This is a genomic window from Ruminococcus sp. AF31-8BH, from assembly GCF_003460605.1.
GTDB lineage: Bacteria > Bacillota > Clostridia > Lachnospirales > Lachnospiraceae > Blautia_A > Blautia_A acetigignens.
On sequence record NZ_QTVN01000025.1, the window covers coordinates 1 to 42,098 of the forward strand.

A 42,098-nucleotide genomic window follows, 5' to 3' on the forward strand; every position below is an offset into this window, starting at 1 on the left:
AAATAAAACTGCGCCACAGCCTTGGCAGGCCATCGCGCAGCGATTTTGTTCAACTGGAAGTTGTTAAATTCGATATATCATATTACCTATATTCCAGATTCTCATGATTCCAAAAAGCGAAACGTTCTCTGCTTGCCAAATGTATCCCTGAAATGTTATGTCATATCCGCAATATCCCTCTGTAACGATTTCAAATTCTGCATTAGGGTATTGCTCCTTAAATTCATCAAAAGATAATTCTTTACCAGAAAAAGATTTCACTTCGTTATACCCGTATGGAGCGTTAAATACCATAATATTGCACTCTTCTTTATCAATATTTGTAAATTCAATTATTCCCTTATACCACTTTTCTTCATTATCAGTATATTGAAATATTCGATCCATATTTAAGGATAATTTATCTTCATTAATTTCAATCTGTAATATCCTACTATCATGTAAGCTAAATGAAATATTACTTTTTCGGTCTCTAATATAATCCATATCTTTAACCTCCGTAAATTCCAGTTTTCTTAGTTTTAAAAACTGGGGGTTGTTTGTTTCTTCTTTTTCGGTTTTGGAGCTGGCAGTTCGTCATACATAGCACCAAACAAACCTGCCAAAAATCCCTTATTATCAACTTCATCTACCAACAACATCTCTTTTGCTCCCTCATAGGGTAATTCATATGAAGCTGTCGGCATATAACTAATTGCTGCTTTTACTGGTTTAACAAGTAATCTATCATCATAGATACCACCTACAATCTTTCCTCGATAATAAATAATAAATTCTCCCATCATAGCTCGATAAGTAATTTCTTCTAACTCAGATAGCTGCCCTAAAATAAACTCTAAATATTCTTTGCTTGATGCCATAATTTCACCTCAACTTATAATTTACTTAATAATATGTGCTGTAATAATTGTATAACTATATGAATTGATAGTGATTTTGACATTTTCAATTTCGCAATACCAATTTTTACCTTGTTTGTATATATGGCAATTTTCATCCAACACCTTATTTTTGCAATACTCAACAACATCTACTATATCTATTTTTAGATTTCTTTTAATTCTATCAACTCCCAGTTCAGTTGTATGAATTTTGTTAATATTATCGAGTAATATTTTTTTATCTTCCATTCTTCTTTTCCTCAAATACCGATTGAGCTTTCCCTTATTGTTTCCCTTGTGTTATATCGTCCCGCCAGTGTTTACGAACTCTGATAAGGGAAAATACAAGACCAAGAAAATTATGTAAAACAGTATAACACAAAATAAAAGTGACATGGTGAACTGATTGAAATGCTTCTGATTTTTGTAGCAAATAATTGATTGAACGATAAGGAGATAAAATACGATGAGAACAATATTTGCAGAATATAATCCCGGACGAAACAGCATTGATGTTTATATCAGTGCAGGCTATATGCTTCGCATTGACTGCTGGAAAGCAGAAAAGAATTTGAGAACCACACCCGGATCAGATTGTGCATTAAACACACTTGCCATTGATGAACCACTAGAATATGCGAGACTGTATCTTGATGGAAATTTACAGATGTGGGGTAGATGCAGAAGATTCCTTGACATTATAGTAATGTTCAAAAAACGCTGAGAATAATTTCTTCTCAGCGTTTCTGACGACTATTCGGACTTATTTTTTCCAGTAATTCTATTGTTTATGTTATTCCTGCTATATTGGAAGAAGATATCAAAGCACTGACTTATTGATTGTAATTATATTTTTTTCACTCTGCAAACCCGGAAGTTATATCATCACTTTGCTGCCAGATACTATAGATCTGATACAACATTGATCGGATTTCCTTCCATAAACTGCTTTATATTATCCGCCAGAATAGAAACCAACCGCTGTCTTGTCTCAAGTCCTTTCCATCCCATATGTGGCGTCAAAAGGACTTGATCCATAGTATAAAGAGGGTTTGCTTCTTCAGGTGGTTCAGTTTCCTGAACATCAAGTCCGGCTCCTGCAATCATACCATTTTCTAATGCTTCTATAAGAGCAGCCTCATCAATAAGCGCACCTCTTGAAGTATTAATAATAAACGCTGATGGCTTCATAAGCGATAGAGTTTCTTTATTGATCATATGTTTTGTACTTTCTGTCAATGGACAGTGCATGGAAACATAATCACTATTCTTAAGCAGCTCCTCAAGCGATACATAGCAGATCCCCTTCTCATCCTCTTTCGGTGTCCTGGTATATACAAGTATGTTCATATCCAAAGCCTGTGCGATCTGGATAACTTTCCTGCCAATGTGTCCTGCACCTATAACACCAAGTGTTTTTCCATTTACCTCAACATGCGGAACCTGAAGATTTCTGGTAAAATTGTCATGATTTCCGCATGCCAGCATCTTCATCTGTACCTGCATTGCAGAACTCAGATTCAATATCATCATGATCGCAGTATGTGCCACACGTTCTGTGCTGTATGCCGGGATATTGCAGACTGTAATCCCCTTCTTTCGTGCTGCTTCAAGGTCAATATTATTATATCCTGTACCTGCCTCGCAGATCAGTTTAACAGATTCCGGAAATTTCTGTATCATTTCTGCACTCACAGGCATCTCCTTTGTTACAATGATATCTGCACCCTGAATACGCTCTGACAGCTGCTGTTCTGTTGTATCATCATATACTGTAACATCAGAAGATAAAACGGAAAAATCCAGCTTCCCATCAAAATTCATTTTCTTTGCATTCAATACCACACATTTATCGTTCATACTATAAATTTCTCCTTTTAAATTACTTTAGGCTATCGAGATTGCACCTCTTTATCAGTCGGCCATGATCTCCGAAGAGCCACATAGGATATTAAAAAGTTTGCAAACCAACCTGCTGGTACAGCAAGCCAGACAAACACAATGCCAAAACGCGGTGCACAAATCAAAGCAACCGACAGACGGATCGCCAGATTCACCATATTTGCAATAAGGAACGGGCGCATGATTCCAAGACCACGAAGGACCCCATCGGTTGCCATTTTGATTCCCATAAAGATGAAGAAGTAACCGAGCCATCTCATATAACCCTCGGATACCTGATAAGCCAGGGCAGTTCCATCTTTACCAAGGAATAGTGAGGAAATCTGAGTATGCAATGTTTCAATGACTATAAAAGCAAGAACTGCAAAACATACATCTAACACCAGTGCAGCGTGATATCCTTTTTTGATCCGTTCAATTTTCTTTGCACCAAGATTCTGGGAAACATATGGGGAAACCGCATTGCCAATGGATACAAAAATCAATGAAAAAACATTCTCTACCCGCATCGTCGCCGCATAACCCGCAAGTGCCTGTGTACCGAAAGGATTTACAACAGCCTGTACGATCATCATACCGATGGACACTGTAGACTGCTGAAGAACCGAAGGTACAGCAATTTGAAGCATGGAATATAACTCCTGCCTGTCAAACCAGTCAAAGCGACTTTTATATCGACGCATCCGGCTAAGGAAAAGAAAAAGTGAAAACACCGCAGAAATCCCCTGTGCTATAAGAGTCGCAAGGGCTGCACCAAACACACCGAGACCAAGTCCTGCCACCATCCAAAGATCCATAAAAATATTTAAGATTGACGAGAATACCAGGAGCCCCAGTGGGATTTTTGATTCACCAATGGAAGTGAACATGTTGGAAAGAATGTTATACATAAACAGAAACGGAAAGCCCACAAAATAGACCCGCAGATATAACACTGCATCATTCAGTATATCGCCAGGGGTTTGTAATACTCTCATCATCGAGTGGGAAAAGCAAAAGCCAAAAACACCAAGGACTATGCTTAAAATTAAAAAGCTAAACAAGGACGTTGACACGATGGTCTTCATTTTTCCATACTCCCTGGCACCGAAATAGCGGCTCACGAGCACACCGGCACCGACACCTGCCCCCAGTGCCACACAAATGAAAACATTGGTCAGCGCTGCGCAGGCCCCGACAGCTGCAAGTGCAGAGGAGCCAACAAATTGGCCGACGATGATAGAGTCAGCCATATTGTATATTTGCTGAAAAAAACTGCCCAAAATCATTGGCATTGCAAAAACCGTCAACGCTTTAAGAGGCGTATCTGTGAGCAAATATTCATCTTTTGACATTATCATATTCCTCCAAAGCCTTTATAATTTCGCTTATTCTTTCCTTCACCAGAATCTATTCCATACATTCAAAACGCAAGTTTTAAATTACGTTATGAAACAATTATATGTAGCTACAGCTGCTAAGTCAAGCCCGCGTTTACTTTCAGCTAAATAAATGATATGATATTTAATATCCGGAGGATATTATTTTACAGGAGGGACACTTATGTACCTGAACGGTTTAGATGAACTGGATCAGAAAATCATCCAGTTGCTTATAGAAAATGCACGTATTTCTTACTCTGATATCGGTAAAGAAACCGGTATTTCCAGAGTGGCAGTAAAAGCCCGGATTCAGGCTCTGGAGAAACAAGGCATAATTGAAGAATATACAACTATAATAAACCCTCAAAAGATCAGCGGTGCTGTTTCATGCTATTTTGAAATCGAGATAAAACCAGACCATCTGTCGCAGGTGACAGATATATTACATAATAATGATACTGTCACGCAGATTTACCGTGTCACAGGAAGAGACAAGCTGCATGTACATGCCGTTGCTTCATCAAGTGATGAAATGGAACACTTCCTGCACACAGTCATTGATACACTTCCCGGCGTTATCAGCTGCAGCTGCAATACGATCTTATCACGTATTAAAGATATTAAAGGATTACGGCTATAGAAGCCGACATAAAAGGCAATGATTTTTGCTAAGAAAATGCCGGTTTTGACTGGCAAATTTATAAGCTACTTTCATATTTTTAAACACGGACATAACCAGTAGATGGACCTGCACCAACTTTTGCGATATACCCACTCTTAACCAGATTCGTCAAAGTCCTTTCCACGGTAATTTTGCTTATATCAGGACAAAGCTCCATGATTTCTTTCTTTGTAATTTTGCCAACCTTGTTATCAATAACCGCTTTAATTCTATCAGGCTTAGAAAGACTCCGATGCTTCAAATACTCTACACGGCTTTCGAATTCATTGTATGCTTTCAACATGATACCCAGATAATATTTAACAAAAGGCTCATAGCTGTTTTCGCCCTCATGCCAGCCAGTAGAACTTGCTTGAAGGGCTTCATAATATGTTTCTTTTGTCTTTTCAATCAGCATTTCCATACTGACATATTTTCCAACGATGTATCCCGCCTTGTAAAAAAGCAGTAAAGTGAGCAAACGGCTCATCCTACCATTTCCGTCATTGAAAGGATGAATGCACAGAAAGTCCAGAATGAACATGGGAATCAAAACCAGTTTATCAATGCGGTCAGCTTCCCATGCTTCAAGGAAGCGAGCGCAAAGTTCTTCCATCGCTTCAGCAGTCTGAAATGCGGGAACTGGAATAAAACGTGCCTTCTGATGACCCTCGGCATCTGTTTCTGCAATTACATTATCGGAATTCTTATAACTTCCACCAGCAGATCCCTGTGAATAGGAGTACAGATCTCGATGTAACTGCAAAATAATGTTCGGTCTTGGGTTGATATATTCATAACCTTCGTAAATTGTGGAAAGTACTTCACGATAACCAGCAATTTCCTGCTCAGATCGGTTGCGGGGTTCTGCTTTTTGACTTACCAATTCTTCCAAACGCTTATCGCTTGTAAATATACCTTCGATTCGGTTGGATGCTCCCGTACTCTGAACCAATGCAACTTCTAAGAGTGTTTTCAATTCATCTACATTGGCTTCGAGAAATAATTCCTGTTTGCCTTTATGTTCATGAATGCTGCTAACCATCTGAACAATTTCAGGTGTTAACAATTTTTCAGGACTTACAATAAAATCAAAGTCTCTCATAGGAATCTCCTTCACTTCAGATTTATTTCCATCATTCTATCAACAAATGATGGAGATTTCAATAGATTTGATGGAGATAGAATATCCATATACACAATAAATATCCTCATTTCATCCATATATTATATCGTTTTATGGATTGTTTTTTCATTAAAATTACACTATTTTTTCACTATTTTTCATTACTTCATCGTTTTCGCCAACGAATTGAGCAACGCCCGCCTCTCTGGATTCAGATTCTTTTTCTCATAAAATGCTTCTTTAAAAAGCTCTGCATTTTTCCTTTGGTCATCATCCGGAATATGAGAGTACGCATCCGTAATCATATTGACCTGTGCATGGCCGGAATCACCCTGTACTGCTTTGATATCAGATAATGGTACACACAAGCACGGAAAACACTTTATGCAAAATCTTCCACAGTAAAATCTATAAATGATCCGCAAAGGCAAAGGAAACCGACAGTTTACCATGTTTGGAATTATGGCAGTTCTTTTAGGAAGTGGAGATGCATTCCATCTGGTTCCCCGTGCAGTAGCGCTTTGTACAACTGGACTTGAGAACTTTACTGTACAGATGGGGTTAGAAAAGTGGATTACCTCTATCACTATGACTATCCTAAAATCATCCCCGCCTCAGAATTTGCAACAAGTTGTTGCAAATTTTCTATATCCTTTTATTTTACAGAAGTACTTATTTTTAACTTTTTTCCTTCAGATTTTTATATTGCAAAAATCATATCACCATCTGCAGTATATCCTCTATATGTTCTGCATAATAATCAGCCCCATTCAGTTCCCCTTTCTCACCATATCCATACAGGCATCCTATAAAAGGGCTTTTGCAAGCTCTGGCACATTCCAGATCCTGCCTCCTGTCTCCGACCACCAGATAAGGGCCTGTATATTCCCGGATAATTTCCTGCACAATTTCTGTCTTTGGACGGAATCCATACGATTCACAGTCATAAAAATGATCGAACCATCGTTCCATCCCAAATTCCTTCCAGTGCGCCTCACGATATGAAGCCTTACAGTTACTTAAGATCACAAGATGATATCCCCGGTTCTTCAAAGCTGTAAGCATCTCCTCTGCTCCCGGATACCACACTGCCTTATGCTTCCTGATCTGTCTGACCATCAGTTCTCCTACCATCCTGCTTGCCTGCTCTTTATAGCTCTGATCCAGCTCCGGCAAAAATGTATTCCACATCTCCTTACTGTTAAATCCCAGCCAGCCGGCAATTTCCGCCGAGCCTATCTCCCGTTCTTCTGCAACCTTCTGTTCTGTCAGCCACTGATAGGTTTCACGAAATGCCGGTTCATAGATTCCAAGGGTATGATGGATCGTTCCATCATAGTCGAATATGATCGTTTTTGTCATCATTTATTTTCCTGTCTTTTAGAGCTGCTTCATCAGATTGACCATTTCGATCGCAGATAATGCACAGTCATAGCCTTTATTTCCTGCTTTGCTTCCTGCACGCGCAATAGCCTGCTCGATATTCTCAGTCGTGATCACTCCGAATAAGACCGGGATTCCTGTTGCAAGTTCAACCTGTGCAATCCCCTTGGCAGATTCATTGCACACCAGATCATAATGTGAAGTATCTCCACGGATGACAGCTCCCACGCAGATAACTGCATCATATTTTCCTGACTGTGCCATTTTCTGTGCTGTAAGCGGGATCTCAAATGCTCCCGGCACCCATGCAGCAGTAATATTCTCTTCTTCTACTCCATGTCTTACCAGTCCGTCGACTGCCCCTCCCAATAATTTATTCACAATGATCTCATTGAATCTCGCTGCCACGATACCAACCTTCATTCCCTCCGGTGCTACTACTTTTCCTTCTACTAAATTGATCTGTCTCATTTTTTCTTCCTCCTGATATTTACTGTTTTTTTATAAATTTATTTCTTTAAAAATATGACCCATCTTTTCCTGCTTCGTCTTCATATACTTCCGGTCATACTTTTGTACCGGAATCTCCAGAGGTACTCTCTCATTGATCTTCAGCCCAAATTCACCAAGTCCATAAACTTTATCCGGGTTATTTGTCAGTAATCTTAATGATTTCACACCAAGGTCTGACAGTATCTGTGCCCCAACCCAGTACTCTCTGAGATCCGGTGCAAACCCTAACTTCACATTAGCCTCCACGGTATCGTATCCCTGTTCCTGAAGCGCATAAGCTTTGATCTTATTGATCAGTCCGATTCCTCTGCCTTCCTGTCTCATATACAGAATGATCCCTCTGCCTTCCGCCTCTACCTGGCGCATCGCTGTCTGCAGCTGCAGGCCACAGTCACATCTGAGTGATCCGAATGCATCCCCTGTCAGACACTCCGAATGTACCCGGCAAAGCACATCTTCACCATCTCCCAGATCACCTTTTACCAGTGCCAGATGATGCTCTCCTGTAATGTCATTGATATAACCATACATTTTAAAATCACCGTACTGCGTTGGGAGGTTTGCAGCTGCTTCCTCCTTTACATGCTTTTCATGTATTCTTATATAATCCTGCAGATCACGGATCGTAATAAATGTAAGGTTATGCTCTTTTGCCATTTCCCATAGCTGTGATGTACGCATCATAGTTCCATCTTCTTTCATAACTTCACAGCACACGCCGCATTCCTTCAGTCCGGCAAGTCTCAAAAGATCTGTTGTTGCCTCCGTATGGCCATTTCGTACCAGAACCCCGCCTTTTCTGGAAATAAGCGGAAATACATGTCCCGGTCTTCTGAAATCCTCCGGTTTTGACTGATCATCCACACACTTCATGATAGTATAGGAGCGCTCTTCCGCAGAGATACCTGTGGTTGTATCTGCGTGATCTACTGCCACGGTAAATGCTGTACTGTGATTGTCCGTGTTCTCCGCAACCATCGGCGGAAAGTTCAATCTCGCCGCAATTTCTGCACTCATCGGTGTACAGATAAGACCCTTTGCATAGGTCGCCATGAAATTAATATTTTCCCTGGTCGCAAACTCTGCCGCACATATCAGATCTCCCTCATTTTCTCTGTCCGGATCATCTGTGACCAGAACTATTTTTCCTTCCTTAAGATCCCTAAGTGCTTCTTCAATTGTGTTGTACTGATAATTTTGTGACATAGTGTATATCCTCCTGTTCTAAAACCCGAATTCTTCAAGAAACTCCATCGTAATTCCGGATTCTTTTTTCTCTTCTTCGTTTTTTCTGATGCCAAGCAGTTTTTCTACGTATTTTCCGATCACATCATTTTCCAGATTAACCAGATCCCCCGGCACCTTTTCCAAAAGAGTGGTTTCTTCTCCTGTATGTGGAATGACCGACACCTGAAAACCAGCTTCATCAACCCTTGCAACTGTCAGGCTGATCCCATCAATACAGACGGATCCTTTTTCCACGATCAGATGCAAAATCTGTGGCGATGTCTCAATTGATACCCAGATGGCATTTTCTTCCCGGAGCATGGAACGTATCACGCCAGTCCCATCAATATGGCCGCTTACTATGTGTCCCCCGAACCTGCCGTCTGCAGCCATTGCACGTTCCAGGTTTACCTGGCTTCCGGCCTTGCAGCTGCCAAGACTGCTTCTTCTGATCGTCTCTGCCATCACATCGGCAGTAAATCCGTCCGGCTGAATCGACGTAACTGTCAGACACACACCATTCACAGCGATACTGTCACCGATCCTTGTCCCTTCCAGGACTTTCCGGGCTTTCACTGCCAGGATCCCTGATTCCCCTGTCAGCTGTATATAACGGACTTTTCCTTTCTCTTCTACGATTCCTGTAAACATGATTCCTCCTGTTTTTTATCACACACCTGACATTTTATCCGGATATCCTCACCGATCTGACAGATATCTGTATATTTCAGTTCCACTGCTTCAGACGGCAGTTCAACTCCAATACCCTCTACCGGTGTCTTCCCAGCCACACCGCCAAACAGCTTTGGTGCCACAAAAGCCTGTACTTCCTTTACAATTCCAGCTCGCAGTGCACTGTCATTTAACGTACCTCCTCCCTCCAGGAGGATGCTGTCAATGCCTCTGTTTCCCAGATCTGCCATCAGCTTCTTAAGGTCTATCTGATTCTTTTCGTCGGGACAGTAAATGGTTTCAACTCCCATGGTATGTAATATTTTTATTTTCTCTTTTGCATTTTTCTGTTCTGCATAAGCCACGATCGTCCGGTACTTTTCCGCACTTTTTACAATCTGACTGCCCGGCGGGATCCTGAGCTTACTGTCACACACAATCCTGACAGGACTTTTCCAGCCTTCTACCCGGACGTTTAACATCGGATCATCTGCAAGCACAGTTCCAATACCAGCCATGATTCCCATGTACTGATGCCGCATATGCTGTACTTCTTTTCGTGCAGATTCTCCGGTGATCCATTTTGATGCTCCTGTTTTCGTTGCGATCTTCCCATCCAGTGTCATGGCATACTTCATTACCACATAAGGGGTCTTCGTAGTAATATAATGGAAAAACACCGGGTTCAGCTGATCACATTCTTCTCTCATAAAATCTTCAACTACTGTTACACCGGCTTCCCTTAACATCTGTACACCTTTTCCTGCCACTTTCGGATTCGGATCTCTGGAACCGATCACCACTTTTCTGATCTTCTGTTCAATGATCGCTTCCGTACATGGAGGTGTTTTACCATGATGACAGCAAGGCTCCAACGTGACATAAATCACCGCACCTTCTGCTGATTCTGTAAGAGAAGCAATTGCATTACGTTCCGCGTGAAGTTCTCCATACTTTTTATGATAGCCTTCCCCGATGATCTTTCCGTCTTTTACGATCACTGCCCCTACCATAGGATTGGGATTCGTCCAGCCTTCTCCTTTTTTGGCCAGTTGAATAGCCCGAAGCATATATTCCTGATCCGTCATTTCTATTCCTTCTTTCTTATTCCTGTTCTTTGCCTGGGCTACGCCGAGGCTTTTAAACATGTGCAATCGGATTCACAGACAAGTGAATGGTATAGTTATTTCGAAAACGATGTACCAGATACAAAAAAAGCCTGCAGAAATATCTGCAGGGTGGAATTGATCTGTTACATATGATTGATAAATGAATGTCTGATTTTCCTATATAAAAAGCTCTGAAATGGATCACCATCTCAGAGCTCTGATACTACATTCATTCATACAAAAAATCAACTGTACTATCATCTTCTTCCATCCAGACTGTACTGTCGGCCCCGGAATCTCACCGGATCATGCCTCTCGGCTCGCGGGCTTTACCGCCGGTAGGGAATCTCACCCTGCCCTGAAGATATCTTTTTGTTTATTTTAATACTTTATCTGTTGTTTGTAAAGCAGAATTTTTATTTTACTTAGTTTACTGATGGAGATAGAATATCCATATACACAATAAATATCCTCATTTTATCCATATATTATATCGTTTTATGAATTGTTTTTTTATTAAAATTACACTATTTTTTCACTATTTTTCATTACTTCATCGTTTTCGCCAGTGAATTGAGCAATGCCCACATCTCTGGATTAGCCAATACTTTTGCCAGAAGTTCCGGATCGACTTCATCAGCAACAGAACCGTCACAAGCAACCAAACGATAACGGTTTCTGTATAGAGTTGGTTGAAGCTTCTGGTTAAAGATTTGCAAAAGTTCCCATAGTGCATTATCTTTTAATTTTGCACGCTGGTGATAGAAAGCGGCTTTTGATGGTGTTTCATCAGTGCGTCCGAAAAAATGATAAAGTTCTCTCTCTCTGATATTGTATATCCACTATAGTTTTAGATGTATCATCTTTACCATCTTGAATTGATCAGAAACTGTCATACTGACCTTTGTGGATAGCTTTAAGCCATTTTTAGGGATGTAACGATAGTATGGTTCCTCCGCAATCACCTTCACATTACCCCCGATCTTTGCTGCCAGTTCTTCCGCTGAATCCACATAAAAGAACATTTGTGCATCGGCATGGCCGACCTGTTTCATATATTTTTTCTTCATCATGGTCATTCCTCTTTTGTTCACCGTATCAAAAACAACTTCCATATTTCCAAATTGCCCAATCATACGCAGAAGGGCAATGACCTTATGTTCCTCAAAATAATGAAATAACCCGCCTGCAGTAACGAGAATAGGAGCATCAAGTACATCATTGCGAACTTTTTTGATCCAATCCTTTGCAAAGGCATCCCCGGAAATATATAATTCCCTCTCTGGTTCGGGAAGAAGTCCCCGCCGGTATTCGATTACATGAGGCAGATCCACGGCATACCAGTGTGTCTTCCCGTTATCACATCGGTGATAGGTTGTCTCCAGACCACAGCCCAGTTGGACAATCACACCGTCCGGTCTGCGTTCCAGAAAAGACCGAATAATCCGATCCATATTAGCAGACCGGGAAGCAGAGGCCAAAAGGGTATACTGGTTCTGCATATTCTGTTTAATCAAGTCTGAAGGCAGCTTCTTTTTCAATTCCAATGCTTTTTTATCATATAAAATTTGTGGGCAATGCTCAGCAGCATAAATTCTTCCCAGCATAGGGACAAACAGGGTATCCTCCACGACTCCTAACTTGGACATAGCCAAACCTCCTGTTTTGATACATTACTTTCTGCCGACAAGCAGCCGGGAAGACCCCAGCATCATCATGGCAGCCCAACGGTGGGAGCCAAAAGCTTCCTGTGCAGTGTCAACGAGTCGTACTTCCTCATACCCCATATCCCGCAGTTTCTGCGCAAAACCTTCCATGTCACCGTACATCTTTGGTTTCATATCATCGTTGAGTGCAAAGACGCCGCCTTTTTTCAATACCCGCAGGCTTTCCAGCAGCAGTTTCTGCATATCAGCACCCATAACATTGTGATAGACATAGTTGCTGATAACTACATCAAAGCTCTCATCAGGAAAATCCAGCTGCTTCGCATCACCGTGCTGAAATACACAGCGGGAAGCCACGCCCTCACTGGCAGCATTCTTCTCGCAGAGTGCTTTGCTGTAATTGTACACAGCGCCCCAGTAATCAACACCGATCACTTTTGCTTTCGGCCATGTCAGAGCTGAACGGATTGTCAATGCTCCGGAGCCGCAGCCTACTTCCAGAATCTTCCCCTCGCCGTCATAGTCCAGATGAGAAAGAACGACTCGATGAACCTGTTCCATGATTCCGCCAATGATGTAAAAGACAGGGTTGGACATCCAGCTTCCATAGTCTTCTCCGTGGGTACCAAGTCGGATATTTTCCTGCTTACAATGGTTCTTGTTCATTACATTTCCTCCTTCTTCACGCAAGTTTCCAGTTCTGGCTTTCTGTCTGCAGTTTTACCATATGGGCATATACACCATTCTTTTCTTCCAGATCCTTTGGTGATCCTTCTTCTGCAACTGTACCATCAGAAAGGACAACGATCTTATCTGCTCCGGCTACGGTACGCATCCTGTGGGCGATAACCAGAACGGTTTTATCTGCGATCAGACGGGAAAGGGCTGTCTGTATCAGAGTTTCATTTTCCACATCCAGGGAAGCAGTCGCTTCATCCAAAAGAATGATCGGCGCATTTTTCAGAAATGCACGGGCAATAGAGATACGCTGGCGCTCTCCGCCGGATAGTTCACAGCCATTTTCTCCGATATTGGTATGCCATCCATCCGGCAGTTTTTTGGCAAATTCATCCACATTGGCAAGTTTCGCAGCCGCAATGACCTGTTCATCTGTGGCGTCTTTGTTTCCGATTCGGATATTCTCCAGAATCGTATTGTCAAACAGTGTGACATCCTGGAATACGATGGAATACAGAGAAAGCAGTGTTTCCGGGTCTATTCGGGATACATCCATACCTCCCACGGTAATCTTTCCTCTGTTAATATCCCAGAATCTTGCAGCCAGCCGGGATACGGTTGTTTTCCCGCCGCCAGATGGGCCGACCAAAGCCGTAACCTCTCCCTGTTTTGCCGTAAAGGAAACATCTTTCAATACTGTTTCTCCGGTATTGTAGGCAAACCCAACATGGTCAAAGACAATATCATACCCCTGATTGGAAAGCCTGTCACTGCCTTGCTGGATCGGATGATCGAGAATCTCATTCATTCGGGCAATGTTGGTTCGTGTACTGATGACTGCCGCAAGATTCTGGAGCGCGCCCTGCAGAGGGTCATATAAACGGGATACTACCAGAAGGAACATAAAGAATGTAAGCACGGAGAGGCTTCCTTGCATGAGTAGAACAGCTCCCACCAGCGCAACCGTTGCAATACCAAGCTTCAGCACCAGCGATGCGGAAACCACAAAAACAGCAAGGCCGAATTCATTGAGGATGGAACGATGCTCCACAGCACGGATCTTCTTTTCCAGCCCTTTTAAATATGCCTGCTCCGCATTGTTCGCTTTCAGGTCACGAACTGTTTCAATACACTCCTGTATCCCGTCTGCGCAGGCCATCTTCACATCCATCGCTTTCTGATTCAGATTTTCCTGAATCTTTGCGGAAAATCCCACAATCGCAAAAGCAACCGGCAGAACCCATAAGGCAGCCAGCGCCATTCTCCAGTCCGTAAAGAGCAGACCGATAGAAATCAGAACCGTAGAAATGATCGAACCCACAAGCTCAGGGATAAAATGTGAAAAACTCTGTTCCAGAAAGGTACAGTCCGCCATAATGGTACTGGTAAGATCGGCTAAATCCTTTTTTCCGAAAAAAGAAAGAGGGATTTTGCGCAGATGCTCTGCCAGGGTAATGCGGCGGACACCGCTTTCTTTGTAAGTGGCAAAATAGGTCGCATTGTATTGAAAGAAAGTGGTCAGCAGAATCAAGCCGATACACACCACGCAGCCTGCCACATAAAATGGAATTTTCCCACCGGGAACACCCCCGTTCATCAGATCGCTGACCAGGTAATATAAAAGTCCTACCGGGAACATAAAAGACAGATTCTGAAGGACACAGGCCAGGCAGCCTTTGATCAGGTCTTTTGCTCCCTGTTCAGACAGGGCATATTTTTTCTGCAGTTTTTTGCTCATATCACTGCACCTCCTTTGTTACCTTCCATTGCACGGAAGTCTGGTAATTTTTCCACATACGGCTGAAAATGCCGTCTTTTGCAAGCAATTCACGACTGTTCCCGCACTCGGCAACCTGTCCGTCCTGAATGACAAAAATCTGATCCACATTTGTTAAGGTAGAAAGCCTGTGGGCAATCATAATCACTGTCTTTCCCTCGGAAAGTTTTGAGAAAGCAGCCTGTACACGGCTTTCGTTATCCGGGTCAGCAAAGGCAGTGGCTTCATCCAGAATAATAATCGGAGCATTTTTCAGCATCACACGGGCAATGGCAATTCGCTGCTGCTCTCCACCGGATAGATAGACCCCCTTTGTACCGATGACCGTATCCACACCCTGTGGGAGTTTTTCCAGAATATCATCGCATTGCGCGTGATGAAGGGCAGTCAGAACTTCCTCACGGGTAGCTTCCGGTTTTCCCATACGCACATTTTCCAGAATGGACGCCTTGATGAGACGGCTGTTCTGAAATACGAAAGACACCGTATTCATGAGTTCCTCTTTTGGGATGTCTTTCACATTAACACCACCGATTTTTACCATTCCGCTCTGGGGATCAAAGAATCGGGAAATCAGGTTGGCAAGGGTTGTCTTACCACCGCCGGACGGGCCTACAAAAGCTACCGTCTGCCCTTCAGGAATGGTCAGTGAAATATCTTCTAATACTTCTTTTTCTCCATCATAACTGAAATGAACCGATTTCAGTTCCACGGAAGCATTGTGCGGGTGTATTGGATGTTTGGTTTCCTCCAGAGGCTTCAAACGCAAAACGCTGTCAATTCTCTGTAAAGCGTCATCTACGATCATGGCATTTTCACTTTGGAACATGATACGTGTCAGTGTAATAGAAATAACCGGTGTAATGATGATATAGAAAATGAGATCCAGTAAGAAACCGGAAGTCACACCGTCTTGTGTCAGCAACAAGCCTCCGGCGATCAGTGTGGCAAAAACTCCGTTGATTGCAGCTGTATAGAACATCATCGGTGTCCGAAGCTGCTTGGTATAAGCGATCACCCATACTTTATACCGGTCAATGGATTCTTTAAACTTCTTAAAGGAAAAGATGGTCTGGCCAAAGGTTTTTACCACCGGAATCCCGCGGACATACTCTACCGCTTCGTTGGACATATCATCCAGCGCATTCTGGTATTCTTTCATCTTTTCCTGCATCTGCTTTCCGGTCATTGTCATCATGATCAGAAATCCCAGCACAACCGGAACAAGGCTCAACAGACCCAGTCTCCAGTCAAATGCAAACAACAGCACCAAAAGACCACAGGGGCTTGCAATGGCATTGGCTCTGTCGGGAAGCTGATGAGCGAGATAGGTTTCAGTGGCTGCGCTGGATTCGTTGACGATCTTGCGCAGTTTTCCGCTGCCAAAACTTTCGGCAAAACCTAAGGGAAGTCTGACAATATGTTCCATGGTCTGGATACGCAGGTTTGTGGCGATACGAAATGCCCCTAAATGGGAACACATCAGCCCTGCTATGTAGACAAGCACCGCTATAACCGCAAACAATACTGCCATCCAGCCATTACCGGTCAGGTTCTGTGCCTGGCCAAAATTCGGTGCCACCTCCAGTACTTCCTTGATCATTTTCCAGATGTAATAGAAGGGTACCAGAGCGATCAGGGCACTGATTGCAGAAAGCACCCAGGAAGCATAGGTCAGGTACTTATGGCTACCTGCAATTTCCAGCAGGCGTGATAAATTGGATTGTTTTTTCAAAAAAATTCCTCCTTTTCTTTGTGTCTATGATAAAGAGAACACGTCTATGTTCTTACAATATCCGAATTTAGGTTAGCTGTAGCTAACTGTCGAACAAAAATTATAAGGCATTACTGCCCCATAATTTTCATCCATCCTGCTGTATAAAAGGCGCGCATTTCTCTAACGTAGTTTTCGGCATCTTTGAGCGGCATTTCGTGGATGATCAATTCAAAAAAAGTATGAAACATTCCGGTGATCAGAATATGCTCCAGCGAAGGATCGATATGCGGAGAGGACCGTCCAAGCTGCCTTAAGACATCCTGATAGGCATGCGTCCCATCTACCTCAATCTCCACCATTTCATCAATTAGCCCGGCAAATTTTGTCCCTTCCGAACAGCAGAGGATCAGTTTACATTCCTCTAAATGTTCGTACGCATAATAGAGAATATCGTACATGCAGATTCCCGAAATATCACTCATGACTTCCGGCTGCTGGGCAGCTGGTAGTTCGGCGAACTCCTGCTGTGCCTTTATAAAACGGTTACGAATATATTCATAATGTTCACCAACGATGGCTTCAAAAAGTTCTTTTTTGCTTTTGTAATATCCGTAAAAGGCTCCGGTAGTCATTCCCACGGATTTCACAATATTCCGCAGAGAAGCGTCTTTATATCCTTTTTCTAAAAATTCCGCTTTCGCTGCCCGATGGATATTTTCTAAAGTCGTTCCATTTCCGTTTATTTTGCACACCTCCTATATAACAGTGCTATATAACACTGTTATAATTTTAATCTTTAAAAAAGATTTTGTCAAGAGCAACAAGAAATAGTTGCATAAAAACAGCAATCCAAACATCATTCTGCACTTTATTACTGATAAAATTTTTAAATACTGGTTTTGATAACAGCTTTATTTTTTCTAAATAAATAATAAGCAGGGCGGAGTTTGTTCTCACACCCTGCTTTGTGATTATCATGAATTACTCGAAGATCTTCTTCACTTTTTCTTTCAGCCTGTCCATGCACCTGTAAACTGCCTTTTCGGTAATCTTCAGATACCTGGCGATTTCATGAGTGCTGGTCTTATCATGAGTCAGTGCCTCGATAGCTCGCTGCAATTCGTCCTCATTCTCCGGGTCAACGCTGCTAGTTGCCTCGTCCAAAATGACAACCGGCGCATTTTTCAGCATGGCACGGGCGATGGCAATACGCTGGCGCTCCCCACCGGAAAGGTGGGAACCGGTGCTGCCGACAACCGTATCATAGCCATTGTCCAGCCCGCGGATAAAGGCGTCGCAACCACTTTGTTCGGCGGCCTGTTCCACCTCCGCGTCTGTGGCGCTGGGTCTTCCCATGCGGATATTCTCCCGGATACTGCGGTTAAACAAGTAGTTGTCCTGAGATACATAGGAAATCTGATCTGCAATTTCAGACAGCGGTATATCCTTCAGCTCATGACCGCCGAGGGTAATGCTGCCGGATGTAACATCCCAATATCCGGCAATCAGCTTTGCCACCGTCGATTTGCCGGAGCCAGACGGCTCCACAAGGGCGGTCATGGTGCCGGGCCGGATGGTCAGGCTCACACCATGCAAAACCTCTGTTGTCCCGTCATAGGAAAAAGACACAGACCTAAGAGAAATGCCGGTATCTTCCAGCTTGACCGGCGTATCCTTATGGTTCAGTTCTTCAGCGTTCAAAAGCTGGCTGATTTCTTCCACATTTGTCCCTAATACGGCCAAATCGTCCGTAAAGGTAAAGGCTGCAACAATCGGCCCAATCAGTCCCAGCGAGAAAATTACGATAGACAGGAAAGTGGAAAGTTCCAGGCTGCCGGAGATCCAGAACGCGAAGCCGCAGGGCAGCACACAAATCAACACCGATGGCAAAATGGCGTTGTAGGCGCTCATGGTTTTCTGGTTTTCTCTCATCCAGTCCACATAGTAGTTGGCGTTATAGTTTACTGCGTCAGAATATTTTTTGTAGGAACCGGCGGATTGACTAAACGCTTTGACTACCTCAATCCCACCAATGTACTCTACAATGACATTTGCCATTTGCTTGCCTGCCTTAACCGCGCTTTCCCATTTGACGGGATAATTCTTCATGCCGGCAGACATGACAGCAAGGCCCACCACCAGCGTAACAAGTGACAGAAGCGCCATGCGCCAGTCCAAAAGGAACAGGTACACGGCGATAACAAGCGGTACCAGCACATTTGCCGTCATTTCCGGGATCAGGTGTGCGAAGGTTGGCTCCATACCTTCTACCCGGTCAACAATCGTTGTTTTATACTGGCCGGACGGAGTATCTAAAATCGTCCCCATCGGGACGCGGGCCAGCTTTGCGGTGATATTTTCCCGCAGATCGCGCAGCGTGTAATAGGTCACTGTGTGGGAAATCGTTGTAGAAAGACAGGAAAACAGCACCTTCCCAAAGTATCCGCACAGTGCAATAATACCAGCGGTCACATAGCGGGAATAATTCTGTTCCCCAGACAACATCATTGTGACAATATGCGCCACGCAGAAATAGGGCACCATCTGGCAGGCAACGCCTAATACCGCAAGGATAATACTGCCAATGAATTTCCCGTGATAGGGTTTGCCCCATCCCCATAAGACGCCTATGGGTGACTCTTTCTTTTCCTCCTTCATTCTGTGGACACCTCCTTCTTCATATCACTCAGAAAAAACTTTAGCAGGCGTTTTCGGCCATCGCTGTCCTCTATGGAATAACTTTCCTGAATTTGCCCGTTTTCTAAGTGAAGGACATAATTGCAGCAGCGTAGAATAAATTCCGGGTCATGCGTTACCACAAGCGCAGTTCTTCCAGTATTCGCCACCTGATTAACAACATTGGCAACCTGCCTCATGTGAAACAGGTCAAGGCCACTGGTCGGTTCATCAAATAAAATCAGAGGGCGCTCCGAAGCAATCGCAGAGGCAACCGCCACGCGCTGCTTTTGACCGCCGGACAGTCCCATCGGGTGGCAGTCCTCAAAGGAAAGCAAGTCCATCTCCTTTAAGATTTCTCTTGCCCTTTGCTTATTCTCGGTTCTCATACTGAGCAGAATTTCATCCAGAAGACTTTCGGTAAAGAGCTGGTGGTTTACATCCTGCATGACCATATAACAGAGTTTCAATCGTTCTTTTCTGGAATAGTTCTTGCTCTGATCCTGCACCGTTCCTTTGAAGTGCTTTTCCAACCCGCAGAGGCACCGGGCAAAGGTGGATTTTCCCGCACCATTATGTCCGATGATGGCCGTGGCGCTGCCGAATGGGAAAGAGGTTTCCGTTATATGCAAGGTTTCCGGCTCATGCTTATAGGCAAAGGACACATTCTTTATCGTCCAAACCGCCTCATTCATTCTCTGCGGCGTGCCTTCAACTTCTGAAAGCCCCGCAAGATCAAGAGGGCGCAATCCCATATCATCGCGCTGTCTTGCCGACAGGCTGCAAAATTTCTCTGCTGTATAATCACCTTCGATTTCTCCATCTTTTAGGTACAGGACACGGTCAAAGAGGCCGGACAGATAATACAGCCGATGTTCAGAGATGATGATGGTCTTTCCCTGCGATTTCAAAGTAAAGAGTAGCTGTCGAAAATCAGCGATAGCGTATGCGTCAAGGTTGGATGATGGCTCATCAAGCACATAAATATCCGGGTCAATCGCCGCTGCCGATCCGCAGGCGATTTTTTGCTTTTCACCGCCGGACAAAGAAAAAATACTTCTATCAAGCAGCGGCTCCAACTTTAGCTGTGCAGCTACACGCTTTACACGGTCACGCACAAGATCTTCCGCTATGCCGTGATTCTCTGGGCCAAAAGCCAGTTCGCTGGTCGTGTCCACATTGAAAAACTGAGAACGCGGATTTTGAAATACAGAACCGACTTTCAGAGAAATATCAAACAGTGACAGGTCACGGGTATCCTTTCCATCCAGATAGACGGAGCCGGTATAAGTCCCCTCATGATAATGGGGGATCAAGCCGTTAAACAACCGGGTCATGGTTGTTTTCCCACAGCCGGAAGTCCCGCAGAGCAGGACAAAAGAACCGTCCTCAATAGTGCAGGAAATATGTTTCAAAGCGCCACCGGCCTGCCTCTCACTGTCGGGAAGGGTACTGGCAAGATAAGAAAAGGACACATCTTGACATTCAATCATTTCCTTCACCCCCTTGCGGCAAGCACATAGATTTGCGCTGCAAATGCTCCCAGACAGATCAGCAGGAAAATAACATCCTGCACATGAAAACCCAGCTTACAGATATTCGTCCGTTTTACCGGGCCTCCCAATCCCCGCGTAAGGGCTGCCTGGGACAGTTCCTCTCCGATTTTGACGGAGCAGATCATCATGGGTACAATCCGATACTCTAAAATCGCACCGACTTTTCCACCACCAAAGCGGACGCCACGCATCCGCATGGCGTCCCCAATAGCGCTCCATTCTTCCGCAACCGTGGGAAAGAAGCGAAACATCACAGACATAGGAATGGTGATCTGCTGTGGCAGGTGGAGCCGTTCCATCGCCGCAACAAATTCGCTGACCGTGGTTGTCGTTACCACGAAATATCCCATGACCACGCTGGGGGTGAACCGCAGAAGAATACCAACGACGGCTACCGCGATGTAGTTTGCTACGCCGGTCAGTCGGGACATGCCGAACATTTCCAGACACAGGCTGCCTCCGAAAATCAGGATATAGAGAACAGCACCTTTCCATTTTCTGGCCGCTGACAAAAGTAACAGCGGGATCGCCGCCAACACGATGATGTAATACTGCATGATACCTTCATACGAACCGCCTAAAATAAAGACAGCTATGGTAATCAGTACCGCCAGTTTTGTCCGGGGATCTAATAAAATTCCGCTATTGTTTTTTTGACTTGCAAGAAGTTCGCGGCTCATTATACAATTCCTGCCCGCTCAAAATGCTTTTTGAAAATCTTCCGTCCAATCAGACCGCCAACAAGACCGCTGACGAAAGCAGCGATAAGCAATACCGGCAAAATCCAGTCGGGCATATAAGCCATAAGCGTGTCGGCATATTCCTGACCGTAACCGGGGAGCAGGTTCTGGTAGTAAGCGTCACGCGTCACAACGATGGGAATAAAGGCGCCGATTACCCACATGGAAAAAACGCCGTGAATCAACACTTCACGCTTGGCATTTTTGTAGTCACAGGCTTTCATCATAAAATCGGAAATCAGCCCGAAGATCAGCCCGGTAGGGATGCACCACCAGCCCATGCCGGTCAGCAGCATAATGATACCCAGCAGCACTCCGCAGATGGTAAGCATACCGAATTTCTTAATTTTGGAGAAGAACAACATCATCGGAATACCGCCCACAAGCGGCACGATCACGCTGATAAGTGGAATAAAGATCGGGATAAAACCGATAGACGCCGCTGCGAAAATGACGATAAAGTAAATCGCCGTAAAAATACCGATGTTGATTAAGTCCTTTCCTTGCAATTTGTTGTTCATTGCGAAACCTCCTAACATGATTATTTTCGTCTTTGTTAGTTCTTGCTAACCATCCCTAATGATAGCATAAATTCAGCTGTGCTTCTATGCATATATCGGTATTTTAAGCCCGTATAGCAAGGAGTTTTTTCGCTCTGCCAGAATATCCATTGACCGGGAGTTTTCTCGCAGGTATAATAATATCAGCGATTTTGCGTGATGAAAGGGGCGAAGCAGTTGCGTAACATGATATGCAACATTTTAGAAAACAGCGATGCTGTTTCTGGTGTGACCTTGAAAAACAGTCCAAATAGCAGCACATTGCTTTTGGATCGGGCAGATGGCAAGGGACGCATGACATTCCATACGCTCTTTCCGGGGCTGACTTTGGCTTTTATTTTTGTAAACGCTCCCGTATGGCCGGAGTCGGATGAAAATTCAAATCTAAAGCCTTTGCTGATTAACTATTGCGTTTCGGGCAGAAGTGAATTGCTTCTGGATGACGGCTCCTACATTTACCTGAAGGAAAATGATTTTTGTGTCAGTGAACAGACCGCACAGAAAGAATATATCTTTCCCACACGGCAATATCAGGGCATAAAAATATACTTTGACCTGCCACTTCTTTTACAGTCCTGCGGTGAACTTTTGAAATCTTTTTCACTTGACCTCCCTACGCTGGAAGAAAATTATTGTGGCAACCATAAGACATATATCAACGGAGCGGACAGTGAGCTGGAAAATATATTTCAAAAACTCTGGCGGCTATCTGAAAAGCCCTCTGCCTTCCATTTGCAAATCTATACGCTTGAACTTCTCCACCGGCTTTTTAACATGGAAATCCGGCCTCCGAAAACCTGCGGCTTCTACACGGAAACGCAGGTTGAAATTGCAAAAAGGGCAGCGCAAATTCTCTCAGATGATCTTCGCCAGCACATTCCTGTACGGCAGATTGCAGAACGCTTTTCGGTCAGTGAAACCAGCCTGAAAAATTATTTTAGAGGCGTATATGGACAGAATATATCCACCTGGCTGCGGGAAATCCGTATGAACGAAGCCGCAAGGCTTCTTTCGGACACAAAGCGTCCGATTGCCGAAATATCCGAACAGGTCGGCTATTCTAATCAAGGGAAATTTGCAGCTGTATTTAAAAAACAGCTTGGATTATCACCCTTAGAATATCGACGATTCAAAAATTTGGAAAAATACTAAAGCCGAGATAGATTAATACTCTCGGCTTTACTCATTTCACATTCACAATTTGGTATTCAAAAACTAATTGTTTGATCCACTCCTTCTCTTTGATATTTGCTTGTTCGTAATAATTATAGATTTCCTCTACAGAGAGTTCTTTTAAAACCTTCTCTCCATTTTCTTCACATTCTTGTACTAAGCATCACTTAGCAAACTCATCAGATCAACCATTCCTTTCCCTCAGATATTCAAACAGTGCCTCGGTAAACTCTTCTTTCTTTGCTCTTGAAACATTCAGTTCTATTCCGCATTTCAACCGTAGTACGCCTTTTTCTAACCCTTCTACTTTTCCAAAATTAACAATGTAACTATAATGCGTCCTAAATGACCTTGTCTCTTATAAAAAATGAAACGAAAGTAAGTTTCTTTTACTGCCAGCCTTAGAAAATTACTACCAGCAGCATCTTGAACTGTTCCTGTCCATATACCGCATGGGGATGTTTTGCTGGCATGACGATGGAGTCGCCTTCTTTTAGGATATATTCTTCGCCGTCAATAGTTACTTTTCCTACACCATCCAGACAGGTCACGAAGGCATCCCCGCCGGATTCATGGGTGCTGATCTCTTCGCCTTTGTCAAAAGAAAACAGAGTAACACTTACGTGTTCGTTCTGCGCCAGTGTTTTGCTGACTACCTGTCCGTCATGGTATTCTACCTGATCTTTTAAAGCCATGACTTCTGCTTTGTTGATGTTCTTAATTCCTGTCATTTTTTATGTCTCCTTTTTTAATTTATATTGTACCCAGTACAGTGAAAATTATGTATCTGCTATATTGACGCAGTATATGAAAAGTCAAACTAATCAACATAGTGGCTACTTAATATTCGCTGTACTAAGCATAATGTGCCTGTTATACTTCACAATAATACAAGAAGGATCTAAGTTTCTCCCATCCTGCCTCGTCGAAGTCCCCATCCAGGGACAGGTCATAAACTGGTGCCTGGCAGTGGTCGTGAATTCCTCTCATATTCAGCACCATAGCAGTGTTTTCATAGCGTGGTGCCATCATCAGGATACCGCTGCAGTTCTCACCCAGTTCCAGTGCTTTTGCATAACGGTATCGTCCATTGGCACCAGAGTAGTCTGACAGATACTCATCGGCACGTTTTTGAAGCCCACTTAGGTCTTGGCTGAAGCTGCTTCTATCTCCCAGGCGCTTATGGATTGCCAACAGCTGTTTTTCCCATTTCTGGAAAAACTCTGTCGCATTTTTATTGCCAGAGGCTTCTTTCCACAGAAACAGCATCATCTCAGACAGCGGTGCCCGGCGGCACAGGATTCCTTCATACTCCAGCTGCTCCAGGATTCCCTCATTTAAGCTGGTCAGGCTGGCAGAGGTTCCAACTAATCCCAGTGATTTGGCTGAGGTACTTTCTTCTCCGATCTCCTTCGCCCAGCGGCGCAGGTCTTTCCACTCATGGAGGCTGCCATCTGGAAGCAGAGAGCGGTAACACTGATCCCGCATATGCGGATCGGCACTGTAAAGGATGTCGCCGCAAACCAGAGCCTTCATCAGAAGCTCCGGATCATCTGCGGTCACTGGAAGTGTCTCCAGGATCGGCGCGATAATGTCCACATGCTCATATCCCTTGCGGTCCAGTACCGTCCGGACGGCTCTTGCATACTGTCCATCTGCATCTGCACCCTCGTTAAATGGGATCAAGAACTGTAAATCCTTCTGCTCTTCTTTCGGTGTCTCTTCCAACAAGGTCAAAATCTGACCTAACATCACTGGGAACGGCAGATATTCCTTGGAGTTGGTCTCTGCACGTCCCTTCATCAATACTTCACGGGAATAGTCTGGCAGTGTTTTTCTCTTTTTACAGCATCGCTTCCGCATCGTGGACCTCCTTAATAAATGCACTTTTTGTCATAGCCTGTTTCTCCTTTGGTCCGGACATTTATACACGTGTTTTTTTATTTTACATCAATTAGATGCATTTGAACATCAATCGGTTCTCCCCAAACAGTTTTTTCTAAAAATAAAACAGTTTTTTTGAAGTAACTGGTTCTTGACACATAATATACCTTGCAATATTGAAGGAAGCTGATTTAATCCGAAACCAAAGAGAAGAAAAGTTTATTTATTAGGAATTAAATACTTCCGTATTGAAAGATGTCATGCTGTGGATCACAGATTTGAAAGGAACATCGGACGATGAAGGAAATGATAAAAAAATATAGAGGTTCATTAATTAGCTCTATACTGATAATCCTCACAGAAATGTCACAGACAGGTGCCTTTTATCAGCTGAAATCTCACAATTTTGTGACATTTGAAAACGGCCACCCTTTCGGATGACCGTTTCTCGTCTGTGTATCTTATTCAGCAATGCGTAGCCGTTCCACAACTGTTTTCTGTGCCATTTTGTTATAGCAGACCAAAGGTACAAAGGCGGTAATGAGAACTAACGGTATTACACAGAGGAACACAGGAAGCAGGGTAAAATGCCATGTAAAATAACTTAATTCTGCCCCCATCATTCGAACCACTGTCAGACTCCCCACGATAGAGATGAGCAGGGAACATATAAGCCCCAATGCGGAATACCCAATCCCCTCAATCATTAGCATCTGTTTGACTTGTCGGCCGGTCATACCTACCGATTGCAGCATGGCCAATTCTTTGTATCTGGACAAAATAGAGGTCATCATGGAATTGATAAAATTCAGTATGCCAATCAACGCCAGAATCGCACAAAGAGCACCTCCCACAAGACGGTACATGTTAATCATCCCATCAAAAGTCTGCCGCAGTGTCACTTTTGACAGATAATCCAAAGCTGTGTCCGTATTTGTAGTGTAGTTTTTCAGCCAGTTTTCCGTGGCAAGCTGGTATTCATTATCTACATTGAAGATGGTTTTCATGGCCGGCTGGTCGGCGGATACCATATTTCCCAGCAGCTCATTTGTCGGGAAAATATAATCCAGTCCCATATCTACTTGTAAAGGTGTTTCTAACGCTTTCGGTATATCTACCACAGCCAATACATCATATATTTTGTTTGTTCCATCAAGCTGCTGCACACAGATCTTGTCTCCCGGTTGATACAAACAGAGAGAACCGTCACTCATCATCCGCAGCGGTGTTACATACACGCCGGTTCCAGCTCTCCATTTTTCCATGTTTAGCTCTCCATCCAAAACCCGCACATACTCTGCCGGAAAGTCGTCTAACCCGTACACATTGACACCATGTTCCTGTCGAACCCTATAATTTCCCAGCTCATTTGCTATATCACGGGAAGAAACTGCAAGTTCCTGCAACTTTGTAAGATCATGTTTGGAAAGCGGCTGTTTGGAAATCCACAGGTACACATTGCCTATATCTTCAAGACCATTCAACCTTTCAGCCTCACGAATGAAATCCTGGCTCACATTCGCCGTGTTATACGGGGCATAGCTGTTGATTACCGTTGTATCGGACACTGTAAAATCCGTAAGACTAAAATCAGCCACAAACTTATCGAAATCAAAGGAAGTCACATAGGTATAGACACTGTTCAAAAGAACGATGCTGAGTGCAAAGGACAAGGTAACAATCGTTACTTTTTTCTTATTGCGGCCAAGATTGCTTTTTGCCATCATAACTGTGCTTATACGTTTACTGCGACGGTCTTTCTTTTTTCCTCCTGCCTGCTCGACATAGTGTAGCGCCTCTATCGGGGAAACCTTGGCTGCCATCGCAGCAGGTTTTTGGCAGCTAATCAAAACAGTAATCATAGAAAAAACAATCGCCACCAAAAAAATCGACGGATTTACCGTAGTAACGACCCTTATATCATCCGTCAGCATATTTACAATCGCAGGCAGCAGCAATCGACCAATTGGCCATCCCAACAATAGACCAATAGGTATACCCATAAGAGATAGCTTAATTGCTTTTCTATAAACGATTTTTCTTATTTGTCTTGCAGTGGTTCCCAGTGTTTTCAACATTCCATAAAACCGAATATCCTGTGCGATAGAAATATAAAACACATTGTAGATTAGAAGATACCCTGCGATAAAGATAACCGCAATACCAGCTACAAGGGGCAGCATGGAAGAAAAACTGACCGTTGCCGTTTGGTAAGCGTCGTTAATACTTACCCGTTCATCTAAACCGTATTTGGAAGTCACATCTAATGCCTGCTTTTCAATGTTCCATGCCGTAGGCATCATCATAACAGCATCAATATAACCGGTTCCCACAGGTGGGGTTGTTCCGTCCGTTTCCCCGTGGATGACAGGAGCTACCTGTTCCGTATATTCTTTGGATAATAGAATTGTTTGACGATACGCCACAGCATCCCCATCCCAAATGCCGCAAAGCGTAAAGGTATCGCTAAATGTATCCGTATCAGTTATAAAGGTCAGTTCCATCTGTGTACCAACCTCATCAGGTAATCCCATCGCTGCCAGAACAATACGGCTGGTGGCAATCTCATTTTTCTGTTCCGGCAGATATCCGGTGTCGGGGGTGTTAAAAGTTAGTTCTGCATAGGTTTCATCACTATATCGCAGTTCCGTGGGTGTCTTGTTGAACTTATCACCCACGGCATTTCCTATGATAATCGAGTATCCGCTGTCCTTCACCCCTGTATCCGATGACAGCCGTTCATATTCTTCCCAAGATAAACGCTTGATACCTGCATGGGCAGAAGTGCCGGTTGTCCTCATATTACTTTCCTGCATAGCAGTCTGCAAGCTAATGGCAATTGTAAACAGGCTGGTAAAAAGCAGTGTGGCAAGCAAAATCGCCAATACAGCAATGGTGTTTCTCCGGGCTTTCAAAGAACGCTTTGCCAGAAGTTTCAGGACAGGTCTGTTGTTATTCCCAAATAAAATATCTGTCATATTTTCGCCCTCCTTTACTTGGAAATTCTGCCGTCCTCAATACGGATAATACAGCCGGCAAGCTGGGCAATCTCATTGTTATGAGTAATCATCACAATGGTCTGATGGAATTTCTGGCTGGTAACTTTCAAAAGTCCTAATACATCACTACTTGTCCTGCTGTCAAGGTTTCCGGTCGGTTCATCGGCCAAGACAATGGCTGGTTTGGAAACAAGGGCACGCGCAATTGCCACACGCTGTTGCTGACCGCCGGAGAGGTTGTTGGGCATATTGTTTAGCTTATCCTCCAGTCCCAGCATCTGCACTACTTCTTTCATAAACTTCTTATCTACCTTGTTTCCGTCCAGTTCCACAGGCAGCACGATGTTTTCGTAGACATTCAGCACCGGCACCAGATTGTAGTTCTGGAAGATAAAGCCGATGTTACGTCTGCGGAAGATGGTAAGCTGTTCATCCTTGAATTCAGAGAGTTCTTTTCCTTTTACTTGAATGCTACCGGAAGTCGGTGTATCCAAACCGCCCATCATATTCAGCAAGGTGGACTTACCCTATCCTGTCAAGTAATATCCAAAAAAATATTGAATTTACACAAAAAGAAAGACTGCCTATTTCAGCAATCTTTCATAATAGTTTGAGTTAATCAGAATTACTCGTCTTTTAAAACAATTTTCTTCTCCACTCGATATTTAACCCCATCTTGAAAAACATAATTGTATTCCAGCTTCTGAATATCAAACCAGTCCGTAAAATATGTCAATTTAGGATAAGTATCCCATAAATATTCATCTATATAATCATATCCATCAGAACTGTACTCCATGTTTGGCCCACAAAAAAATACATAACTTTTTCCTCTCCCTACACTGCTATTAAAACATATTCCGTCATATCCTAGGCTTCTTATATATTCTGCTATAACCTGAGTTGCTACATATTCATAGGAATGATCTTCTTTTTTATCATCCACTGGAGAGGTTATCTCTTTAATAAATGCATCAAGAAAATTATTTATCCAACGTAAATCATGATCATATTCTTCGCTGAATATACTTTTGGTAGTAACAAAAGCAACTTGAGAAAAATCAATAATTGTCAATTCTTCTTTTAATACATATTCAGCAACCATTACTGTTGCATCTTTATATCGACATTCTTTATATGCCGTTTCTCTATCTGATGCAACATATAGATATGAAATACCTGCTGGACTCATTCTATTTGTTGTTGCATATTTAGGGGGTGCAGGAGCCATTTCTTTGTAAACCCCTGCATAATCCAGATCATGTAATTTCTCATCGTTCAATTTCCTTGCTCGATAATAAATCGTTCCTGCTTTTATAACAGTATCATATTCTAAAATATATGGTACTAATTCTTTTAAATAATCTCTTCTCTGGCAATCCTTATCTATATCAAAGAATCTATTATAGTATTTTGTAATATACTTGAAAAATTCCCATGTATAATACATTTTTGTTGCCTCAAGGCCATATAAATCATCTTTAAGTACCAAATTACAATTATCTATATCTTCAAATACATCTGATTCCCCTTGCTTTTTTTCTTCAAAACTTAACCCTGAATCTGAAAATATATCTTCCAATATAGTCGTATCTATAACAGCCTCGTTTAAAACATTTTCTTCTTCTACTAAAATATCTCTGATTGAATAAGGAGCTACACTCCTTCCTGTCCGATTGCAATATTGTTTCTCTTCTGAGTCCCAATACGCCCCTGTACCATTTTCTATATCTTCATACGCTTTTTTTAAACACTCTCGGATATAGGCTCCTATTTCTCCTGTAGAAATAATGTTTACTCCATTGGAATTACAATAATCACATTTTCCTACATTCCTCTCCGATAAGATATATTCTTTTAAATACTTATTAGAAAAACATTTTTCACAGCAATACCTCATATCGTTCCCCCGATATTCTTATAAATTTTATTTATATCTTATCAAATATTACTAATCATCACAATCTTATTTATTTCTACTATCCTTGTTCTCAATCTACCGCTGTTTCTGTTGCATTTGAAAGACAAATTTTCCTTTAATATCCTGTCCCTGCATTTCCATCTTTTTTATAAAGATGTGCTGCTGGCTGTCGGTTTCATATTGAATTGCCACACCAAGACCCTTCTTCATAAATGCGGCAACTCCCATATCTACAAAAATCTCCTGCCCTTCTTTCTTCTGAAAACTGATTTTAGGAAAAACCCCTGATAATTTTTCCATAACATACCGTTCCATTTTTTCCAAGCTCTCAAATGGCATAGCCTGTATCCTTTGTAATATCTCCTGCAAACGCTCCTCTCTCATAACACATTTGCAATGATCTACACCAAACACCATAGCAAGGCTGTATCCACAATCCCAGGATACATGTATCTGTCCGCCATCATCTACAAACTGTACAGTTCCTAAATCACCGGGGCTCAGTTTTACATACGGATCAGCTTCCATATCTTCCAACTCTACCCGACACCCCGATGGGTACATATTTCTTAACACAATTCTTTCCGCATTACTTATCACTGTTTTCTTCCTTTCTCCAATCCGGCTACCGTCCCAAAGACTTCTCTGGAACATTTCCCTCCAACAAATACTCTCTTTCTTTATTCCATTCCAGCACCTTTTCCATAGCAGCTTCCAATTGGTCTTCTGTCGGTTCTCTTGTATAGGTTCTATATTCCTGAAAATATTCTTCCAAGGTGTTCTGCTGTATCTCCAGTTCCTCTTTATCATAACAATCCGGCTCTTCCAGATCCTTCAACTCCTGCAAGATTTCCCAGCATTCCAAAACACTGTCTATCTCCCGCATTTCAAGCAGATAAGATAAAAATGTTTCCTCTGGCATAATACTGAAATAGCACCGGTCAAACCATCGCTCAATATACATGAGTTCATCAGAACCATTGGTATGTGTACCACAAATCAAATCTGCAACAAAGTTTTCAAACAGTTCACCGATTGACAGCCCAACTTTTCCAGACTTCCTACAGAGTTCTTCTACTTCGTCTTGATATAACCTGATAGAAATGGTCCGCTGCAGGCTTTTTTCATAGGGCTCTATATCCTCCCCTGCCTCACAAAAATGCAGATGGGTATCCATATAAATGTCTTCCATATCGCAAAATCTCCGGCTCATTGCTACATAGTCTTTATTTTTCAAATCCCACTCCAGCCGGTAATGATGTTCTCTTGCGTGTTCTTCTAAGTCTTTTCTTATGATGTTTCTGGTCGCTTCCGGCAGTTCTGCAATAAAAATGCTTGTATCCGGAACCGCCAATACTCTTTCTTTTACCACATTTGTCCTCCCTGTTTGTAAGCATTCCTTGCCACTGGCTGATTCCCCAGTACATCCATATAGAGGATAATTCCCTGCGGGTCCAGATGTACGGTAATAAATTTCTGTATTTCCTGTAACAGATCATGATCAGAAAACCCAGCCTGACAGCCTATAAAATTCCTGATTTTTTCTACAATATCCTGTTTCCGGAACTCTTGCAATACCAGAATCGGAATCGTGTGCTGACCTCCCATAGCATCATAGGGCAACGCTTTCCGCAATTCTTCCAAGAGATACCTGTAATAATCAACTACCACCTGGTCTGTTTTCCACGCTTTTTCCTTACAATCCCGGAGTAAAAAATCATACTCTTTTTTTGCCTGTTCCATTTCTTTCAGAATTTCTACTGCTTCCACAGAACAATATCCTTTCTCTTCTATCAGTTCCATCAGTTCTTCCATAGAATATGTTTCAAGATACATGGCTCTTCCCCCATCTTCTTTGCCAAATTTTCTCCTAATACAAAGAAGAGGAAGACACCGTAGCGTTTTCCTCCTCTTTTATGAAATCTTCTTCTCTACTGGAATCCAAGACAATAAGCTCTCCCGGTTTTTTCTTATCCTACTGCTTCCAGAAATTCGTCCCTGTATTTCCATACAATTTCAATATGTTCCGGATCATAAAAATTTATGACTTCAATCAGCTCATGCAGAACTTCATAAGACAGCTCTTCCAATCCCTTATATTTTACAAAAAGTTGCAGTCCCTCTGATTTCTCCTTTTGTTTTTTCTCCTCCCCTTTTAAAATTCTTGCTTCTATCTCCTGTATCTTTTGCTGATAAACTGCTGTCTTCTCCATACAGGTTTGTTTTCGTGCCAGGTAATCTTTCAAAGAAATCTGTTCTTCTGCATATTGTTCATACAGTTCCATTTTCTCCTGTTTACGAAGCGCCAGCTTCTTTTCATATTGCTTTTTCCGATACCGGAGTTTCGGAATATTCAAAGTCTGATTGGCTCTCTTTAACTGCTTTATGGTATCCTCTGCAAGAGCTGCCTGTTGTTTTATCATAACTAGCACCAGTTCTTCCAAGTCTTTCTGCTTATATTTCTTTGGATAACAGGAAGCGTTTGGGGCTGTTGTAGTGCTTCCGCAATAAATCGGTTTTTCTTTGTATGTCACCCGTATTCTCATTTTCCGACCACAATGTCCGCAACGGATCAAACCTGAAAAAATATTCTCAGAAGACGGTGTCCGCCCATAATATTTTCTTCGTTTCTCTGCCATGTCCTGGACCTTCTGAAGTTCCTGCTCCGTTACAATCGCTTCGTGTCTTCCTCCTACACAAATCCAATCCTCTCTTGGAATATATCGGCACTCTCTTTTTGACGGAACCCTGGTTTCTGTTTTCCCTCTTACCGTCAGTCCTGCATAAACCGGATTAAACAAAATCAGCTTTACTAAATTTCCGTCCCAGAATTTCACAGATTTCTTTGCTTCCGGCGCCCAGCCTTTCCTTTGAAGGTATACGGTAGGTGTTTCAACTTCTTTTTTATTCAGGTCCCTGGCAATGTCTGCATAGGTCTTTCCTTCCAACCTTTGGTCGAAAATCCCCCTTACAACGGAAGCTGCCTCCATATCCAGATGGAGTTTTGTATGAACACCGTCATGGAAGCAATATCCGTATGTTGGGATTGAACCATGATATTGTCCCATTTCAGCCTGTTTCCTCATAACTTTTTTGATATTGTCGGAACAAATCTGGGGATAAATCCCATTGATCAGGTTCTTAAATTTAATCTCCGTATCCTTTCTTTCAGAAGGTTTCTGGCTGCTGTCATAAAAATCATTGATTGAAATAAAGCGCACCCCAAGAAATGGAAATATTTTTTCGATATAGTTTTGTGTTTCTATGGTATCCCTTCCCAGGCGGCTCAAGTCTTTGACAATGATACAGATCCGTTTTCTCCTGGTAATCAGCCCCATCATGCGCTTAAATTCCGGGCGGTCAAACGTTGTACCGCTATAACCGTCATCTACGAAGAAGAAAAGTTTTGCCCCTGCAAACTCCGGCTGGTTTTCTACAAAATGCTGGATCAAGAGCCTTTGATTTTTAATGCTGTTGCTTTCCTCCATTTTTTCTTTATCATCTCTGGAAAGACGCATATAAGCAAAAATAAAATCACACTGCATACGGAAGACCTCCTTCCATATTGGCCAGTTCTTTTTCCAGCTCTTTTTCAAATAAATCCCCAAACCAGAACACGATTTCCACATAGTCTTTGGAATATACCGTAATCTTTTCAATAAAACGGTCCGCAATCCCTTTCTCTATCTTCTGGAATCTTTGGTACTTTAGAAGTTCCTCTGTCCAGTCCATTCTTGCCTTCACCTGATCTAACAGGTGCTGTCCACGAAGCTGTATCTGCTTCATATTCTGCCTGGCTGCTTGCTGTTCTTCCTGATAGGTTGATTTAATCTCCTGATATTCCTTGCAGTCCAACAGCCCAGTAGCATAATGCTCAAACAAGGTTTCCAGTTTTCTTCCATATTTCTCATACTTCTGTCTGGCACTTTTTACTTTTTCTGCCACCTCCTGCTCCAGCTTTTGATAAAACTCTGCACCATAGGTTTTCTTACTTTCTACAGCAAGCCGGATCTGGTAACGGAGTGCTGCCTTGACTGCCTGATTGATGTAGATTTCATTCACCGTCCGGAAACATTCCGTATGATCTGTAAGGGAAAAGGAAGGACATTTATAAACCATATATTTGTGTTTCTTATTGCCTCCGCTCCTGCTCCTTCCAAGGCGTTTTCCGCAATGTCCGCAGAAAATCCTTCCCTTAAAAGGACCATCTGCCCCCTGTTTTTCTTTTGGGTTTGCAGCCCAGTTATCCAACGTATCTTTCCAGCGTTCCTTTGCAATTTCCTGTGCTTTCTCATAAATTGCCCGTTCCACAACTGCTTCCCAGGCATTTTCACACACTTCCCACTGCTCTTTTGGTATCATCTGAAGGGGAATATTCTGCGCAAGCATCTGTTTTGTTTTCCCATAAACAGCAGCACCTATATAAACGGGGTTCTGTAAAATCTTCCTGATACCGTCTGATCTCCATAACCGCCTTTTTTCCGGCTCCTTTCCCTGTTTCCTTTTCTGGTAGCTGTCCTCCGGTCCTAATACCTTTCTGCCATTCAGTTCCCTTGCTATATCATAGCTTGACATTTCTTCAAACACATACCAGTAAAAAATCTGCCGGATTATTTCTGCTTCCTCTGGTTCCGGCACCAGCTTCTTACTGTTTTCCTCTGCTCTTTGGTATCCATAAGGAGGTCTGGAACCCCAAAACTCTCCCCGTTCCCTGGACAGCCGGTGCGCCTGTACCAGTTTCTCTGAAACTTCCCTGGCATAATAATCATTCATAAAGTGTTTCAAAATATTGGTGGTCCTGTTTTCTACACAAGCTGGGTTTGCACTGTCATATTCGTCCATAACGGAAACAAACCGGATATTTAAGGTTGGGAAAATCACATCAATCAAATCTACAGCATCTAAGGCGTCCCTTCCAAAACGGGCAAAATCCTTTACAATGATGCAGTCAACCTTTTTATTTGCCACATCTTCCATCAACTCTTCAAATGCGTCCCTTTGGAACGTTGTACCTGTCACACCATTATCCGCATAGACTTTTACCACCAGCATTTCCGGGTGTTTCTTTGCGTAGTCTTCACAGATCTGTTTTTGGATATAAATGGAATCCCTTCTGCCATGCCCTCCGTCCTTTTCGGAAAGCCTTACATAAATATAGGTTCTCAGATACTTAACTTCTGGCTTGCTGCTTTGTCTTCTCTGTCCTCTTTTGCTTACCTTAGGCACTTGCTTCCGCCCCCTTTCCTTTCAGGAAGGCTTCCACACGCCGGTCCGGCTTTGCCCTGTTTACCGTTTCCAGCAGTCCCAATACCTTTTCAAATTCATCTTCAAACCAAAAATGAATGATAATGCGCTTCTGTTCATATACCTCAATCCGCTTGACCAGATTTACCAGCATTAAGCGGTCCACTTCCGTCCGGTCCTGGTATTCCAGAAAATATTCCAGCCACTCCTGCTGTTTTTCAAGGGTTTCCTGCAAGTTTCGGATTTCCCTTTGCTGGCACTCCATTGCCTGCCGGATTTCCTCTAAAGACTGGTCATACTTTGCTTTGAAGGTTTCAAATTCTGTCCGGTCCAGGATTTCTTCTGCAAAACTGTCATACAGTTTTACTTTAATGTTTAAAATCCTCTGGCTCTCCTTTTCCAGCATCTCCAGTTTTTTGTCTTCTTCCAAAAGCCGCTGTCTTGGGATTGAGGCAGTTTTTACATACGCCAGTATCTCTTTCAGCTCCACCAGAACAGAAATATAATGCAGGATTGCCTCTGTCACAGCTCCTACCAGTTTTTTCTCACTGATACTATGGGAACTGCACTGCTTTTCATAAAGGGAAGTCGAACATACATAATAGTGGTGGACTTTATCCGGGCTTTTCAGTACCATGCTTTCTTTACAGTCCCCACATTTTACCAGGCCGGAAAGAAGCGCCAGCCCCTTTGCACCCCTCATGGTATCCATTTTCATCAGGTTGCCTACCACTTCATATTGATGTCTGTTGATAACCGGCTCAAAGGCATTTTCATACCGTATCCACTCGGCTTCCTCTTTGTGGATCACAACCTTTACTTTATGGTTTGGCGTTGTTGTTTTTCCCTGTATCAGCACTCCGGTATAGCGTTCATCAAGAAGGATACGGCGTACCATAGTTGGCATCCAGACCGGTTTTTCCGTCAAGCGGAACCCTGTCTTTAATTTCTGTTTTAAATATACCTGCTTATACCGAAGAGGCGTCAAGATCCCACGCCGGTTTAATTCTTCGGATATATCCGTTAGGCTGCAGCCCTGCATTTTCATGTGGTAAATATCCCGTACAACAGAAGCTGCCACTTCGTCCATAACTAGCTTATGTTTATCCTCTTCGGATTTCAGATAACCATAAAAAGCAAAAGGCGCTACACACTGCCCGGCTGTCATTTTGACATACAAATGAGAGCGCACACTTTTGGAGGTATCCGCAGGATAAAGGTCATTGATTAAACTTTTAAATCTCAGGGTAAGGAAATCACGATTTGGCGTGAGGCTGTCATAATTGTCATTGACAAGGATCAGGCGCACACCCATTTTCGGCAGGATACGTTCCACATACTGTAAAACACCGGAAAAGTCCCTTCCATAACGGGAAAGGTCTTTGACAATAATACAGTCTGCTTTCCCCTCTTCCAGCATACGCAGCATTTCCTGAAAACCGGGGCGGTTAAAGTTTGTGCCGGTATATCCATCATCTACACATTCTTTTACCACCTGAATTTCAGGGTGGCTCTTTAAGAAGCTATGGATTAGTATCCTCTGGTTTGATATGCTGTCGCTTTCCCTGTTATCACCATCTTCGTCAGAAAGGCGCAGGTAAACAACCGCACGATAGATTTTTTTAAGTATTTGATTTTTCATTGTATTCGCTCCTATCATTTAGATTCGTCAGCCGATTCCCTAAATGATAGAGGCTACTGGGTCCTTGCCATCATCCTACCATAGTCCAGAAGGTTTGTCCACCCTGTAATCTGCCAACAATCCGCTTTCTTCCCTATCCCTGTCGTAGCTTTACCATTTCATCTGCACAAGGCTTTGCATGGCTTCCTCTATGGTACGGTTGGTAGAAGCAAACCCAATCTTTATGGTGATCCCTTTATATTTCAGAAAATAAGGGTTCTTTCCGGACTCCAGGATTTCCCGGACCTTCTCCGGTTTGCTTTTTTTTACATCAATCTTCAGTTTCTCTACATCTTGTATCTCTTTCGGGTCAATGTCCTCAAACGTCATTTCCCGCATCTTCAGCAGTTCTTCCCGCGAGAACATTATATCCCTTCCCTGGTACAGCAACTGCACAGATACGCATCTAAGTCCTGCTCAAATTGTTCCTGTTTCTCCCAGGTGTGCATTAAATATTGTTTCAGTCTGGCATAATCTAAAATCCCATAACCGATACAGTCTATCTGCACCTGGAAAGCCTGGAGCAGTTCCATAGTCTGTAAAATTTCCTCCGGACAATAGGATAACCTGCTAAGCCCGGATACCACAATCACGTCAATCATGCCTTTTCCTGCAAGCACTGCCAGCCTCTGCCAGTTTTCTTTTTCTATGGAATTACCACACCCTACACCTTCCAGGATCGTAACTACATGGTATGTCTGCTGTTCACAGTAATGCAGGCTTTTTTCTTTTTCATAATACAAAAGCCCTGCACATGGAATGGGAATATCCAGATACACTGCCGCCCGCTGGGGACTGTTCCTATTTTCTATCTCTTTTTTTCCTTTGCAGATCCATGCAGGGAATAACATTCCTCCCTGAAAGACCTCTTTATCTTCTGAAAACAGTTTTTGTAACATCTCTCTATTCATTGCTCTGCCTCCTCTTTCTTTGGCTCCTGTTTTCATTCCAGGGCTATAAAGAAACCGGCGTTTCCCCATAGCCCTAAAATGAACCCATTTTACACACCATACCGGCAGGGCCTTCCCTGCCAGCATGTTTTTTATTTTCTCACCCCGGTGTGAACGGGAGCATGTAGGACCGGCCCGGCTGGCCGCCTGACACCCTGCAGCACCCTTTCCCGCTGCAGCATGTCCCAGACGCTACCCTGGTTGCAGTGTTTTATGCAAAGGTATCATTATCATTCGGCTTTCAGACTGCCTGCCACCCACAGCCTATGTCCGGGCGCTGCTCACACTTTTCCTTCATCTTCTACGATTCCTTGTTTGATCCGCTTCTTTTCTGCCTTACCTGCTGTCAATGCGGACAAATGTATCTTCGCACAGCTCATGACCCTGCATCATACAAAATAGAATGTGCCGAAATGTTTTGTGTCCTTTAAGATATTTCTATAGATTAGCGTCAGAAATGACACGTTTGTTTTAAAAAAATATCACCATACTGATATTCAGTTTTCAAGGTTCTTCCCGGCTGAAAACATCAGCCTGCCAAAAGACACCATAACCCTGATGTGTTTTGGCAGACTGTTTTCGGTCTGCATTTCTCTTTATTTTTTTAACCGGATAATCATATCTGCCCAAAATTCCGTATATGCCTGCCGCATCAACTCCAAAAGCCGGTCTTCGGTAATTCCCGTAATCACGTTCTCTTCTTTCTTTTCCGGTTGTGGTTCCGGTACTTCCAGTGCTTCCTCCCGTATCTTCATCGTAAGCATGGATAAGGAAGGGGAATTGGCACAGTTAATAAAACCGATATAATGGTTCACCACATCATAATCACCTCTGCAGCTTCGGACAATATCAAACGCATGACGGATTGCCCGTTCTACCCGCTGCCCTGTCGTACCATTTTGCTGAGCTACCTTAAAGTACAGATATGTCGTTTTGATCTTGCTGTCTTTCTCCAGGATCAGAACACAGTCTACGATATAACCAAATCCTTTTACATTGGCTGGCATTCCCATTTTAAATAATACTGCTTCCACCTTTTCTCTTGATAACATTTCCCTTTTCCTCCCCGTTTGTATTCTCACTTCCTGCTGTCTTGCTGATATTCCTTTAGCCCCTTCTTAATTCCCTCTATGGAATAAATCAAAAGGCTGGTTTCCCATTCATTACAATCCTGTACCAGATACCAGATCTTCTCCTTCAACATCATATCTTTTTTTGCTGTCCCCATGTGTATGAAGTGTTCTTTTATGGGAATGTCCATAGCTTCCAGCAGACGGATATAGGTTTTCATCCCCATAAGTCTGGCATGTGTTTCAATCTTTGCCAGATGTGATACAGAAATATCCGCTTTCTCTGCAAGCTGCTCCTGAGTCAGTCCTCTGGCTTCCCGCAAGGCTTTTATGGCATCTGCTACAATATAAAGTTCATTCTGCATTCTTTTATCTCCTCGTTGATTACAGGCTCTATTATAATTACAAATCCTTTCCCTGGTAATGGACTATGGAGGCAAGATTTCCCTGTTTCATTACCATTTCTTTCCTTTTTTTGTTTTAGAGATTTATTATATCTGAACGCCTTGAAAACGATTTTTGCACTATTTACGAAAAAGCACTGCATTATCTCTTCATTTAGGCATAAAAAATACAGGTGACTCCTCTATTTTAGAATCACCTGCACCTTATGTATCCTTATTCTTTTTTTATAAAATTCGTAGCATCTGAATATAATTCACATTTTCTTTTTCTGATAAACGTTCTCCGAATTTCCGGAATCTGTTTTTCTCGTTCTGATAGAAATTCAATAGCTCCGGCTTTTCCTCACACTCTAAGTACACAACGCCACCGCCAATTTCACGCTGTACATGTTTAAGAATGGTCAATACCGCTTCCATCATCTTTCCGCCATCTGGAACGGGTGCGTCTTTATGCTGATAATTTTTTCCAAACTGACCGATCAGAAAAGCAGAAAGAGCATATTCATCTGTCTTCTCATTTTTTTGTGCATACCGCTGTATCTTTTTTTGCAACGTAGAAGAAAGATTTTTTCCCCAGATTTGCACTGCTTTATGTGTGATTGCAAAAATTGCCAAAACCCTGCTATACTCATCTAACAAAAGATAAGTAATGGACATCTTCCGTTTTGCGAACTCTACCGCATTATTCCGGACAAAATTTTCTATTTCTTTATTCTTCGGACACGAAAAACCGGAGAGGACATCAACTACTGACTCCTCTCCTATAAGTTCTATATAATCTAAAATATTTACAACTGCATAATACATCTCTCTTAGTTCCTTTTCCTACCCAGGAATCTGCGTAATTCTTCTACACTATCTAATATTGGAATAGACGGTGCAGAAGGTTTCCATACTGGATCTTGACTGGACTTTTCAAGTGCATCTACAAATGCTTCTGCTTTTTTCGGATCTTCAATTACAACATTGGTAAGAATACTTGATGTAGCCATATAAAAGCACCTCCTCTTCTCTTATCATTCTCTTTGTTCTAAAAAGCGGTTTTATGCTGGCTGTCAGCCGCGACACCCTTCCGAATGTCTGAAATGTCGCCGGTATCATTCAGTCCCCGGTGCGGACTCACCGTATCTCCCTGGTGTGGGCGTAATACTCTTTCGAGTATAAAATAGTCCCAATATTTACCCTGCCTAGACGCAGTACAGCTTTTACGTGCCGCTACACGAAACCTTTTGGCTTAACTATATTATATGTGATATCCTAAGAAATATCAATGGTTTCCCCAAAATTTGTATCCTGTTATAGAAGGTTCATGGTCGTTTCCATAAACTTTTTCTATAATCTGTATCCAATACTATTTTATGAAAATCCAACATTGCGTGCTCTTGCATCAGTTTCTCACCCAATTTCACAAGAGGATTGGTTTCCCATTCCGGATTAATTCCTGTTTGATGAAAGTATCTTGCATAAGCAAATCCCTCCGCTACCGCATCTGAATTTTCAAATACTCCCACCATTGCATCTGTAAACTGTACAATGATTGAGTTTCCAAAAATACCCTGCAATTCTTCCGCATTCGCATCATCATATTTCTCTACATCAAAAAATAAAGAGAAATCATACGTATTCTCTTTTCCGTCTTCTGTTTCATAAGAAATGGTTCCAAAAATATCTCCCTTGCCAGACGGAAGTTCGATTGACTCTGAAAGCTCTAATTCATATTCAATACCATTGAATACTGTCGTTGCTTCAAACATTTGTGATATACAGGTACCTTCTTTTTCATAAATATCTTTTTGTAAAAAGGAAATAGGATTATACTCCATATTTTCCCATATCTGTTTTCCTTCCACTGTCCGTTTACACAAGAAATCTAAAAGCAACATCATTGTTTCCTGATCTATTTCTTCATATACGTTCATAGTCAGCCTCCTTTTTCTTTGGATAGTCCACAAAAGCTCTGTAAGAGTTTATCTCAATTTCTAGTTACAACGTGATATTTAGTCAAATGACGTATGTACGCGCCTTCTTATAGTTGCCAATATTATATGGCGTATCTCCCAAAAATTCAATCAGAATATACAAACTTTTACTCACACTATCCTGCCTTTACATCTTTTTTAGTCTATACCCTACATTGATCAATGTTTCTATAATATCATGCCCCATCTTTTTTCGTATCTTCCATACTACGTGTTCCACTGTTTTGTACGGAATCTGATCATCATAATAATTACTCTCCCAGACCGAACAATAGATATTCTTCTTTGGAATAACCCAATTTGGTCTTTGTGCTAAAAGATACAGAACTTCAAATTCCCTGGGAGCTAAGCTGATTTCTTTTTCTTCATAAATAACAGTATATGACATGGGATCAAGTTGAAATTTACCATTTCCTAATACAATTTCAGATTTATGTTCTGGAAAAATATTTTGCATCTATAAATTCTCCTATTTATGTCTTCATATTACTAAGTTGATATATTCATTTAAAACGGTTATAATTCAACTTCACTTAAAATACCATAAAGAACAGCACTTACTTCAAAGGAGTCACCTAGATCCAAAA

General features: G+C 42.5%; 41 protein-coding genes, 5 pseudogenes and 1 riboswitch. Of the genes and pseudogenes, 3 read left to right on the forward strand and 43 right to left on the reverse strand.

Features of this window, described 5'->3' with window-relative positions; all coding sequences use genetic code 11:
• Positions 1-63: 63 nt before the first annotated feature.
• The 3 genes from DWZ38_RS20625 to DWZ38_RS20635 are packed head-to-tail and all read right to left on the reverse strand — an operon-like array spanning position 64 to position 1,130.
• Positions 64-486 carry a hypothetical protein gene (locus DWZ38_RS20625; RefSeq protein WP_117855156.1) on the reverse strand — a complete coding sequence of 141 codons (423 nt, stop codon included), beginning with the start codon at positions 484-486 and terminating at the stop codon, positions 64-66.
• 35 nt (positions 487-521) lie between these two features.
• Positions 522-860 carry a TfoX/Sxy family protein gene (locus DWZ38_RS20630; protein WP_117855159.1) on the reverse strand — a complete coding sequence of 113 codons (339 nt, stop codon included), beginning with the start codon at positions 858-860 and terminating at the stop codon, positions 522-524.
• Between the two features lie 21 nt (positions 861-881).
• Positions 882-1,130 (reverse strand): DUF3781 domain-containing protein, encoded by a 249-nt coding sequence (locus DWZ38_RS20635; protein ID WP_117567917.1) that lies wholly within the window; start codon positions 1,128-1,130, stop codon positions 882-884.
• A 217-nt stretch (positions 1,131-1,347) separates the two neighbouring features.
• Here DWZ38_RS20635 and DWZ38_RS20640 point away from each other — a divergent pair, with 217 nt between their 5' ends.
• A complete protein-coding gene (locus DWZ38_RS20640; RefSeq protein ID WP_072522455.1) occupies positions 1,348-1,605 on the forward strand; it encodes a DUF6061 family protein in 258 nt (85 codons plus the stop codon).
• A 179-nt stretch (positions 1,606-1,784) separates the two neighbouring features.
• Here DWZ38_RS20640 and DWZ38_RS20645 read toward each other — a convergent pair whose 3' ends face one another.
• Both DWZ38_RS20645 and DWZ38_RS20650 read right to left on the reverse strand, forming a co-directional pair.
• On the reverse strand, positions 1,785-2,741 hold the full coding sequence (locus tag DWZ38_RS20645; RefSeq protein ID WP_117855161.1) for an NAD(P)-dependent oxidoreductase: 957 nt from the start codon (positions 2,739-2,741) through the stop codon (positions 1,785-1,787).
• Between the two features lie 32 nt (positions 2,742-2,773).
• Positions 2,774-4,117 (reverse strand): MATE family efflux transporter, encoded by a 1,344-nt coding sequence (locus DWZ38_RS20650; protein ID WP_117855163.1) that lies wholly within the window; start codon positions 4,115-4,117, stop codon positions 2,774-2,776.
• A gap of 208 nt (positions 4,118-4,325) precedes the next feature.
• Here DWZ38_RS20650 and DWZ38_RS20655 point away from each other — a divergent pair, with 208 nt between their 5' ends.
• Positions 4,326-4,784, forward strand: coding sequence for an Lrp/AsnC family transcriptional regulator (locus tag DWZ38_RS20655; RefSeq protein WP_015541477.1), 459 nt, complete (start codon positions 4,326-4,328; stop codon positions 4,782-4,784).
• A gap of 79 nt (positions 4,785-4,863) precedes the next feature.
• On the opposite strand, the gene DWZ38_RS20660 is transcribed toward DWZ38_RS20655, so the two are convergent.
• From DWZ38_RS20660 to DWZ38_RS20750, 18 genes and pseudogenes are all read right to left on the reverse strand, one after another.
• Positions 4,864-5,910 carry a Fic family protein gene (locus DWZ38_RS20660; protein WP_117855166.1) on the reverse strand — a complete coding sequence of 349 codons (1,047 nt, stop codon included), beginning with the start codon at positions 5,908-5,910 and terminating at the stop codon, positions 4,864-4,866.
• Positions 5,911-6,092: 182 nt separating this feature from the next.
• Positions 6,093-6,281, reverse strand: a pseudogene (locus tag DWZ38_RS23005) (hypothetical protein); the annotation flags it as partial.
• A gap of 364 nt (positions 6,282-6,645) precedes the next feature.
• On the reverse strand, positions 6,646-7,296 hold the full coding sequence (locus DWZ38_RS20675) for an HAD family hydrolase (protein WP_117855168.1): 651 nt from the start codon (positions 7,294-7,296) through the stop codon (positions 6,646-6,648).
• Positions 7,297-7,311: 15 nt separating this feature from the next.
• Positions 7,312-7,785, reverse strand: coding sequence for a 6,7-dimethyl-8-ribityllumazine synthase (gene ribE, locus DWZ38_RS20680; RefSeq protein ID WP_006427673.1), 474 nt, complete (start codon positions 7,783-7,785; stop codon positions 7,312-7,314).
• 30 nt (positions 7,786-7,815) lie between these two features.
• On the reverse strand, positions 7,816-9,033 hold the full coding sequence (locus DWZ38_RS20685) for a bifunctional 3,4-dihydroxy-2-butanone-4-phosphate synthase/GTP cyclohydrolase II (protein ID WP_117855170.1): 1,218 nt from the start codon (positions 9,031-9,033) through the stop codon (positions 7,816-7,818).
• A gap of 18 nt (positions 9,034-9,051) precedes the next feature.
• Complete coding sequence (ribE, locus tag DWZ38_RS20690; RefSeq protein WP_004844978.1) at positions 9,052-9,705, reverse strand: riboflavin synthase; 654 nt, start codon at positions 9,703-9,705, stop codon at positions 9,052-9,054.
• Positions 9,687-10,814, reverse strand: a complete 1,128-nt coding sequence (ribD, locus tag DWZ38_RS20695) for a bifunctional diaminohydroxyphosphoribosylaminopyrimidine deaminase/5-amino-6-(5-phosphoribosylamino)uracil reductase RibD (RefSeq protein ID WP_009243651.1) — start codon at positions 10,812-10,814, stop codon at positions 9,687-9,689. Before ribD ends, ribE (DWZ38_RS20690) begins: the two co-directional genes overlap by 19 nt.
• A 276-nt stretch (positions 10,815-11,090) precedes the next feature.
• A riboswitch (FMN riboswitch) is annotated at positions 11,091-11,205 on the reverse strand.
• A 178-nt stretch (positions 11,206-11,383) separates the two neighbouring features.
• Entirely contained in the window at positions 11,384-11,554 is a 171-nt protein-coding gene (locus DWZ38_RS22555) for a hypothetical protein (protein WP_004844976.1), read from the reverse strand.
• A gap of 123 nt (positions 11,555-11,677) precedes the next feature.
• The gene (locus DWZ38_RS20705) at positions 11,678-12,484 is read right to left on the reverse strand and encodes a class I SAM-dependent methyltransferase (protein WP_117855172.1); all 807 of its coding nucleotides are present in this window, start codon (positions 12,482-12,484) and stop codon (positions 11,678-11,680) included.
• A 24-nt stretch (positions 12,485-12,508) separates the two neighbouring features.
• The gene (locus DWZ38_RS20710) at positions 12,509-13,168 is read right to left on the reverse strand and encodes a class I SAM-dependent methyltransferase (RefSeq protein ID WP_117855174.1); all 660 of its coding nucleotides are present in this window, start codon (positions 13,166-13,168) and stop codon (positions 12,509-12,511) included.
• Between the two features lie 16 nt (positions 13,169-13,184).
• The gene (locus DWZ38_RS20715; RefSeq protein WP_117855176.1) at positions 13,185-14,918 is read right to left on the reverse strand and encodes an ABC transporter ATP-binding protein; all 1,734 of its coding nucleotides are present in this window, start codon (positions 14,916-14,918) and stop codon (positions 13,185-13,187) included.
• 1 nt (position 14,919) lies between these two features.
• A complete protein-coding gene (locus DWZ38_RS20720; protein WP_117855179.1) occupies positions 14,920-16,692 on the reverse strand; it encodes an ABC transporter ATP-binding protein in 1,773 nt (590 codons plus the stop codon).
• A gap of 110 nt (positions 16,693-16,802) precedes the next feature.
• Positions 16,803-17,417 (reverse strand): TetR/AcrR family transcriptional regulator, encoded by a 615-nt coding sequence (locus DWZ38_RS20725; RefSeq protein WP_347520304.1) that lies wholly within the window; start codon positions 17,415-17,417, stop codon positions 16,803-16,805.
• A gap of 46 nt (positions 17,418-17,463) precedes the next feature.
• Positions 17,464-17,652, reverse strand: coding sequence for a hypothetical protein (locus DWZ38_RS22560; protein ID WP_117855183.1), 189 nt, complete (start codon positions 17,650-17,652; stop codon positions 17,464-17,466).
• Between the two features lie 126 nt (positions 17,653-17,778).
• Positions 17,779-19,332 (reverse strand): annotated as a pseudogene (locus DWZ38_RS20735) (ABC transporter ATP-binding protein); the annotation flags it as partial.
• Complete coding sequence (locus tag DWZ38_RS20740) at positions 19,329-20,843, reverse strand: energy-coupling factor ABC transporter ATP-binding protein (RefSeq protein ID WP_117855186.1); 1,515 nt, start codon at positions 20,841-20,843, stop codon at positions 19,329-19,331. The gene DWZ38_RS20740 and the pseudogene DWZ38_RS20735, both read right to left, overlap by 4 nt.
• A 5-nt stretch (positions 20,844-20,848) precedes the next feature.
• Positions 20,849-21,586: an energy-coupling factor transporter transmembrane component T gene (locus DWZ38_RS20745; protein ID WP_117855189.1), complete on the reverse strand. Its 738-nt coding sequence runs from the start codon at positions 21,584-21,586 to the stop codon at positions 20,849-20,851.
• Positions 21,586-22,167, reverse strand: a complete 582-nt coding sequence (locus DWZ38_RS20750; protein WP_044930260.1) for an MptD family putative ECF transporter S component — start codon at positions 22,165-22,167, stop codon at positions 21,586-21,588. Before DWZ38_RS20750 ends, DWZ38_RS20745 begins: the two co-directional genes overlap by 1 nt.
• Positions 22,168-22,392: 225 nt before the next feature.
• Between DWZ38_RS20750 and DWZ38_RS20755 the strand changes: the two genes are divergently transcribed.
• Positions 22,393-23,358 carry an AraC family transcriptional regulator gene (locus tag DWZ38_RS20755; RefSeq protein WP_117855191.1) on the forward strand — a complete coding sequence of 322 codons (966 nt, stop codon included), beginning with the start codon at positions 22,393-22,395 and terminating at the stop codon, positions 23,356-23,358.
• A 205-nt stretch (positions 23,359-23,563) separates the two neighbouring features.
• On the opposite strand, the pseudogene DWZ38_RS20760 reads toward DWZ38_RS20755, so the two are convergent.
• The 20 genes and pseudogenes from DWZ38_RS20760 to DWZ38_RS20865 form a co-directional block, all read right to left on the reverse strand.
• Positions 23,564-23,719, reverse strand: a pseudogene (locus DWZ38_RS20760) (DNA-binding response regulator); the annotation flags it as partial.
• Between the two features lie 61 nt (positions 23,720-23,780).
• Positions 23,781-24,110 carry a cupin domain-containing protein gene (locus tag DWZ38_RS20765; protein ID WP_117855196.1) on the reverse strand — a complete coding sequence of 110 codons (330 nt, stop codon included), beginning with the start codon at positions 24,108-24,110 and terminating at the stop codon, positions 23,781-23,783.
• A 142-nt stretch (positions 24,111-24,252) separates the two neighbouring features.
• Positions 24,253-25,242 (reverse strand): hypothetical protein, encoded by a 990-nt coding sequence (locus tag DWZ38_RS20770; RefSeq protein ID WP_117855198.1) that lies wholly within the window; start codon positions 25,240-25,242, stop codon positions 24,253-24,255.
• Positions 25,243-25,724: 482 nt separating this feature from the next.
• Positions 25,725-28,241 carry an ABC transporter permease gene (locus DWZ38_RS20780; RefSeq protein ID WP_117855201.1) on the reverse strand — a complete coding sequence of 839 codons (2,517 nt, stop codon included), beginning with the start codon at positions 28,239-28,241 and terminating at the stop codon, positions 25,725-25,727.
• A 14-nt stretch (positions 28,242-28,255) separates the two neighbouring features.
• Positions 28,256-28,798 (reverse strand): annotated as a pseudogene (locus tag DWZ38_RS20785) (ABC transporter ATP-binding protein); the annotation flags it as partial.
• Between the two features lie 89 nt (positions 28,799-28,887).
• Positions 28,888-30,162 (reverse strand): RES domain-containing protein, encoded by a 1,275-nt coding sequence (locus DWZ38_RS20790; RefSeq protein ID WP_055172460.1) that lies wholly within the window; start codon positions 30,160-30,162, stop codon positions 28,888-28,890.
• Between the two features lie 405 nt (positions 30,163-30,567).
• A pseudogene (locus tag DWZ38_RS23010) lies at positions 30,568-30,837 on the reverse strand (DUF4314 domain-containing protein); the annotation flags it as partial.
• The gene (locus DWZ38_RS20800) at positions 30,809-31,555 is read right to left on the reverse strand and encodes a hypothetical protein (RefSeq protein ID WP_117855203.1); all 747 of its coding nucleotides are present in this window, start codon (positions 31,553-31,555) and stop codon (positions 30,809-30,811) included. The pseudogene DWZ38_RS23010 and the gene DWZ38_RS20800, both read right to left, overlap by 29 nt.
• Positions 31,549-32,019: a hypothetical protein gene (locus DWZ38_RS20805; protein ID WP_117467675.1), complete on the reverse strand. Its 471-nt coding sequence runs from the start codon at positions 32,017-32,019 to the stop codon at positions 31,549-31,551. The genes DWZ38_RS20800 and DWZ38_RS20805 overlap by 7 nt, the downstream gene beginning before the upstream one ends.
• A gap of 134 nt (positions 32,020-32,153) precedes the next feature.
• The gene (locus DWZ38_RS20810; RefSeq protein WP_178105402.1) at positions 32,154-33,728 is read right to left on the reverse strand and encodes a recombinase family protein; all 1,575 of its coding nucleotides are present in this window, start codon (positions 33,726-33,728) and stop codon (positions 32,154-32,156) included.
• Entirely contained in the window at positions 33,718-35,409 is a 1,692-nt protein-coding gene (locus tag DWZ38_RS20815) for a recombinase family protein (protein WP_117855208.1), read from the reverse strand. The genes DWZ38_RS20810 and DWZ38_RS20815 overlap by 11 nt, the downstream gene beginning before the upstream one ends.
• A complete protein-coding gene (locus DWZ38_RS20820) occupies positions 35,402-37,069 on the reverse strand; it encodes a recombinase family protein (protein ID WP_178105403.1) in 1,668 nt (555 codons plus the stop codon). Before DWZ38_RS20820 ends, DWZ38_RS20815 begins: the two co-directional genes overlap by 8 nt.
• Before the next feature lie 150 nt (positions 37,070-37,219).
• Complete coding sequence (locus tag DWZ38_RS20825; protein WP_055172445.1) at positions 37,220-37,474, reverse strand: DUF6870 family protein; 255 nt, start codon at positions 37,472-37,474, stop codon at positions 37,220-37,222.
• Positions 37,474-38,019 (reverse strand): recombinase family protein, encoded by a 546-nt coding sequence (locus tag DWZ38_RS20830; RefSeq protein WP_055172442.1) that lies wholly within the window; start codon positions 38,017-38,019, stop codon positions 37,474-37,476. Before DWZ38_RS20830 ends, DWZ38_RS20825 begins: the two co-directional genes overlap by 1 nt.
• 635 nt (positions 38,020-38,654) lie before the next feature.
• Positions 38,655-39,110 carry a sporulation initiation factor Spo0A C-terminal domain-containing protein gene (locus DWZ38_RS20835; RefSeq protein WP_055172439.1) on the reverse strand — a complete coding sequence of 152 codons (456 nt, stop codon included), beginning with the start codon at positions 39,108-39,110 and terminating at the stop codon, positions 38,655-38,657.
• A 26-nt stretch (positions 39,111-39,136) separates the two neighbouring features.
• A complete protein-coding gene (locus tag DWZ38_RS20840) occupies positions 39,137-39,493 on the reverse strand; it encodes a helix-turn-helix transcriptional regulator (RefSeq protein WP_055172436.1) in 357 nt (118 codons plus the stop codon).
• 264 nt (positions 39,494-39,757) lie between these two features.
• A complete protein-coding gene (locus DWZ38_RS20850) occupies positions 39,758-40,339 on the reverse strand; it encodes a hypothetical protein (protein WP_055056076.1) in 582 nt (193 codons plus the stop codon).
• 5 nt (positions 40,340-40,344) lie between these two features.
• Positions 40,345-40,524 (reverse strand): hypothetical protein, encoded by a 180-nt coding sequence (locus DWZ38_RS20855; RefSeq protein ID WP_055056077.1) that lies wholly within the window; start codon positions 40,522-40,524, stop codon positions 40,345-40,347.
• 315 nt (positions 40,525-40,839) lie between these two features.
• Entirely contained in the window at positions 40,840-41,451 is a 612-nt protein-coding gene (locus tag DWZ38_RS20860; RefSeq protein WP_117855214.1) for a hypothetical protein, read from the reverse strand.
• Between the two features lie 187 nt (positions 41,452-41,638).
• Positions 41,639-41,968: a winged helix-turn-helix domain-containing protein gene (locus DWZ38_RS20865; RefSeq protein ID WP_117855217.1), complete on the reverse strand. Its 330-nt coding sequence runs from the start codon at positions 41,966-41,968 to the stop codon at positions 41,639-41,641.
• Positions 41,969-42,098 lie beyond the last annotated feature (130 nt).

What these genes read in the sequence shown, in the direction of transcription:
- DWZ38_RS20625 (WP_117855156.1), bottom strand. Translation starts at nt 486, where the DNA reads ATGGATTATATTAGAGACCGAAAAAGTAATATTTCATTTAGCTTACAT.
- DWZ38_RS20630 (WP_117855159.1), bottom strand. Translation starts at nt 860, where the DNA reads ATGGCATCAAGCAAAGAATATTTAGAGTTTATTTTAGGGCAGCTATCT.
- DWZ38_RS20635 (WP_117567917.1), bottom strand. Translation starts at nt 1,130, where the DNA reads ATGGAAGATAAAAAAATATTACTCGATAATATTAACAAAATTCATACA.
- DWZ38_RS20640 (WP_072522455.1), top strand. Translation starts at nt 1,348, where the DNA reads ATGAGAACAATATTTGCAGAATATAATCCCGGACGAAACAGCATTGAT.
- DWZ38_RS20645 (WP_117855161.1), bottom strand. Translation starts at nt 2,741, where the DNA reads ATGAACGATAAATGTGTGGTATTGAATGCAAAGAAAATGAATTTTGAT.
- DWZ38_RS20650 (WP_117855163.1), bottom strand. Translation starts at nt 4,117, where the DNA reads ATGTCAAAAGATGAATATTTGCTCACAGATACGCCTCTTAAAGCGTTG.
- DWZ38_RS20655 (WP_015541477.1), top strand. Translation starts at nt 4,326, where the DNA reads ATGTACCTGAACGGTTTAGATGAACTGGATCAGAAAATCATCCAGTTG.
- DWZ38_RS20660 (WP_117855166.1), bottom strand. Translation starts at nt 5,910, where the DNA reads ATGAGAGACTTTGATTTTATTGTAAGTCCTGAAAAATTGTTAACACCT.
- DWZ38_RS20675 (WP_117855168.1), bottom strand. Translation starts at nt 7,296, where the DNA reads ATGATGACAAAAACGATCATATTCGACTATGATGGAACGATCCATCAT.
- ribE (WP_006427673.1), bottom strand. Translation starts at nt 7,785, where the DNA reads ATGAGACAGATCAATTTAGTAGAAGGAAAAGTAGTAGCACCGGAGGGA.
- DWZ38_RS20685 (WP_117855170.1), bottom strand. Translation starts at nt 9,033, where the DNA reads ATGTCACAAAATTATCAGTACAACACAATTGAAGAAGCACTTAGGGAT.
- ribE (WP_004844978.1), bottom strand. Translation starts at nt 9,705, where the DNA reads ATGTTTACAGGAATCGTAGAAGAGAAAGGAAAAGTCCGTTATATACAG.
- ribD (WP_009243651.1), bottom strand. Translation starts at nt 10,814, where the DNA reads ATGACGGATCAGGAATATATGCTTCGGGCTATTCAACTGGCCAAAAAA.
- DWZ38_RS20705 (WP_117855172.1), bottom strand. Translation starts at nt 12,484, where the DNA reads ATGTCCAAGTTAGGAGTCGTGGAGGATACCCTGTTTGTCCCTATGCTG.
- DWZ38_RS20710 (WP_117855174.1), bottom strand. Translation starts at nt 13,168, where the DNA reads ATGAACAAGAACCATTGTAAGCAGGAAAATATCCGACTTGGTACCCAC.
- DWZ38_RS20715 (WP_117855176.1), bottom strand. Translation starts at nt 14,918, where the DNA reads ATGAGCAAAAAACTGCAGAAAAAATATGCCCTGTCTGAACAGGGAGCA.
- DWZ38_RS22560 (WP_117855183.1), bottom strand. Translation starts at nt 17,652, where the DNA reads ATGATAATCACAAAGCAGGGTGTGAGAACAAACTCCGCCCTGCTTATT.
- DWZ38_RS20740 (WP_117855186.1), bottom strand. Translation starts at nt 20,843, where the DNA reads ATGATTGAATGTCAAGATGTGTCCTTTTCTTATCTTGCCAGTACCCTT.
- DWZ38_RS20745 (WP_117855189.1), bottom strand. Translation starts at nt 21,586, where the DNA reads ATGAGCCGCGAACTTCTTGCAAGTCAAAAAAACAATAGCGGAATTTTA.
- DWZ38_RS20750 (WP_044930260.1), bottom strand. Translation starts at nt 22,167, where the DNA reads ATGAACAACAAATTGCAAGGAAAGGACTTAATCAACATCGGTATTTTT.
- DWZ38_RS20755 (WP_117855191.1), top strand. Translation starts at nt 22,393, where the DNA reads ATGATATGCAACATTTTAGAAAACAGCGATGCTGTTTCTGGTGTGACC.
- DWZ38_RS20765 (WP_117855196.1), bottom strand. Translation starts at nt 24,110, where the DNA reads ATGACAGGAATTAAGAACATCAACAAAGCAGAAGTCATGGCTTTAAAA.
- DWZ38_RS20770 (WP_117855198.1), bottom strand. Translation starts at nt 25,242, where the DNA reads ATGCGGAAGCGATGCTGTAAAAAGAGAAAAACACTGCCAGACTATTCC.
- DWZ38_RS20780 (WP_117855201.1), bottom strand. Translation starts at nt 28,241, where the DNA reads ATGACAGATATTTTATTTGGGAATAACAACAGACCTGTCCTGAAACTT.
- DWZ38_RS20790 (WP_055172460.1), bottom strand. Translation starts at nt 30,162, where the DNA reads ATGAGGTATTGCTGTGAAAAATGTTTTTCTAATAAGTATTTAAAAGAA.
- DWZ38_RS20805 (WP_117467675.1), bottom strand. Translation starts at nt 32,019, where the DNA reads ATGTATCTTGAAACATATTCTATGGAAGAACTGATGGAACTGATAGAA.
- DWZ38_RS20810 (WP_178105402.1), bottom strand. Translation starts at nt 33,728, where the DNA reads ATGCAGTGTGATTTTATTTTTGCTTATATGCGTCTTTCCAGAGATGAT.
- DWZ38_RS20820 (WP_178105403.1), bottom strand. Translation starts at nt 37,069, where the DNA reads ATGAAAAATCAAATACTTAAAAAAATCTATCGTGCGGTTGTTTACCTG.
- DWZ38_RS20825 (WP_055172445.1), bottom strand. Translation starts at nt 37,474, where the DNA reads ATGTTCTCGCGGGAAGAACTGCTGAAGATGCGGGAAATGACGTTTGAG.
- DWZ38_RS20830 (WP_055172442.1), bottom strand. Translation starts at nt 38,019, where the DNA reads ATGAATAGAGAGATGTTACAAAAACTGTTTTCAGAAGATAAAGAGGTC.
- DWZ38_RS20835 (WP_055172439.1), bottom strand. Translation starts at nt 39,110, where the DNA reads ATGTTATCAAGAGAAAAGGTGGAAGCAGTATTATTTAAAATGGGAATG.
- DWZ38_RS20840 (WP_055172436.1), bottom strand. Translation starts at nt 39,493, where the DNA reads ATGCAGAATGAACTTTATATTGTAGCAGATGCCATAAAAGCCTTGCGG.
- DWZ38_RS20850 (WP_055056076.1), bottom strand. Translation starts at nt 40,339, where the DNA reads ATGTATTATGCAGTTGTAAATATTTTAGATTATATAGAACTTATAGGA.
- DWZ38_RS20855 (WP_055056077.1), bottom strand. Translation starts at nt 40,524, where the DNA reads ATGGCTACATCAAGTATTCTTACCAATGTTGTAATTGAAGATCCGAAA.
- DWZ38_RS20860 (WP_117855214.1), bottom strand. Translation starts at nt 41,451, where the DNA reads ATGAACGTATATGAAGAAATAGATCAGGAAACAATGATGTTGCTTTTA.
- DWZ38_RS20865 (WP_117855217.1), bottom strand. Translation starts at nt 41,968, where the DNA reads ATGCAAAATATTTTTCCAGAACATAAATCTGAAATTGTATTAGGAAAT.